Source organism: Mesorhizobium sp. WSM4976, assembly GCF_029625685.1.
Classification (GTDB): Bacteria; Pseudomonadota; Alphaproteobacteria; order Rhizobiales; family Rhizobiaceae; genus Mesorhizobium.
This window is the reverse complement of record NZ_JARTVT010000040.1, coordinates 1-47,955: the sequence shown is the minus strand read 5'-3', so window position 1 is coordinate 47,955 and position 47,955 is coordinate 1. Positions and strand designations below refer to the sequence as shown.

At 63.0% G+C, this 47,955-nt stretch carries 43 protein-coding genes and 2 tRNA genes; 15 read left to right on the top strand and 30 right to left on the bottom strand.

Annotated features, from left to right (window positions below):
• The first annotated feature begins 519 nt into the window (after window positions 1–519).
• Window positions 520–1,512, top strand: coding sequence for a hypothetical protein (locus tag P9272_RS32690; RefSeq protein WP_278164145.1), 993 nt, complete (start codon window positions 520–522; stop codon window positions 1,510–1,512).
• Between the two features lie 350 nt (window positions 1,513–1,862).
• On the opposite strand, the gene P9272_RS32685 is transcribed toward P9272_RS32690, so the two are convergent.
• Entirely contained in the window at window positions 1,863–2,444 is a 582-nt protein-coding gene (locus tag P9272_RS32685) for a GDYXXLXY domain-containing protein (protein WP_278164143.1), read from the bottom strand.
• Entirely contained in the window at window positions 2,441–3,559 is a 1,119-nt protein-coding gene (locus tag P9272_RS32680; protein WP_278164141.1) for a DUF2157 domain-containing protein, read from the bottom strand. The genes P9272_RS32685 and P9272_RS32680 overlap by 4 nt, the downstream gene beginning before the upstream one ends.
• Before the next feature lie 234 nt (window positions 3,560–3,793).
• Here P9272_RS32680 and P9272_RS32675 point away from each other — a divergent pair, with 234 nt between their 5' ends.
• From P9272_RS32675 to P9272_RS32640, 8 genes are all read left to right on the top strand, one after another.
• Window positions 3,794–3,934: a DUF1127 domain-containing protein gene (locus tag P9272_RS32675; protein ID WP_082056373.1), complete on the top strand. Its 141-nt coding sequence runs from the start codon at window positions 3,794–3,796 to the stop codon at window positions 3,932–3,934.
• Window positions 3,935–3,985: 51 nt separating this feature from the next.
• Window positions 3,986–4,126, top strand: coding sequence for a DUF1127 domain-containing protein (locus P9272_RS32670; protein WP_082056374.1), 141 nt, complete (start codon window positions 3,986–3,988; stop codon window positions 4,124–4,126).
• Window positions 4,127–4,529: 403 nt separating this feature from the next.
• Window positions 4,530–5,939: a methylenetetrahydrofolate--tRNA-(uracil(54)-C(5))-methyltransferase (FADH(2)-oxidizing) TrmFO gene (gene trmFO, locus P9272_RS32665; RefSeq protein ID WP_278164135.1), complete on the top strand. Its 1,410-nt coding sequence runs from the start codon at window positions 4,530–4,532 to the stop codon at window positions 5,937–5,939.
• 186 nt (window positions 5,940–6,125) lie between these two features.
• Window positions 6,126–6,557 carry a PqqD family protein gene (locus P9272_RS32660; RefSeq protein ID WP_278164133.1) on the top strand — a complete coding sequence of 144 codons (432 nt, stop codon included), beginning with the start codon at window positions 6,126–6,128 and terminating at the stop codon, window positions 6,555–6,557.
• A gap of 5 nt (window positions 6,558–6,562) precedes the next feature.
• The gene (locus tag P9272_RS32655) at window positions 6,563–7,639 is read left to right on the top strand and encodes a hypothetical protein (RefSeq protein WP_278164131.1); all 1,077 of its coding nucleotides are present in this window, start codon (window positions 6,563–6,565) and stop codon (window positions 7,637–7,639) included.
• On the top strand, window positions 7,636–8,376 hold the full coding sequence (locus tag P9272_RS32650; protein WP_128257427.1) for a glycosyltransferase family A protein: 741 nt from the start codon (window positions 7,636–7,638) through the stop codon (window positions 8,374–8,376). Before P9272_RS32655 ends, P9272_RS32650 begins: the two co-directional genes overlap by 4 nt.
• Entirely contained in the window at window positions 8,377–9,102 is a 726-nt protein-coding gene (locus tag P9272_RS32645; RefSeq protein WP_278164128.1) for a glycosyltransferase family A protein, read from the top strand.
• Window positions 9,099–10,607: a nucleotidyltransferase family protein gene (locus P9272_RS32640; RefSeq protein WP_278164126.1), complete on the top strand. Its 1,509-nt coding sequence runs from the start codon at window positions 9,099–9,101 to the stop codon at window positions 10,605–10,607. Before P9272_RS32645 ends, P9272_RS32640 begins: the two co-directional genes overlap by 4 nt.
• Window positions 10,608–10,654: 47 nt before the next feature.
• Here the strand turns inward: P9272_RS32640 and P9272_RS32635 are convergent, their stop codons facing one another.
• The 6 genes from P9272_RS32635 to yajC form a co-directional block, all read right to left on the bottom strand.
• Entirely contained in the window at window positions 10,655–11,653 is a 999-nt protein-coding gene (locus P9272_RS32635) for a sterol desaturase family protein (RefSeq protein ID WP_278164124.1), read from the bottom strand.
• Window positions 11,653–12,078, bottom strand: a complete 426-nt coding sequence (locus tag P9272_RS32630; protein ID WP_278164122.1) for a hypothetical protein — start codon at window positions 12,076–12,078, stop codon at window positions 11,653–11,655. The genes P9272_RS32635 and P9272_RS32630 overlap by 1 nt, the downstream gene beginning before the upstream one ends.
• An 80-nt stretch (window positions 12,079–12,158) precedes the next feature.
• Window positions 12,159–13,022, bottom strand: coding sequence for a phytoene/squalene synthase family protein (locus P9272_RS32625; RefSeq protein ID WP_278164120.1), 864 nt, complete (start codon window positions 13,020–13,022; stop codon window positions 12,159–12,161).
• Window positions 13,023–13,412 (bottom strand): Mth938-like domain-containing protein, encoded by a 390-nt coding sequence (locus tag P9272_RS32620; RefSeq protein WP_278164118.1) that lies wholly within the window; start codon window positions 13,410–13,412, stop codon window positions 13,023–13,025.
• A 136-nt stretch (window positions 13,413–13,548) separates the two neighbouring features.
• Window positions 13,549–16,098, bottom strand: coding sequence for a protein translocase subunit SecDF (gene secDF / locus P9272_RS32615; protein ID WP_128257433.1), 2,550 nt, complete (start codon window positions 16,096–16,098; stop codon window positions 13,549–13,551).
• Between the two features lie 54 nt (window positions 16,099–16,152).
• Window positions 16,153–16,491: a preprotein translocase subunit YajC gene (gene yajC / locus P9272_RS32610; protein WP_128257434.1), complete on the bottom strand. Its 339-nt coding sequence runs from the start codon at window positions 16,489–16,491 to the stop codon at window positions 16,153–16,155.
• A gap of 267 nt (window positions 16,492–16,758) precedes the next feature.
• On the opposite strand from yajC, the gene P9272_RS32605 reads away from it, so the two are divergent.
• Both P9272_RS32605 and P9272_RS32600 read left to right on the top strand, forming a co-directional pair.
• Window positions 16,759–17,631 (top strand): ATP-binding protein, encoded by an 873-nt coding sequence (locus P9272_RS32605; protein ID WP_278164113.1) that lies wholly within the window; start codon window positions 16,759–16,761, stop codon window positions 17,629–17,631.
• 380 nt (window positions 17,632–18,011) lie between these two features.
• A complete protein-coding gene (locus tag P9272_RS32600; protein WP_278164112.1) occupies window positions 18,012–18,212 on the top strand; it encodes a hypothetical protein in 201 nt (66 codons plus the stop codon).
• A 77-nt stretch (window positions 18,213–18,289) separates the two neighbouring features.
• Here P9272_RS32600 and P9272_RS32595 read toward each other — a convergent pair whose 3' ends face one another.
• From P9272_RS32595 to P9272_RS32535, 13 genes are all read right to left on the bottom strand, one after another.
• Complete coding sequence (locus P9272_RS32595) at window positions 18,290–19,825, bottom strand: peptidoglycan DD-metalloendopeptidase family protein (protein WP_278164110.1); 1,536 nt, start codon at window positions 19,823–19,825, stop codon at window positions 18,290–18,292.
• A gap of 328 nt (window positions 19,826–20,153) precedes the next feature.
• Entirely contained in the window at window positions 20,154–20,807 is a 654-nt protein-coding gene (locus P9272_RS32590) for a protein-L-isoaspartate(D-aspartate) O-methyltransferase (protein WP_278164108.1), read from the bottom strand.
• 13 nt (window positions 20,808–20,820) lie between these two features.
• On the bottom strand, window positions 20,821–21,579 hold the full coding sequence (surE, locus tag P9272_RS32585; protein ID WP_128257438.1) for a 5'/3'-nucleotidase SurE: 759 nt from the start codon (window positions 21,577–21,579) through the stop codon (window positions 20,821–20,823).
• A gap of 4 nt (window positions 21,580–21,583) precedes the next feature.
• On the bottom strand, window positions 21,584–22,888 hold the full coding sequence (gene serS, locus P9272_RS32580) for a serine--tRNA ligase (RefSeq protein WP_278164105.1): 1,305 nt from the start codon (window positions 22,886–22,888) through the stop codon (window positions 21,584–21,586).
• Window positions 22,889–22,988: 100 nt separating this feature from the next.
• The gene (gene tatC / locus P9272_RS32575; protein ID WP_278164103.1) at window positions 22,989–23,852 is read right to left on the bottom strand and encodes a twin-arginine translocase subunit TatC; all 864 of its coding nucleotides are present in this window, start codon (window positions 23,850–23,852) and stop codon (window positions 22,989–22,991) included.
• Window positions 23,849–24,589, bottom strand: coding sequence for a Sec-independent protein translocase protein TatB (gene tatB / locus P9272_RS32570; protein WP_278164101.1), 741 nt, complete (start codon window positions 24,587–24,589; stop codon window positions 23,849–23,851). The genes tatC and tatB overlap by 4 nt, the downstream gene beginning before the upstream one ends.
• An 82-nt stretch (window positions 24,590–24,671) precedes the next feature.
• Entirely contained in the window at window positions 24,672–24,890 is a 219-nt protein-coding gene (locus P9272_RS32565; RefSeq protein ID WP_095815328.1) for a twin-arginine translocase TatA/TatE family subunit, read from the bottom strand.
• Window positions 24,891–25,069: 179 nt separating this feature from the next.
• Window positions 25,070–25,825, bottom strand: a complete 756-nt coding sequence (scpB, locus tag P9272_RS32560) for an SMC-Scp complex subunit ScpB (RefSeq protein ID WP_278164096.1) — start codon at window positions 25,823–25,825, stop codon at window positions 25,070–25,072.
• On the bottom strand, window positions 25,822–26,622 hold the full coding sequence (locus tag P9272_RS32555; protein WP_278164147.1) for a ScpA family protein: 801 nt from the start codon (window positions 26,620–26,622) through the stop codon (window positions 25,822–25,824). Before P9272_RS32555 ends, scpB begins: the two co-directional genes overlap by 4 nt.
• A 62-nt stretch (window positions 26,623–26,684) precedes the next feature.
• Complete coding sequence (gene nagZ / locus P9272_RS32550; RefSeq protein ID WP_278164094.1) at window positions 26,685–27,704, bottom strand: beta-N-acetylhexosaminidase; 1,020 nt, start codon at window positions 27,702–27,704, stop codon at window positions 26,685–26,687.
• Window positions 27,705–27,837: 133 nt separating this feature from the next.
• Window positions 27,838–31,320, bottom strand: coding sequence for an SPOR domain-containing protein (locus tag P9272_RS32545; RefSeq protein ID WP_278164091.1), 3,483 nt, complete (start codon window positions 31,318–31,320; stop codon window positions 27,838–27,840).
• 103 nt (window positions 31,321–31,423) lie between these two features.
• Window positions 31,424–33,181, bottom strand: a complete 1,758-nt coding sequence (gene argS / locus P9272_RS32540) for an arginine--tRNA ligase (protein ID WP_128257445.1) — start codon at window positions 33,179–33,181, stop codon at window positions 31,424–31,426.
• Between the two features lie 59 nt (window positions 33,182–33,240).
• Window positions 33,241–34,470, bottom strand: coding sequence for a deoxyguanosinetriphosphate triphosphohydrolase (locus tag P9272_RS32535; protein ID WP_278164089.1), 1,230 nt, complete (start codon window positions 34,468–34,470; stop codon window positions 33,241–33,243).
• 70 nt (window positions 34,471–34,540) lie between these two features.
• Here P9272_RS32535 and erpA point away from each other — a divergent pair, with 70 nt between their 5' ends.
• From erpA to P9272_RS32520, 3 genes are all read left to right on the top strand, one after another.
• On the top strand, window positions 34,541–34,888 hold the full coding sequence (erpA, locus tag P9272_RS32530) for an iron-sulfur cluster insertion protein ErpA (RefSeq protein ID WP_278164087.1): 348 nt from the start codon (window positions 34,541–34,543) through the stop codon (window positions 34,886–34,888).
• Between the two features lie 162 nt (window positions 34,889–35,050).
• Entirely contained in the window at window positions 35,051–35,845 is a 795-nt protein-coding gene (gene xth, locus P9272_RS32525) for an exodeoxyribonuclease III (protein ID WP_128257448.1), read from the top strand.
• 65 nt (window positions 35,846–35,910) lie between these two features.
• Window positions 35,911–36,204 (top strand): hypothetical protein, encoded by a 294-nt coding sequence (locus P9272_RS32520; RefSeq protein ID WP_278164084.1) that lies wholly within the window; start codon window positions 35,911–35,913, stop codon window positions 36,202–36,204.
• Between the two features lie 42 nt (window positions 36,205–36,246).
• Here P9272_RS32520 and P9272_RS32515 read toward each other — a convergent pair whose 3' ends face one another.
• The 9 genes from P9272_RS32515 to P9272_RS32475 all read right to left on the bottom strand — a co-directional run bounded on the left by P9272_RS32515 (window position 36,247) and on the right by P9272_RS32475 (window position 47,582).
• Entirely contained in the window at window positions 36,247–37,074 is an 828-nt protein-coding gene (locus tag P9272_RS32515) for a tetratricopeptide repeat protein (RefSeq protein WP_128257450.1), read from the bottom strand.
• Entirely contained in the window at window positions 37,061–38,785 is a 1,725-nt protein-coding gene (gene ilvD, locus P9272_RS32510; RefSeq protein WP_278164081.1) for a dihydroxy-acid dehydratase, read from the bottom strand. Before ilvD ends, P9272_RS32515 begins: the two co-directional genes overlap by 14 nt.
• A 275-nt stretch (window positions 38,786–39,060) precedes the next feature.
• On the bottom strand, window positions 39,061–40,302 hold the full coding sequence (locus tag P9272_RS32505) for an OmpP1/FadL family transporter (RefSeq protein ID WP_278164079.1): 1,242 nt from the start codon (window positions 40,300–40,302) through the stop codon (window positions 39,061–39,063).
• 362 nt (window positions 40,303–40,664) lie between these two features.
• Window positions 40,665–43,448, bottom strand: a complete 2,784-nt coding sequence (locus P9272_RS32500; protein WP_278164078.1) for a valine--tRNA ligase — start codon at window positions 43,446–43,448, stop codon at window positions 40,665–40,667.
• 211 nt (window positions 43,449–43,659) lie between these two features.
• Window positions 43,660–44,490 carry a PopZ family protein gene (locus tag P9272_RS32495; RefSeq protein WP_278164075.1) on the bottom strand — a complete coding sequence of 277 codons (831 nt, stop codon included), beginning with the start codon at window positions 44,488–44,490 and terminating at the stop codon, window positions 43,660–43,662.
• A 246-nt stretch (window positions 44,491–44,736) separates the two neighbouring features.
• Window positions 44,737–46,119, bottom strand: a complete 1,383-nt coding sequence (locus tag P9272_RS32490; RefSeq protein WP_128257455.1) for a TolC family outer membrane protein — start codon at window positions 46,117–46,119, stop codon at window positions 44,737–44,739.
• Window positions 46,120–46,303: 184 nt separating this feature from the next.
• Entirely contained in the window at window positions 46,304–46,978 is a 675-nt protein-coding gene (locus P9272_RS32485; RefSeq protein WP_128257456.1) for a protein-L-isoaspartate O-methyltransferase, read from the bottom strand.
• Window positions 46,979–47,071: 93 nt separating this feature from the next.
• Window positions 47,072–47,145: transfer RNA gene (locus P9272_RS32480), tRNA-Cys, on the bottom strand.
• A gap of 176 nt (window positions 47,146–47,321) precedes the next feature.
• Window positions 47,322–47,582, bottom strand: a complete 261-nt coding sequence (locus P9272_RS32475) for a hypothetical protein (RefSeq protein ID WP_128257457.1) — start codon at window positions 47,580–47,582, stop codon at window positions 47,322–47,324.
• Between the two features lie 212 nt (window positions 47,583–47,794).
• Between P9272_RS32475 and P9272_RS32470 the strand changes: the two genes are divergently transcribed.
• Window positions 47,795–47,869: transfer RNA gene (locus tag P9272_RS32470), tRNA-Asn, on the top strand.
• Window positions 47,870–47,955: the final 86 nt, after the last annotated feature.

Sequence of the window (47,955 nt, the reverse complement as noted above, 5' to 3'; positions counted from 1 at the left end):
TATCTGAGCCCCGTCGAGTTCGAGGAGCAAGCTATGCTAGCTTAACCTGGTGTCCGAAAAACCGGCAGCAGGCCAGGCATCGCTGCCTGGTGGGTTTTGGGACAACGATGTGGTTGCGGCTTCCTGCCCCGAGGGAAGCGCTGCCCGTTCAATTGGACTGTCGGCAGGGATGGGTTGGTATGGTGGGGGCGGAGGCGGCCCGGGGAAGACGTTTAGGATGGAACTCTCGGGCGCCCTGGCGGGACCGGTTGTGCAAGACGCAACAGCCAGAAGACAAATGCAAAGAGAAGCAAAGCTATGCCTGCTCATCCTTCCACCCCCGAGGCCTCAATAGGAGGGCGATGTGAGCAGAATGTCAATAAAGGCGTCGGGCGCTGGTTCAGGGCATCGCTAATTAACCTGAACTCGACAAGACTCTTGAAATAATCCGTTAACAGGTCCTTACTTCCACCGGGCGAGTTAGGGCACAGTCAGGTCGTGCGTGTAATTTCTCTGGTTTTGGCGGCGGGGTCATTTGCTGTGGCAGCGACCTGTCAGGCCGTGGCTTTAGACTACACCCCTGTTTCCTCTCCTGGTGAGCAGCCGTTCCTGGTGGTCTCCGGTGAGTTCGGCGTAAATGAATCGCTGACGGGCTTTAGCGACGCGGTGGTGAGAAGCGGGGCCCGCGTGATCGTATTCAACTCCCCTGGCGGCAGTGTCGGTACGGCAATACAGCTGGGACGCATGATCCGCGCGGCTGGATTGGACACTCTGCAGATTCGCCAGTTGCAGTGCGCCTCGGCATGCTCACTGGCTTTCTTGGGTGGTGTCCGTCGAGTGGCCGAGACCGGCTCCATTGGTGTCCATAGGTCATCTTTCGATATTAATAGCGGAATGTCCGCCGATGAGGCGGTGGCTCAAATTCAAGCCGGTACCGCTCAGGTCATGGGCTACATGACGGAAATGGGGGTCGACCCAAAGCTCATGCAGGTGGCACTGAGCTACGATAGGTCCGACATGCGGTACCTTTCAGCAAGCGAAATGTCAGACCTGAGGGTCACCAATGTCGCTGTGAGTCCGCCGCCAGTGGACACCTCTCAAATACCGACAAGACCTAACCCCGCGCCCGCCCCAGTGGATGCTAACGCCAAGCAACTGGAGAACGCTGCGGTGGCGTTTATCAAAGGACTCATCCAGCATCATGGGGACAATGCCGCGTTGGCTCTTGCTCAGGTTCAGGCGTCCTACGCACCGACGGTCGAATACTATGGTAAGTGGACGGACTTGAGTTCGATCATCCAAGACAAGAGAACATATTTTCTGCGGTGGCCTGAGCGCGGCTACAGCGTCCGGGACAGCAGCGTCATGGTCACTTGTGCGAATGACCAATGCATGGTGTCGGGTATCTATGACTGGGTTGTACGCAGCCTACCGAGACATAAGCAGGCCAAAGGCGTGGCGAACTTCAGCTACACGATATCGATTGGTCCCAATCCGAAAATCATTGCTGAGACGGGCAAGGTCCAACGCTAATCGGCTGGCCATCGAACCATTCAAAACGGGGCGGACCTTTTTTTGCAAAAAATCTGTTTGGGTATTTCGTGTAGCGGCACACGCCGTTTACCCCCGGTGGGGGTACCCGAGCGGTACAAAAAAAGATACAATCCAGTACACATGTCGACGCGCTAATCCTTGCGACGCAAGGCCTCCAGAACCCCAAGAAGTCCCTTCATCCGCACCATTCTTCGTTCTGACGAGTTCGGGTGGCAGGCGACCGCCTGAGGCTCGAAGAGCTGAACGTGTCCTCCGAAGCCCTGGCGAAGGCGGACCGGCGCAGTCAACGCGGGTCGCACTCGTCAGCGCGAACGCAACGACCTAACTCCTTAATAAAGCGGCTCCTCGAACAGCGTCTTGTCGCCGTCCATCAGCGCCTTGATTTGTGCCGTGCCGTCGGACGCGAGCGCAAGCTTGATGCCGAACGGCCGCACGCGCATGTCGTCCTGGATCGCCACGCCCTCGCCTTCCGGCAAATAGAAGCGGTCGATCCCATAGTCCGGCGCGATCGTCGCGTCCGTATCACGAAGGCCCCAGCCCTCCACGACATGGCCGGCAATGTCTGCTTCACCCTCGCCCGCCGGTGACGGCGCCTTGCCGAACCATGCCGCAGTCGGCTGCCAATAACCGTCGGCGCCCTTCTTCAACCGGACTACGATCGATGTGTCCTCGCTGGAGAACTGGCCTTGCGGAATGTTGGCAATCAATTTCACCGGAATGCGCGAGATGTTGTTGTTGAGAGAGATGTAGTCGCCGCGCAGGAGATCGCGCGGATCGACAGGCTGGACTTTCAGGAGCACCTCCTTGCCGTTGCGCAGGATCGCCGCGCGGTCGGCGATGATCCAGTTGAGAAAGCCGATCTGGACAAGCGCCAGCACCAGCGCCGAAATGATCAGTTTCTTGCCGGTCATGCCGCTGCTCCTGTTCCGGCAGGCGCTTTCATGCGTTTTTCGATGCGGATGATGATCAGCGCCAGTATGCCGAGCAGCACCGCCGCCGCCAGGAAGAAGCCGGCTGTATCCAGCATCGACCTCAAGGTGACGCTGTAGATGATGGCGAGCTCGAAGGCGAAGCCGGTATAAGCCAGCCAGCGCAAGCCCCTGCTCTCGCGCCCCGCCAGCATGATTGCCGCCACAATACTGGCCAGCGCCACGATCGAAGCGACGGCAAATCCGCTGTTGTAGGTGCTTTCATCCGCCAGCTCGAACTGGATGATCGCCATGCCCGTGACGAACCCGAGTAAAGCGTGCAGGGGCAGCCGGCCGCCCAACTGGAGAGTCCTGTCGATCGGATCGCCCGCAAAGACCGAAGCGGCAAAAAGCAGCGCCGAGACGATGGCCAGCGACATGGCCACCGGCAGCGTCTCGCGATCCGTCGCCAGAAGGACCAGATAGAGAATGACCGACAGAATGATGAGGTGGCGCGCGGCCCGGCTGCGCGTCCAGAATGAAATGGCGAACAAGATGATCGCCGTGACGATGAAAAGATGCGGAGTTTCCGCGCGCCAGTAGAACCCGAACCCCTTGAGGACCAGCCAGGCGTCGGCAATGCCGACCGCCGCCACCGTCAGCGGGCTCGAGCGCAGCGCGACCGCCGCCAGCGCCGTGCCGGCGCACCATGTCACCAGCGCCGAGGCCTCGTCGCCCGAAAGGTGGTACATCTGGCCGATCAGCGCGATCGCTCCGCCGAACGCCGCAGAGGCAACGATCCACAGCGCCTCGCCGAGCGTGGCATGGTCACGCGTCTTCAGCACCGCGCCGCCGACATAGCCTGCAAGAATGACCGCAAACAGAGCCGCCACACGAACGAGGCGCGGAATGGCCTCCCAATTGGCGGCGACGAAAATCAGGATCGCCGCTCCGAACAAAAGGGCGGCCATCATCGCCAGGATGGAGCCGAAGCTCAGCGACGCGCCCTCATTGGCGGCAACATCGCGCGTCAGCGCCTCCGCCGTGGCGGGATCGATCAGCCCGATCTCCCGCCAGCGCACGATATCCGCCCTCACCCGTGTGGCATGGCCCGCCATGCATTCCCCCCAAGCCTGACCACTTCCTTAGTTGAAACAGCCAAACCGTTGACGCAGCGGCATTTTTCGATTCGGCCTTCTTTGTGACGCAGGCGTGAATGGCGGTTAATGTTGCATTGCACAATTTGCATTGCTGCCATGCGCCATCGGCACTTTTAAACCGATACGACCCCACCTATTTTCTGTTCGTACACAAACGGAATGATCCGAACTAAAGACGAAACGAGAACTACCATGAACCTGATCCGCAACTACCGCAACTGGCGCCGCTACCGTGAAACCGTTTCCGAGCTGAACCGCCTGTCGAACCGTGAACTGACCGACCTCGGCATCAGCCGCAGCGACATCCACTACGTCGCTCGCAAGGCGGTCTAATCCGCTTCGGACCGCAAATGGTCCGAACCAGTTTTGAAGAGAGTTAAGACAATGAACCTGATCCGTAGCTACCGTAACTGGCGCGTTTATCGCGAGACGGTTTCCGAGCTGGGTCGGCTTTCGAACCGTCAGCTCCATGATCTCGGCATCGTCCGTGACGAGATCAAGATGGTCGCCCGCAAGGCGATCTAACCAAGGATTTCGCCAGGGTCGACCTCCTCCCCGACCCTGACGAATGAGGTCAACCTTCACCTCCTCCCGAGGGTTGGCCACCGAAACGGCGCCCGCCGGACCTCCTCCCCCGGCGGGCGTTGTTCCAGAAGCGAATGAAGTCCGCTTTCTAGAAGGTTTCGCCCCTTCTGAAAAAGGCGAGAAGAATTTTTGTCCTAAAAGGGCGAAAGGAATTTCGTCAAAGCCGACCTCCTCCCCGGCGATGACGAATTAGGTCGATCTTCACCTCCTCCCGAGGATCGACCCCCAAAACGACACCCGCCGGACCTCCTCCCCCGGCGGGTGTTGTTGTTTTTGGCGCCAGTTTCTCGCCGTCGCCGTCCGGCAATTGCAATCGAGCCGCCAAGCGATTATTCCGGCGCTCATGAGCAAAAATCCCGTACACGTCGTCGGCGGCGGCCTCGCCGGCTCCGAGGCGGCATGGCAAATCGCCGAGGCCGGCGTTCCGGTCGTGCTGCACGAGATGCGCCCGGTGCGCGGTACCGACGCGCACAAGACCGATGGTCTGGCCGAGCTTGTCTGCTCGAACTCTTTCCGCTCCGACGATGCTCAGAGCAACGCGGTCGGCCTGCTGCATGCCGAAATGCGGCTGGCCGGCTCGCTGATCATGAGTGCCGGCGATGCCAATCAGGTTCCCGCCGGCGGCGCGCTGGCTGTCGACCGCGACCGGTTTTCCGACGCGGTCACCGCGACGATCGAGGCGCATCCGCTGATCGCCATCCAACGCGAGGAAGTGCCCGGGCTCCCGCCGGCGGACTGGGACCAGGCGATCATCGCCACCGGTCCTCTGACGGCGCCGTCATTGGCCCAGTCGATCGCCGAGGCGACCGGCGCCGACGCGCTTGCCTTCTTCGACGCTATCGCGCCGATCGTGCATTTCGACACGATCGACATGAACACGGCCTGGTTCCAGTCGCGCTATGACAAGGTCGGCCCCGGTGGCACGGGCAAGGACTACATCAACTGTCCGATGGACAAGGACCAGTATCTCGCCTTCGTCGCGGCGCTGCTGGAGGGTCAGAAAACCGAGTTCAAGGAGTGGGAAGGCACGCCCTATTTCGACGGCTGCCTGCCGATCGAGGTGATGGCCGAGCGCGGCATCGAGACGCTGCGCTACGGCCCGATGAAGCCAATGGGCCTGACCAACGCCCACAGTCCCTCGCTCAAAGCCTATGCGGTGGTGCAGCTCCGTCAGGACAATGCGCTGGGCACGCTCTACAATATGGTCGGTTTCCAGACGAAGCTGAAGCATGCCGAGCAGGTGCGCATCTTCCGCACCATTCCCGGGCTCGAGAATGCCGAATTCGCCCGCCTCGGCGGCCTTCACCGCAACACCTACATCAACTCGCCGACGCTGCTCGACCCCTCGCTGCAGCTGAAATCGCGGCCGGGCCTGCGCTTTGCCGGCCAGATCACCGGCTGCGAAGGTTATGTCGAAAGTGCAGCAATCGGCCTGCTCGCCGGCCGCTTTGCCGCCGCCGAGCGGCTCGGCCGGGCGCCCGCGCTGCCGCCGGCGACCACCGCCTTCGGCGCGCTGCTCAACCACATCACCGGCGGGCATATCGTGTCGGACGATGAGCCCGGCAAGCGTTCCTTCCAGCCAATGAACGTCAATTTCGGCCTTTTCCCGCCGGTCGAAGCGCCGAAGACCGACGGCAAGCGCCTGCGCGGCAAGGATAAGACCGTCGCCAGACGTCATGCGATCACGGCGAGAGCGCTGGCCGATTGCCGCGAGTGGTTGGGACAGGCTCCCCGAACGGAAGCGGCAGCTTGATCTGTTGCTGACGTCTCGCGTCCGCCCCAGCTTTTGCGACCGGGCTAGGAGACCAGCGGCGAACCCTTCACCGGCTACTGCGGAGCGCTCCGAACGAAGTTGCCTGCGATACTTTGACCAAGGAACGCTTCCCCCACACGGTCTCATGGTGTATCACCCGGGATTTATGGGGCGAAGGGCGGTATAATGTCGGGCGTCGTCTTGGACGAAGCAAATTTGTCGAGTGAGATCTTCGACGGCGAAGTCGTCGCGGTGAACTTTGCGACTGGCAAGTATTACGGCATGAAGGGAAGCGCGCAGCTCATCTGGGAGATGTTGCGCGAACCCGTCGATCCCGCCATGATTGAGACGGCGTTGAGGACGGGCTATCCCGGCTTGGACGAGGACGACGTTGCCTCAGTGCAACGTTTCCTCGACCTCCTCCTGGAGGAAGGCATACTTCAGCCGGCCTCCCCGATCGCATCGCCGAAACTACCCGACATTGCCGGCCGTGCATCGTTCGTAAGGCCGGAGTTGGAGATCCACACGGACTTGCAGGAGCTGATCGTCCTCGACCCCATCCATGACGTGGATCCGAGCGGTGGATGGCCACTGCGGCGGGAATTGGGGGACAGCTGATCCGAATGGTCCGAGCCGCCGTCGATTCCCGTACGGCGCCTGCAGCATTCGTCCGCCGCGTCATTGCCGACGCGAGTTTCCGGTGGTCCGAATCCGGCGCTGAGCATTGCTTTCGCCTTGGCGGGCTGACGCTGAGGCTGCGCACATGCGGAACCGCGCTCGATCCGGTCATCCTGCCGGTTCTACGCCATGCGCAAATAACGGAAGCCACCGCGGGAGACCGCTCGATCACTGTCTACGCCGTCTCGCATGAGGATGACGGCTTTGCGGCTCCGCCCGCCGAATGGCCCTTTGAAGCCGATGAGGGCAATGCCGTCACCCGGACGGTATGGGACAGCGAGGCCGGCGTCGCAATCGTATCCGACGAGAGCCGCGGGATCTGGCATCTGCACGACCTGTCCACCGGCACCGGCGTCTATTGGGTCGGAGCGGCTGCCCGGCTGCCGATCTGGGAATACGGGTCTCCGCTCCGCCACCACATCCATTGGGGCGCGTTGGCCACGGGCCATGCGATGCTTCATTCCGCTGTTGTCGGCGAAAATGGCGTGGGCGTGATGCTTGCCGGTCCGGGAGGTTCCGGCAAATCGACGCTGACGGCTGCCGCGATCTCCGTGGGGATGCAGACCACGGGCGATGATTTTGTCCTGTTGTCGCAGTCTGGGGCAGACTGGCGGAGCCACTCGCTTTTCGACACCATGAAACTCATTGGAATGGCGGAGACCCTCTTCAGCGGGCTTGCCGAGCAAGCGGTGAACCGGGACCGTAGCCCGGAAGAAAAGGCGCTCATCCCGATCAGCACGACAATACAGGATGCGCTGGTCCCGCAAATGCCGGTGAAGGCTCTTGTCTCCTGCAAACTCACGGGCGAGGACGCTTCGATAATCCGTCCCGCTTCCCGGTTCGAGATGATCCGCGCCCTCTTGCCGAGCACGTCGAAAATCTTGCGGACCGGTCACAACGAGACATTCCAGCAGGTCGCTCGCCTGTCGCGCTCGCTTCCCTGCCATGAGTTCCTGATCGGCAATGATCCGATGGAAGCGACAACTGTGCTGCGAGGGTTCCGGCGGAGACTGAGAGCATGAGCGACGGCCCAAAGATCAGCGTCATCATGCCAGTACGAAATGGCGAGAAATACATCGCCGACGCCCTGAAAACCGTATTCGACCAAGCGTGGCCGGTGCAGGAAATCCTGGTGATCGACGACGGCTCGACCGATCGCTCGCGTGAGATCGTCGAGGCCCTGGCCTGGCGTTTCCCGGCGATCCGTGTCCTCGATGGGCCGCGGCGCGGTCCGGGGCCAGCCCGAAATGTCGGTCTGCGGATCGCCGGCGGCGAGTTCATCGGCTTCCTGGATTGCGATGACCTCTGGCCGGCCGACAAGTTGTCGCTGCATCTCGCACGCTTTGCCCGAGCACCTCGTATGGATGTCGTTTCCGGCTTCGTCAGCTATTTCGACCGACAAATGACGGATGCGCCCGCACCCGATCCGGCGGCGATAACAGACGAACTTTTCCATGTTCATCTGGGTGCAACCCTTTATCGTCGGACAGTCTTCGAGCGGGTTGGGTTATTCGACGAAAACCTTCTCTATTCCGAAGACGTGGACCTCATGCTTCGGATTCGCGAAGCCGAAATTCCAATGACGATCCTAAACGCGGTGACCCTGTGCTACCGCCGGCACGCGGAGTCGATGACGAGCACTTATACGGCGGAAGAAAAGCGCGACTTCAACCGCGCCCTCATGCAGTCGCTCATGCGTCGGCGCAAGAACGGCAACGCAAAGCCGTTGCCTCCCTTCAAGCATCTGATGGAGGAATGAGTGGAAACGCCGTTTTTCAGCGTCATCATTCCTGCATGGAACGCCGCCACCACGCTTCATGAGACGCTCGACAGCATCGCCGAGCAGAATGACCCTTCACCGCGGGAGGTTATCGTCGTCGATGACGGCTCGACCGATCGCACGGTCCAGGTCGCTCAGGACCATTCATCACACCCGCGCATAATCAGGAAAGTCAATGGCGGAGCGCCGTCCGCATTCAATGTCGGCATAAAGGCCACCCAGGGCGCGGTTCTGGCGTTCCTCGATGCCGACGACCTGTGGATGCCCGACAAGCTCGCGCTTCAGCGGGCCGCACTGGATTCGGATCCCTCTCTGGACGCCGTGCTGGGCCACAGCGAAACCTTCGAAAGCCCGGAATACCCCGCGGAAGCCTTTGTCTCTCTCCGCTATAAGAAAGGCCGCTATCCGGGCTACCTCGCGAGTTCGCTTGCGGTGCGGCGAAGCGCTGTCGAACGGCTCGGCATCCTGTTCGATGAAACCCTGCGCACTGGCTCCTTCATAGATTGGTACCGAAGGGCTGTTGCCGCGGGCATGAAAGTGACCATGCTAGACGAGACGGTTCATCGACGCCGTATTCGACCAGGCACGTTGTCCAGAAGGGTAGCCGGCGATGCACCGGCCGGCATGGCATCCGACTTTCTTGAAATCGCACGCCGGGCGATCATGGCCAAGAGGGGTGATGATGATGGAGAAAGAGGGGGATGAATTGGCCTCTCTGGTACCCGTCCCTTGATCGCGCCTGGCCCACTGGTGATCACGAGCGTCTCCTGCTGGCCGCCGTGCACGTCGATCCGGTGGTGGCCGAAAGGGAACTGCGCGCCTGGATCGGCACGCACGACCTGGACGACTGCACGTTCAGCGAGCAGCGGTTGATTCTCGCCACCTGGAACAGGCTTGGACCCGGTTTGAGGGATCTGCCGGATGCGCCGAGGCTTGCCGGGCTTCAACGGATGCTGTGGACGCGAACCATGCTTCTGATGAGAGAATGCCAACCGGCATTCGCGGCGCTGGCCGAGGCGAACGTGCCGATGATGCTCATCAAGGGAGCCGCGCGTGCCGCTGATCCCGTTGGACGGGGTGGACGCTCGTTCCACGACCTCGATATCGTGGTCCCGAGGAACCGGTTGGGAGACGCGCTGCAAGTGTTCATTGAACTGGGCTGGGAGCCGTCGAGCGGCTCCAGCGCCATGCGCATGCTGACGCTGGCAAGATGGCTGCGCAGCGTCAATCTTCACAAGGGCCGCTACGGCGACATCGATCTTCACGGCTGCATCTTTCGTCCGGGCCAGGGCAGTCTCGGCGACGACGACCGGGTCTGGGAACGAGCCAGATCGGTGGAGTTCAATTCGGTGGCCTGCGGACTGCCGGTCCGGGAAGACTTGGCGGTGATCGCCGTCGCCAATGGCGGTCTCGACGCCCATGCCAATAGCGACTGGCTGGTCGATCTGTCCCGCCTCATCGTTGAACACGGTTTCGATTGGAGGCTGTTTTCCGACGAAGTTCTCGCCCGCGACATTGCGGTGCCGGCATTGATCGCGCTTGGCTGGCTCAAAGCGCGGGCAGGCTATGCCGTTGACTTAGAGGCGATGAGACGCTTCGAGGCGGCCCTTCCAGGGCCTATGACCGCGTGGATGGCTTTCGTTCAAGCAAGGCCCAGGCAAAGTGAGACTCCGGCCGGTGCCGCCCTTCGTTGGCTTGCAAAGACGCGTCGCAAGTCGCTTGAGCTCGCCGGATCCGAACCACGCGGCGAGCAGAAACCGGGACCGCGCCTGAAGACGAAATTCAGCAGAGGTTTGCCTGCTGGCCAAGGCGTGCTGCGCGCTGATCTGCCTCTCCCCGCTTCCGATCGCGCCGGCATTTTGCGCTTGCACATCCGATTGCCGGCCTCGGTGAAATGGCGGCGTCTCGCCTTCGAGATCAACAGCGACGCCGGGCATATTGCCGCTTTTCATGTGCGCCCGAAACTTCCGCGCGCGGAGACCGCATTGGACGTCTTTTGCGAAATCCAACTTGACACTTCCCCTGGCGCGACAAGGGTCTGGCTTGAAAGCCGGCCGCTGCGATCCGCACGAATGCTGACCGAGGAGAACGCCGCGCGCTACGCCGCGCCCCGCTTCTGGCTGGTCAGCTCGGAATTTGGTCCCGGCGCCTCTCCGGAAGCGCTCATCGACGGCATTTCCCGTGAAGACTCCCCAAAGTGGAAGCGATGAAAGGCTCGCTGATCTTGTCGGAGGCACGAAGCGGCTCGACTTGGCTGTCACCGAAGATCGTATCGCGCGCATTGCGGCAGCGCCCTCTCCTCGCTTTGTTCTGCCGGCTCGGCACGCGCTGGCGGCAATCCCGGCTTGCCTGCTTGGGAAGGATTTCGCCTGACATAGGCCGCCTTCAGCGTTTCCGACGTGTCGCGCGAGCCGTCATGGCTCCAGCCCGGCGGCTGGATGAAATAATTTAAGCGCTGGCCGGGCGTCAGCCCCGGCGCCAGCGCATCCTTGAACATGCCGATCCATTCGTGGAACGCGACTTTCAGCGGATTGAAGGTGCCGATATTCTTGACGATGCCGTAGCGCGGCCGGTCTTCCTCCAACTCCTCGACGAAGGTGCCGAACATGCGATCCCAGATGATCAGCGTGCCGGCATAATTGGCGTCGAGATAGCGTGGATTGGTGGCGTGGTGGACGCGATGGTGCGAGGGCGTGTTGAAGATGAACTCGAACCAGCCCCACATCTTACCGATCGTCTCGGTGTGGATCCAGAACTGCCAGATCAGGTTGAAACCGAAGACGAAGGCGATCACCGCCGGATGGAAGCCGGCGAGCACCAGCGGCGCCTGCAAGATGAAGGTGAAGGTGAACAGCCCAGTCCAGCTCTGCCTCAGCGCCGTCGAGAGATTGTAATGCTGGCTGGAATGATGGTTGACATGCTCCGCCCACACCCAGCGCACCCGATGCGCGATACGGTGATAAACATAGTAGCGCAGGTCATCGAGCAGGAAGGCGGTGACGAACACCCAGATCGATAGGCCGAGATTGAAGAAGCGGAATTGCCAGAGCCACAGCAGAGCCCGGTAAGACACGACACCGAGCAGCAGGCCGGCAACAACATTGCCCGTTCCCATCATCAGGCTGGTCAGCGTGTCGCACGTCTCGAACGATCCCTTGGCGCGGCCGGTGCGCACCAGCCAGAGCTCGATCAGGATCGCCGCGACGAAGAAGGGAATCGCAAGCTGGGTGACCTGCGGGAAATCATACTCGTCCATCACGCCGCCTCCCGGATCCGATCGCTATTCTGCAGGGTCGCCGCCACGGCTCGCGCATCAGCTTCGCCGACAAAGAGGAAGCTGCCGCCCTTCCAGGTGAAATCGTTGAGCCGCAACGACACCACATTCCCTTCCCTCGTCACCGTCAGAATGTCGTTAGGCGTGACGATGCGCGTCAGAAAGCAGTCGCCGATGCTATGGACAATGCCGCAGCGTTGCGGGCCAAGGTCGACAAACGCGGCATGATTGTCGGCGGTCAGCCGCACGGCGCCCGGCTTTTCATCGGGAAAATCCTCGGCAAAGCGAGCAAGCGCCTGATCCGCGCCGGCAAGCGTCGCGGTTGTCGTGCCGCCGGCGAAATGCACGGCCGCGACAGACAACGCGATACCTAACACGACCAGGACCACAAGGACTGGCAGGCCCATGGAATGGCGGCTCCTCCAGCGGCTCGCATTTCTTTGATGCAAGTCACGCGACAGAACCCCTAGCACGATTGACGTTTACGTCAAAGGGGCCTCCAGCCTCGCATCGCATGACGCAGGAGCAGCCAGTGCCGGTGCAGGATGGAAAGCGTCGCCGTGACGCTGAGTGGCGACCTGACCGTCTCCGTCCTGTTGAGATAAGCGCGGGTCAGCGCCAAAGGCAGGAAGGCCGGCCGCAACGAAACGGGAAGCGCCGCCGCACCTTTCTCGAACGCGTTGAGATGCTCCCGCGCCAGCGCGATCATCGCCGCAACCGCCCGCTCGGCGGCAGCCCCGCCCTCTTCCTTGACGAACTCTTCCGGCGTCGTGCCGGCTGCCGCGAGGATATCTGCGGGCACAAAGCACTGGCCGCGCCGACGGTGCAGCGGCAGCAGAAGCAGCAAGCCGGTGATCGCCTGCGCGCAACCGGCTCGGCCAGCCACTTCGGCAAAGCCCGGCGCCGCCAACGGATCGAGCACCATGGCCGCAAGCTGGATCAGCGCCGCGGCCGTCTCGCCGCAATAGCCCTCGAGATTGGTCCGCGACGGCATTGGATCGTCATAGAGATCGAAGATGCGCGCCTCGAGCATGTTCTCGAATGCAGCTTTCGGCAGATGGTAGGCGGCGATCGTCGCGCGCAACGCATCGGCGGTCGGGTGGCCTGTCCCGGCATCCCCGTCGGCCGCGATGACGTCTCGCCACCATTGCAGCCTGACCTCGCCTGGCAGCGGCTCATGGATGCGATCGCGCACGCTGCCGATCTCGGCATTGAAGGCGTAGAGAGCAAGCAGCGCGTCACGCTTGTCGGCCGGCGCGTAGAGCGCGGACAGGTAGCGGTCATGGTCGGCGGCGCGCACCGCTTCCATGACGATGTCGCAATTCTTGACGATGTCGAGCGTGCCGGCCATTCAATCGACGGCGATCAGCGCGGCGGCCACGGCGCGGTCTTCGGCCAGGAGCACATTGTAGGTCCGCACCGCCGCGCCGGTCGACATCGGGTCGGCGGAGATTCCGGCCTCCTTGAGTGCAGCGCGCAACGATGCCGGCAGCGGCCGCAAATCCCTGCCCATACCGACCAACAGTATCTCGACCCGGTCGGCTTCGGCGAGCAACCTATCGAAATCCGAGGCCTTCAGCGCCTGCGGATCGGCAGGTTCCCAGCCATGGATGCCCGACGGAAGGACAAGCAGCGATCCGCGATGCGACATGTCCGCGAAGCGGAAGCCGCCATTGCCATAGGCCTCGATCGCCGCCTTGCCCGGGAAATGCGCCTCGCGGATGATGATGCCTTTAGCCATATATCTAGAGCGTAGCTCATCCGGCTCTAGAGCATGATCCCGAAAAGTGGGAACCGGTTTTCGGAAAAGATCATGCTCCAACAAAAGGTTAGATCAGGAGGACAGTTCAACGAAACGTCATCCTGATCCGGCAGCGTCAGGTCGTCACGGCCTTGCCATTCACCGGTTTCTTCTCCTCTTCGGTCGCGGCCTGCGGCCGCAACTTGAACAGGATCAGTAGTGGCGCGGCGATGAAGATCGACGAATAGGTGCCGAACACCACGCCGAACAGCATCGCCAGCGTGAAGGAGCGGATCACTTCGCCGCCGAACAACACCAGCGCCAACAGCGCCAGTGATGTCGTGACCGACGTCAACGTGGTTCTGGACAGCGTCTCGTTGATGGCGTTGTTCAAGAGCTGCGGCAGCGGCATCTTCTTGTATTTTCGAAGATCCTCGCGGACGCGGTCATAGACGACGATGGTGTCGTTCAGCGAATAGCCGATGATGGTCAGGATCGCCGCCAGCGACGACTGGTTGAACTCCAGACCGGTCAGGACGAAGAAGCCGATCGTCATGACCACGTCGTGGACTGTCGCCACGATGGCGCCGACCGCGAACTGCCATTCGAAACGGAACCAGACATAGAGCAGGATACCGGCCAACGCGATCAGCATGGCGATCGTGCCTTGCTTGGCGAGTTCGCCGGAAACCGTCGGCCCCACGACTTCGACGCGACGGAAGTCGTACTGGTCTTGCAATTCGCCCCGCACCTTGTCGATGACGGTCTGTTCGGCGTTTTCGCCGGCGTCCTGCGTGCCGACGCGGATCAGCACGTCGTTCGGAGCGCCGAATTGCTGTACCTGGATTTCGCCGATGTTGAGGTCCGACAGTCGCGAGCGGATGTCGCCAAGGTTCGCGTCGCCCTGCTTGGATTGTACCTCGATCAGCGAACCGCCCCTGAAGTCGATGCCGTAGTTGATGCCGAGGGTCAGGAATCCGACAACCGAGAGGATGGACAAGGTGCTTGAAAGCGCAAAGGTCCAGCGGCGGATCCCCATGAACGGGATCTTCGTCCCTGGCGGAATGAAGGTGACCGGGGCGCGCGGCAATTCCTTCGGACGGGCGCGCCGCAGCCAGATCGCCACAAGCATGCGGGTGAAGGTGAAGGCGGTGAAGACCGTGGTCAAAATACCGATGGCATAAGTGATGGCAAAGCCCTTGACCGGCCCCGTGCCGAGGAAGAACAGCACCACGGTGGCGATCAGCGAGGTGACGTTGGAGTCGACGATCGTCGCCAGCGCCTTGGAGAAACCGGTGTCGATCGCCTGGATCACCGAGCGGCCGTTGCGCCGCTCCTCCCGGATGCGCTCATAGATCAGAACGTTGGAATCCACCGCCATGCCGATGGTGAGCACGATGCCCGCAATACCAGGCAAGGTCAGCGTGGCGCCGAGCAGCGACAGCGCCCCCACGATCATCGCGACATGGACGGCCAAGGCAATGTTGGCGAGAAAGCCGAGGAAGCCGTAGGCGACGAACATGAAAGCGACGACGAGGATCGAGCCGATCACGCCCGCCACCTTACCGGCGTGGATGGAGTCCTGCCCGAGGCCGGGACCGACCGTGCGCTCTTCGATGATGGTCAGCTTTGCCGGCAAGGCGCCCGCTCGCAAGAGCACGGCAAGATCGTTGGCGCTTTCTGCCGTGAAATTGCCGGAGATCTGGCCGCTGCCGCCAAGGATCGGCTCGCGGATAACCGGCGCCGAAATCACCTGGTTGTCGAGCACGATCGCGAATGGCTTGCCGACATTCTGCTGGGTCGCCTGACCGAACCGTGTCGCCCCGCGGGAATTGAAGGTGAACGAAACCACCGGCTCGTTTGTCTGCGAGTTATAGGTCGGCGTCGCATTCGACAGATCTTCACCCGACACGATGACGCGGTTTTCGACGAGGTAAGGGACCGGAGGATCGTCCTGCGAATACAGGATGGAATCGCCTGGCGGCGGACGGTTCTTCATCGCGTCTTGGACCGGCACCGACGTGTCCACCATCTGGAACGTCAGCTTGGCGGTCTGGCCGATAATGTCCTTGAGCCTCTGCGGATTCTGAAGTCCGGGAACCTGGACCAGGATACGATCGTCACCCTGGCGCTGCACAATCGGTTCTGTGGTACCGAGCGCGTTGACGCGCCGTTCGACCACTTCGATCGCCTGCGACAACGCCGTCGACGTGCGATATTTGATGCCCGCATCCGTTACCGTGAACTTCAACAATCCCGGCTCGGAGTTGTCCAAAGTCATCGACTGGACGGAACCGCCGCTGAAGAGACCGGCGGTGATCGGATTGGTTATCGGCTTTAGTGCTGTCTTTGCGGCTTCGACCTGGCTCGGATCGTTGATACGCACTTGCACAGTTCGACCTGTCCCCCCCAGGCCGGTATATTGGATCTTGGCGTCACGCAGCAGCGTCCTGATCTCGTCCCGCGTCGTCTCCAACTGATCCTTGATCAGGTCATTCTGATCCATCTGGAGCAGGATGTGCGAGCCGCCCTGAAGGTCGAGGCCTAGCGTCATCTGCCGCTTGGGCACCCAGCTCGGTAGCTGCGCCAGCGTGCTTGCCGGAAAAAGATTGGGCGCGGCGAGGATCACTGTGATGGCCACGGCGAGCCAGATCAGGATCATCTTCAGGCGCGAGAAATAGAGCATTCGTTCTTATCCGTTCAGGCGTACAAGCGGCAGCGTTCCGCCATCGACGTTAGGTTACTTCTTGGCGTTCTGGTTTGCCACCGGCTCGCCCTTGACGCGCACGTCCGTGATCGTCGAACGGAGCGCCGTCACCTTGGTTCCGCCGCCAAGGTCGATCTCCAGCTCATTGTCGTCGATCACCTTGGTCACCTTGCCGACGAAGCCGCCGCCGGTCACCACCGTATCGCCGCGGCGCACCGCCGAGAGCATTTCCTGACGCTTCTTCAACTGCGCGCGCTGCGGCCGGATGATCAGAAAATACATGATCACGAAAATCAGGACAAACGGCAAAATCGAGATGAACATGTCTGGCGAAGCGCCGACGCCCTGGGCGTATGCCGGTGTAACGAACATCAAGAAACTCCTGGATGGTGAAATTCCGCCGCGGCGGCCCCACGAAAATTTGGCCGGAATATAGTCGGTAAACTTGCCAATGCAACTGCGCCGCCAGCCCAATCCGTTGCTTTTCCAGCCGTTTGCGCCGTGCTAGAGCGTCGCAGCGGAAGTGGCTTGGAGTCCACAGAAAAGATCATGCTCCAACAAAAGCTTGGGACTGGTTCTTGCAGCGATGTCATGGAAGCTGCTCCCACACGCTGAAGTGCCTCAACAAAAAGACCCGAAATGACCGACAGCCTGGACGCCTTAAACAAGAAGCTGGACCGCCTGATCGAGGCGGTGTCCCGCCTCGCCCCGCCGCCCGTGCCGGAGACCGACCTGGGTGTCGCCGACTGTTTCGTCTGGCAGGCTGATCCCGGTTTCCTGGAGCCGGTGCGCAAGGTAAACCGCGTCGACATCGGCCTGATCCGCGGCGTCGACCGCGTGCGCGACATCCTGCTCGACAACACCGAGCGCTTTGCGTCCGGCTACGCAGCCAACAATGTGCTGTTGTGGGGCGCGCGCGGCATGGGCAAATCGTCCCTGGTCAAGGCCGTGCATGCCACCGTCAACGCCTCGGACAAGCTCGACCGGCCGCTGAAGCTGATCGAGATCCACCGCGAGGACATCGACACCCTGCCCAAGCTGATGGCTCTCCTGAAGGCAGCGCCTTACCGATTCATCCTGTTTTGCGACGACCTTTCCTTCGACCATGACGACACCTCGTACAAATCGCTGAAGGCGGCTCTGGAAGGCGGCGTCGAGGGCCGGCCCGCCAACGTCATTTTCTATGCCACGTCCAATCGGCGGCATCTGTTGCCGCGCGACATGATCGACAATGAACGGTCGACCGCCATCAACCCCTCGGAAGCGGTCGAGGAGAAGGTCTCGCTTTCGGACCGTTTCGGCCTGTGGCTCGGCTTCCACAAATGCTCGCAGGACGAATATCTCGACATGATCGACGGCTATGTCCGCTATCACGACCTGGCCATCGATCCCGAGCAGTTGCGCGCCGAAGCTCTGGAATGGGCAACAACGCGCGGCAGCCGTTCCGGCCGTGTCGCCTGGCAGTTCACGCAGGACCTCGCCGGCCGGCTCGGCAAGCCGCTCAAGGATTGAATGTGACCTGGGCGGCTGCGCCCGTCGCAAGTTGCCGCCGCTTCGTTCCGACATGCCGCTGGGCCCGAATCCGAACAAGGGAACCGTCAGGACGATGATGTGGCAGCGGACCGCCCGCGCCAGCGTGCCGGCGATCGAGATGCGCTCCAGCGACTATCTCGGCCACGGCGCGATCAGCTATTCTCGCTGATCGCCCTGCCCTCCATCATCGAGGACAACACCGTCGCCTTCATTGGCGACCTCGACGCAACTCATGCCTGGACCTTCACCAAGGACGTCGCCTGGACGCTTGTCGAGGCCACACCGGCGAATGGGGACGGGCGTTTCATGTACCCTCGCAACACGCCTCGCCCAACGAGCTTATCCGCAAAACCGCCGCGATGCTCGACCGGCATATTGCCGAGACGCACTCCTACTCCATCCCCGAAATGGAAGCGCTGGGCATGCAGGAGCTGATCGAGATGAGGTATTTCCTCGAGACCCCCTGCTGGTTGATTCCTCCGACGCGGATACGCTTGGGCGTGAAGGCCAGCAGCCTTGAGGAAATGATCGCCGACACGCTCCGCATCCCGCTCAACTGAAAAAACCCGCTCCTTGCGGAACGGGCTGAAGACGGCGGGCCGGACTGGAGGTCAGGCGGCCCGCAATTGTTCTTGTTCTATTCGAGATAGCCGGACGGATCGACTGGTGCCGAGTTCTTGCGCACCTCGAAGTGCAGCTTGGGCGAGTCGGTGGTGCCGCTCATGCCGGACAGCGCGATCTCCTGGCCACGCTTGACCTTCTGGCCGCGCTGCACCTCGATCGAGCTTGCGTGGCCATAGACGGTGACTAGGCCGTTCTCGTGCCGCACCAGCACGGTGTTGCCGAATTCCTTGAGGCCGTCGCCGGCATAGATGACCACGCCGTTCTCGGCTGCCTTGATCGGCGTTCCTTCCGGCACCGCGATGTCGACGCCGTCCCTGCCGGAGCCGAAGCTCGAGATCACGCGGCCACGCACCGGCCAGCGCATCTTGCCAATGCCCGTCGCGTCGGGCGCCTCGGCATTGTCGTCCTCGGCCTGCTGGATGACCTTGGCGTCCTTCTTCGGCGGTGTGTAGGAGGCGAGCGCCTCGGTGGTCTTCGCCGGCGGCGGTGTCGTCGCCGTCGTCACCGGATCGACCGCCGGCTTGGCTGTGGTGGCCGTCGGCTTGGCAGCGGCAACCGCGACGGTGCCGCCGGCCGGGACCTTGAGCGTCTGTCCGATCTTGAGCAAGCCGTCCTGCATGCCGTTGGCCTGCTTCAGCGCTGTGACGCCGACGCCGGTCTTCCTGGCGATTGACGACAGCGAGTCGCCCTGCTGGACAGTATAGGTGCCTCCGGCGCCGGCAGGCTTCGCCTCGGCCACCTGCGTCGCGGGCTTGGGGTTCTTGGAACCAGCAGCCGCCGCCGATGTGTCGACCTGAGCGGCCGACTTGCCGTCCTTGACCTTGGGCTGCTGCGGCAGCACCGCGACTTTCTCCGGCGCGCCGGCAGGCTGCTTCGGCGCATTCGCCGGCTTGCCTTGGGCGACCTTCGGCTCCGCCTTGCTCGAATAGGCATAAGCGGGGATGACGATCTTCTGGCCGGACCGGATGCCTTTCTTCGGATCGATCCCGTTGACCTTGGCGATCGCATCGGCCGGCACATGATAGTGCGCCGCCAAGCCCGAAAGCGTCTCGCCTTCCCGGACGACGATTTCGGTCGCATGCGGCGCAGCGCTGGCGTTGCGCACGGCGTCGGGCTCGGCCGTCTTGAAGGGCTTTGCGGCCGGCGCGACGGTGCCGGTGGCCGTCCTGTCGAGATGCGGCGCCGGCGCGAGTGCCGGAGCCGGTGCGAGACCGGGAGCCGAGGCGGTACGCATCGGCTTTGCCGTAGCCGGTGCTGAGGGCGGCGGCAATTGCTGAGCCGTGACCGGCTCGAGGCTGGAGCGGCTCACCGACTGGGTGTGCGTGCCATCGACCGGCGCAGGCGCGGCCGTGTCGCCCGGATAGGGCTGGTCGACATTCTGCTTGTTGATGATGGCGCGCTGATTGTTGGTGGATGATGTGAAGACATCATCGACACCGTTGAAGCGCATCGACTGGGAACTGCACCCGGCCGCCGCGCCGGCAATCATCAGGACAGCGCAACCGCGCGCCAGATTGCGTCTGTTTGCTTTCAAGTGATTGAATTGCATCGCACTAACCCGCACAGACCCGGTACAAACTGACCCTGATTAAAGCGCGTTAATGTTACTGGCCGGTTAACCCATTAGAATCCGCCGAAAATTTTCTTAAAACATTGGCGGAAATTTTGGCGGGCCGAAATTCAGGTCGGGATCGCGGCGGGCGCGCCGGCTTTCCGGCGGATTTGCGTCCGGTTTCCAGGCCACGACTTCGCCTCTCTCTGAAGCGGAGAACAGAGTTGGCTGGCGGTCGGGCTGGCCCCTCGACACAAGTCTCATCGACCACGACCCGACCCGGTCGGTTTGCGGCTGGACCTTTCGCTGGAACGGTTGAGAAAGCCTAGATTACGGCCGCGACGCTGCGCAGGATCGGCTGCAATCTGACCATACCGATGTCCTCGCGCTCGAAGCGGCTGCCGACCTTGGTGAGCTTGGCCAGCACCTGCTCGCCCTCTTCAGGGCCGATCGGCGCAATGACCACGCCGCCGCTCGACAATTGATCGAGAAGGAAGCGCGGCAGGCTGTCGAAGGCCGCCCAGGCGACGATGCGGTCGAACGGCCCCTCATTGGGCAGGCCGTTGGAACCGTCCGCCTGGCGGACGATGATGTTGCTGATGGCAAGCGCCTCGAAGCGTTGCTTTGCCTGCTCGGTGAGCGTCTTGTAGCGATCGGTGGTGATGACGCGCGCGGCAAGCCGCGACATGACCGCGGCCGTGTAGCCCGAGCCGGTGCCGATCTCGAGCACGCGATTGCCCGGCTCGATGTGCAGCGCGGCGATCACCGCTGCCTGCAGATCGGCGCCCTCGATCGCTTCGCCGCATTCGATCGGCAGCATGCCGTCCGACCAGGCGAGCGCATGGAACTGGGCCGACAGGAAGCCGCGCCGCGGCGTCGCCTCGAAGGCCGCGACCAGCGCCTTTGGCGCCGTGCCCCTGCCCCGCAGCCTGAGCAGGAAAGCGGCGAACCCTTCGCGGTCGTCGATGCCCGTGTTCATGCCAAAACCTTATCTATGACAGCGCCTTGGTCAGTTGGTCGCGGAGTTCATGGGCGGTGAAGTCGAGCTGGAGCGGCGTCACCGACACCAGCCGGTTGCGCAGCGCATGAAGGTCCGTGCCCTTCTTGCCCTCGACCGGCTCGCGGCCGAAGCGCAGCCAGTAATAAGGCAGCCCGCGCCCGTCGCGCCGCTCGTCGACCCAGAGGCTATGAACCAGCTTGCCCTGCGATGTGACGACGGTGCCTTCGACCTCGTCCGGCGCGCAGTTCGGGAAATTGACGTTGAGCAGCACGCCGTCCGGCAGCGGCGTTTCCACCAGTCGTTTCAGCAGCGCCGGCGCCAGAGCTTCGGTCGTCTCGTAAGGAACGACGCGATCCTCGCCGACATAGGAATAGGCCTGGCTGACCGCGATCGAGCGCACGCCGAGCAGCGCGCCTTCCATGGCGCCCGCAACGGTGCCGGAATAGGTGACGTCGTCGGCAATGTTGGCACCGGAATTGACGCCGGACAGGATCAGGTCCGGCGGTCCGGGCAGGATTTTTTTCGTGCCCATGATGACGCAGTCGGTCGGCGTGCCGCGCACCGCGTAATGCTTTTCGCCGATCTTGCGCAGCCGGAGCGGCTCCGAAATCGACAGCGAATGCGCATAGCCGGACTGGTCCTGCTCCGGCGCGACGACCCAAACATCGTCGGACAAAGTGCGGGCGATGCGCTCGAGCGACGCCAGCCCTTCAGCGTGGATGCCGTCGTCGTTGGTCAGGAGAATGCGCATCAAGTCACTTCGCTTCGATCTTGGTGAGACCACCCATGTAAGGCCGCAGCACTTCAGGAATGGTTACGCTGCCATCCTCATTCTGGTAGTTTTCGATAACGGCAATAAGAGCGCGGCCGACTGCGGTGCCCGAACCATTCAGTGTATGGACGAAGCGGTTGCCCTTGCCGTCCTTGTCCTTGTAGCGGGCACCCATGCGCCTGGCCTGGAAATCGCCGCAGACCGAGCAGGACGAGATTTCGCGATAGGCGTTCTGACCCGGCAGCCAGACCTCGATGTCGTAGGTCTTGCGCGCGCCGAAACCCATGTCGCCGGTGCAGAGCGTAACGGTGCGGAACGGTAGGCCGAGGCGCTTCAGCACCTCCTCCGCGCATTGCGTCATGCGCTCATGCTCGGTGATCGAGCTTTCCTGGTCGGTAATCGAGACCAGCTCGACCTTGTAGAACTGGTGCTGGCGCAGCATGCCACGCGTGTCGCGCCCGGCCGAGCCCGCTTCCGAGCGGAAGCAAGGCGTCAGCGCCGTGTAGCGCAACGGCAGTTTTTCATGCGCGGTGATCTCCTCGCGCACGAGGTTGGTCAGCGGCACTTCAGCTGTCGGGATCAGGCCAAGCCGACCGTCGCCATGCGGCGTGAAGAACAGGTCTTCCTCGAATTTCGGCAGCTGGTTGGTGCCGAAAAGCACCTCGTCGCGCACCATCAGCGGCGGGATGACCTCTTCATAACCATGCTCGGTCGTGTGCAGGTCGAGCATGAACTGGCCGAGCGCGCGCTCCATGCGCGCCAGTTGGCTCTTCAGCACAGTGAAGCGCGAACCGGACAGCCTTGCCGCACGCTCGAAATCCATCATGCCGAGCGCTTCGCCGATCTCGAAATGCTCCTTCACCCAGTTCGGGCGCGTCGGCACCTCACCGACGATGCGCTTGACGACATTGTCATGCTCGTCCTTGCCGACCGGAACGTCCTCCAGCGGCACGTTTGGCAGCACCGCCAGCACGTCGTTCAGCGCCTTGTCGAGGTCGCGCTCGCGCGCCTCGCCATTCTGGATGAACGCCTTGATGTCGCTGACTTCACCCTTGAGCTTGTCGGCAAGTGCTGAATCGCCCGAACGCATGGCGTTGCCGATCTCCTTCGAGGCGGCATTGCGGCGCTCCTGCTTGACCTGCAACTCGCTCAGATGCGAGCGCCGGGCCTCGTCCTTGGCGATAAGGTCGTCGACCGTGGACTGCGCCTCGCCTGCCGACCACGAGCGCTTCACCAGCGCCTCGACAAGGGCCTTCGGGTTGTCGCGAATCCATTTGATGTCAAGCATGGTCGATCCTCAAAAGTAAGGATCGAGGGCGTAAACCGCATCCGCCATCGATGCAAGTCGGCGGGCAGGCGCACCGCCGCGATTTTCCGGCTTTAGCGACTTACGTCGACGGCGCGTCTGGCGAGTCGCTCGCGACCGAACTCCCCGCCTCTTCCTGCTCGCGCGCCAGGCGGTCGCGTGCCTGTGCGCGCTCGATCATGCGCGACGACCAGATCGCGACCTCGTAGAGGATGATGGTCGGAATGGCGAGGCCGCACTGGCTCATCGGATCGGGCGGCGTCAGCACCGCGGCGACCACGAAGGAAAGCACGATCGCCCATTTGCGCTTCTCGGCCAGCGCCTGCGACGACAGCAGGCCGACGCGCGTCAGAAGGCTGGTCACCACCGGCAGCTGGAACACCAGGCCGAAGGAGAAGATCAGCGTCATGATCAGGCTGAGATATTCCGACACCTTCGGCAGCAGCGAAATCTGCACCTGGTCGTTGGTGCCGACCTGCTGCATGGCCAGGAAGAACCACATCACCATCGGGGTGAAGAAGAAATAGACCAGAGAGGCGCCCAGCAGGAACAGGACGGGTGACGCGATCAGGAACGGCAGGAAGGCGCTGCGCTCGTTCTTGTAGAGGCCCGGCGCGATGAACTTGTAGATCTGCGTGGCGATCAGCGGGAAGGCGATCACCATGCCGCCGAACATGGCGAGCTTCACCTGGGTGAAGAAGAACTCCTGCGGCGCCGTGTAGATCAGCTCGACCTTGTGCGGGTCGAGGCCTGCCCACTGCGTTGCCCATTTGAACGGGATGACCAGAAGGTTGAACAGGCGCTTTGCGAAGAAGAAGCAGACGAGGAAGGCAACGAAGAAGCCGCCCAGCGACCAGATCAGGCGGCGGCGCAACTCGATGAGATGCTCGATCAGCGGCGCCGACGATTTCTCGATTTCTTCCCGCTCCTTGTCCGATACGCTCACTTGGCGGCTCCCGCCGTCTTCTTGATGTCGCCCGCCATTTTCTTGCTATCGGCGACCTTCTTGGTGGCAGGCTTCTTGGCAGCGTGAAGCTTTGCCTCAGCCTTGGGCGCGGCCTTCTTGCCGGGCGCGGCGGCTTTAGCCGCAGCCGGCGTCATCTTGACGGCAGCCTTTGCGGCGGATGCCTTTGATGCCGTCTTGGCCGTGCCGGCGCTCCTTGCCTTGGCGGTCGCCGCCTTTTTCGCCGGCTCGGCCGAAACGGCGGTCTCCGAAACCGGTACCGTGACGGAGGCGTCCGTCATGGCCGGAAAAGTCGGAGCGGCCGGGGCGGGCTCGGTTGCGCCGACCCCGGGCATGTCCGTCGAGCCATTCTTGAGCGGCTCGGCAGGTTGCGGCGTGTCTGCCGCCGGCGCGGCAGGATCGGCGGCGGGCTTCGGCTTCATCATCGTATCGACGCCGGCCCGCACATCGGCCGCAGCCTGCTCGAACGGATTGAGCTGCTTGCGCACCTCGTTCATCGGATTGAGGCTGCGGAGACTGTCGATCGAGCTCTTCACGTCGTCGAGCTCGGCCTCCTTAAGCGCTTCGTTGAACTGCTTCTGGAAGTCGCCGGCCATGGCGCGCAGTTTCGCCGCCGTGCGGCCGAAGGTGCGCAGCATGTTGGGCAAATCCTTGGGCCCGACGACCACGATCATGACGACCGCGATCACCAGCAGTTCGCTCCAACCGACTTCGAACATGGCAATCTATTCCGACTCGTGCACGCCGCCCGCAAATGCGAAGCGGTTTTGGGACAACGGCATGCTCAAACCAACAATCGGATCAGCTCTTGCTGACCTTTTCCTTGCCCGGCGAAACAGTCTCGTCGGCGCGGTGCTCGACGGTCCGCTTGTCGTCAACGTCGTCGTCAGCCATGCCCTTTTTGAAACTCTTGATACCCTTGGCCATGTCGCCCATCAGTTCCGGGATCTTGCCGCGGCCGAACACCAGCAGCACGATCACCAGCACGATCATCCAGTGCCAAATCGAAAACGAACCCATAACGATCTCTCTCGAATGTTTTCCCTCGGCGATGATCTATGCGTTTTCGCTCGGGGTTTCAAACACAACCGCAATGAAGTTGATAAAATGGCTAGCGGATGTCACGCACTTTCGGCGTGAACGCCTTGCTACGAATCCGCGCAGGCCTTGCTAATAGACCATCCGTGCCGGTTCCGCGGTCACTCTTCCGTGACGCGCGGCGTCAGCAGCCCGAGTTCCTCGAGGTCGATATCGGTCAGCTCATCCTCATCCTCGGTCAGCGCGTCCGGATCCGCTGGCGGCACCGGCATCGAGAAATTGGCCGGCATGCGCGTCGAGAGCAGGCCGGCGCCCTTCAACTCTTCCATACCGGGTAGATCGCGGATCTCCTCCAGCGCGAAATGGTCGAGGAAGGCGTCGGTGGTGCCATAGGTCACCGGCCGCCCGGGCGTGCGGCGACGGCCGCGCATCCTGACCCATTCCGTTTCGAGCAGCGTGTCGAGCGTGCCCTTGGAGGTCTCAACGCCTCTGATGTCCTCGATCTCGGCGCGCGTGACGGGCTGGTGATATGCGATGATCGCCAGCACTTCGAGCGCCGCGCGCGACAGCTTTCTCTGCTGGACGGAGTCCCGGCTCATCAGGAAAGCCAGGTCACCCGCGGTACGGAAGGCCCAGGCATCGGCGACCCGCACCAGGTTGACGCCGCGCTTGGCGTAGATCTGCTGCAGATCGGCCATTGCGGCGGCGATGTTGACGCCTTCCGGCAGGCGCGCGGCAAGCTGCTTTTCGCTGACCGGCTCGGCGCTGGCGAAAACGATCGCCTCGGCCATCCGCACGGCTTCCGACAATTGCAGCCGCTCGGCGGGGTTTTCGATGGATCCCTGCTCGGCCATCTCGTCTTCCGGCCCGTCCTCGACCTTGAACGGGATCACCGAAGCGTTGGCGCGTTCGCTCATGATACCACCTCGACTGCCTTCACCCTTTGCCCGCGGCCGCGCAGATAGATTGGCGCGAACACCTGATCCTGCCGCACCTCCAGTTTGCCCTCGCGCACCATTTCGAGCGTCGCCGCGAAGGAACTGGCCATCGCCGTGCGCTTCTCTTCCGGCGCTGCCAGATACTCGATCAGGAAGCTGTCGAGCGCCGTCCAGTCGCCGACCGAGCCGACCAGCCGCGCCAGCACCTCACGCGCATCCTTCAGCGACCACACGGCGCGCCGGGCGATCGTCACATTGTTGATCGCCTGCCGCTGGCGCTGCTGCGCGTAGGCGGTGAGCAGATCGTAGAGCGAAGCCGAAAAGCTGTTGCGCTTCTCGACGATGACCATTTCCGGCATGCCCCGCGCGAAGACGTCGCGGCCGAGCCGGTTGCGGTTGACCAGCCGCGCCGAGGCGTCGCGCATGGCTTCCAGCCGCTTCAGCCGGAATTGCAGCACCGCCGCCAGTTCCTCGCCGCTTTCGCCCTCCTCGCCCGGCTGTTTCGGGATCAAGAGCTTCGACTTCAGGAAGGCGAGCCATGCCGCCATCACCAGATAATCGGCGGCAAGCTCGAGCCTGAGGGCCCGCACCTTCTCGATGAAGGCCAGATACTGCTCGGCCAAAGCCAGTATCGAAATGCGCGCCAGATCGACCTTCTGGTTGCGGGCAAGATGCAAGAGAAGATCGAGCGGCCCTTCGAAACCGGCCACATCCACGACCAGCGAGGGGTCGCCGGTCAGACGTGAATCGTCGTTCTCGGCCCACAGGCGGTCCATCGGTGCGGCCTTCGCGGCCTTGCCTTCCAATGTCTCCGCCACGTGCCTTTCGTCCCTTCGGTTCAGGCCACCGCTTCGAAATAGGTGGCGAATTCTGCGCGTATCGTCGTTTCGTCGGCGACGTCGCGATCCTTTATATAGGTCAGCGCCCGCTCCGCGCGTTGCAAGGACTTGCCCGACAGCGCCGTCGTGCGCGAGGCGATCCCCGACATCTCCTCGAAAACGCCGTTGCAGTGAAGGACGAGATCGCAGCCCGCCGCAAGGATCGAGGCCGCCTTTGTCGGGAAATCCCCAGAAAGTGCCTTCATCGAGGTGTCGTCGCTCATCAACAGCCCGTCGAAGCCGATCTCGCCGCGGATCACTTGATCGACGACCTTGGCGGACGTCGTCGCCGGATTGTCAGGGTCGACGGCGCTGTAGACGACATGCGCCGTCATCGCCATCGGCAGCTCGTTCAACGCCTTGAACGGGGCGAAATCATGCCTCCTGAGCTCCTCGAGCGGCGTATCGACGGTCGGCAGCGCGAAATGCGTGTCGGCGGATGCCCGACCATGGCCGGGAATATGCTTCATCACCGGCAGCACGCCGCCCGACATCAAGCCCTCGGCCGAGGCCCGGCCAAGCTCGATCACAGCATTGGGCTCCTTGCCATAGGCGCGCGCGCCGATGACGTCGCTGGCGCCTTCGACCGGAACGTCGAGCACCGGCAGGCAGTCGACGGTGATGCCCAGGCGGGATAGATCGAAGGCATGCAGCCGCGCCAGCAGCCAGGCGGCGCGGCCGCCGGCTTCCTTGTCCTCGCGCCACAGCGCGCCAAGCGCGCCCCCTGCCGGATAGTTCGGCGCCAGCGGCGGACGCAAGCGCTGCACCCTGCCGCCTTCCTGGTCGATGAAGACCGGTGCATCCGGGCGGCCGACGCAGTCGCGCATCGTGGCGACAAGCTCGCGGATCTGCCCGGCCTCGCCGATGTTGCGCGCAAACAGGATGAAACCCCAGGGACGTTCGTCCCGATAGAAACGGATCTCGTCTTCGGTGAGGGATTTCCCGGCGCAGCCGAGGATCATGGATTTTGATTCGCTCATAGACGGGAGCTTAAGGCTTTGAGCGAGCAAAGGGAATCACCCCTGCCCTTGGATGGGCCAAAGCCCACAACCGTCCACAACGAAAAGCCGGCGCGGCCTTTCGGCGGCGCCGGCCTTTGTAAAGCTGAGACCGTCAGCGCGACACGAAGCAGTTGCCGCCGGCCGCCTTGTAGCTGGTGCAGAGCGCGATCGCATCGTTGCGCGACTGGGCCGGTACGCGGACGCGGTAGAAGGTGCCCTTGCCCGCGACCTCGGCCTTGACGATGTTGGCGGTGTGGCCGGAGAGCACGCTGCCATACCGGCGCTGCAGGTCCTGATAGGTGGACTGCGCGCTTTGCACCGTCGGCTGAGAGGCGATCTGCATCGACCACGAGCCGCCGCCGGCGGCTGCCGCCGGATCGATGGAAGCGACCTGGTCCGGCTTCACCTCGCCGACAATATCGACCGGCTGGTCGGACGGACGCGCCGGCGCCACCGGCACCGTCGCCGGCGTATTGCTCGACTGCGACTTGGCTTCAGCCTTCTTGGTGGGCTTCGCCGGCTTGACGGTCGACGCATCGGCCTGGCCCGTATCGGCCTGGCTCGCGTCAGAAGCCACCGTTCCCGTCTGCTGGCCGTCGGAAGCCGGCGCGACATGCTGCGGCGCCGGATCGCTCGGCTCGGCAGCCGCGACCTTCGGCGCGGCCGGGGCCGAATCCTCGCGCGGCACCAGCGAGCCGTCAGGCTTGACCATCATGGTCTTCACCTTGCGCGGCGCGACGGCGACGACGTCACTGTTGGCCGTGTTGTCGGCATCCTGCTGCAGCACCTGGGCGATACGGTCTTCCGACTTCGGCGCCGGTGCCGCCGGCTGCGCGCTTGCCGGCGCGGCAGGTTGCGCGCTTTCGGGCACATCCGCCTGCGTGACGCCGGGCAGTGCGGTGCTCGAATTCTGCGCGGCGTCGGTGCCGGCCGCGGCGTCGTTGGGCGAAAGATCTACCACGCGGCTCGGCGGCGGTTCCTTCGAGGCCAGGTCCACGGGCTGCTCGGTGGTGTTCACCAGCTTCTGCTGAACCGGCTCGGTGGGCTTGGCCGCGCTACCGCCCTTGGCAACCGCGTCGTAAACCTTGCTGTCCTGGTTCGGCACCACCGTGCCACCTGGATTTTCGGGCTTTACCTTGATCGGCGAATTGTCGGCCTTGACGATCACCGGAGCCTCGCTGCCGCCCTTGCCGCCGAAGGAGACGGCCAGCGCGCCAAGGCCGCCGAGCACCACCACGGCGCCGACCAGAGCCGCGATCATCGTGCCGCGACGGCGCGGCTGCGCCGCCTCGCGTTCGGCAAGACCGGGGATCGCCATCGCCTCTTCGAGCTCAGGATCGTAGTCGAGCTCGTCGTTGGCGAATTCGTCCGCCTGCGAGACAGGCCGGCTGCCGGGCAGATCGTCGGCGTCATAATCGTTCGCGGCGGCGAAGGAAGCCGGAGCGGCTGGAGCCGCCTGAGCCTCGGCCCGCAGGTCGCGACGGTCATAGCCGTTGAACCCCGCGCTGTAGGTTTCGTCGTCATAGCCACGGTTCTGCACGGGCGCCGACGCGATCTCCGTCGCGTTCATGTCCGTGAGCAGGCTCGCGAATTCCGCGTCCAGATCGTCATAAGCGGCGGCGGCCGGCTGATCGTCCTCGAAGCTGAGCTCCGGAATGTCGAGATCGTCCGCAAGTGCGACAACGCGCTCCGGCACATCGATCGTCTCGACGTCCGGGACGTCGTCATGCTGGCGGGGCTGCGGCGTTGCCGTCGGGGCCTGCGCCGGCTTGGCATAGGCGGAATAATCTGGTGCCGGCTCGTTGCGGTAAGCAGGCGTGGTCATATGCAGCGGCGCTGAAGGCGCTGCCATCTGCACCGGCGCCGCGGGGGCCGGCGGTGCCGCAAACGGGGCTTGCACAGGCGGAGCGGCGGTCGGGGTCGAACGGCTCCAAGACCTTGTCTGCTCAACGGGCGTCGGATGCATCCAATCGGACGAATTTGCCGGAGGCCTCGCGCTGGCGGCGGCCGCCTGCTCAGCTTCGATGCTCTTGGCGAAAGCGGCGCCGAAGGCGTCGTCGTCGAAATCGATGTCCTGTTCGGCCGCGGAAGGCCCGGTCCTGGAGGGCTCGGCCTCTGCCGAGGCGGCAAAATCCTGGCGGTCGAGCTCGTTGGCGAGCAGATCGTCCAGGTCGCTGTCGGCCGGCTGGGCGCCCTGTCCGCCCTGCGCCGGCTGGTGCTCGTCGAGATCCCAGTCGAGATCGTCGGCGGCCGCATGCCCACCGGCATGGCTCTCAGGTTCGGCAACCAGCCGTGGCGCGGGAGCAGGCTCCTTGACCGCCGGCATCGGCCGCGCGGTCATGGCGCCGAGCAACGCGTTGAGCTCGTCCTCCAGGCTGCGCTCGGTGGCGGCCGGCTTTGCCGGTTCCACCGCCGCGAACGGAGCGACCGGAGCACCGGCGACTGGTGGGACCGGAGCGGCGACGACCGGAGTCGGCGCGGCCGGCTGCAACGCGGCGGCGGGCTCCACGGCCGAAGCCTGCGGCTCTTCGTTCAGCGCGTCGCGGAAGCTCAGCTCTAAATCGTCATCGAGGGTCAGCGCGGCAGACGGTTCGGGCGCGACGGGTTCCGGCTCAGCGGCAAAGTGGGCGGCCTCCGCCTCGACCATCGGCCCCGGCTCATCGCCGAGCGACAGCTCCGGTTCCTGAAAATCCTGGTCCTCGCCGAGATTGATATCGTCGCTCAGCGCCTCGTCGAAACGGCCGGCGAAATCATCTTCGGAGATCGGCGGGGCGGCTGCATGATCTTCGACCGGCTCGACGGCCTGCGCCCGCGGCTCCGGCTCATGGCTTTCAAACGACAGCTCGTCTTCGAGCGATATGTGGACCGCACTGTCGAAATCGGCGTCGAACGCTTCTTCGCTCGCGGCCTGCATGGCTTCGACGGCATCCTGACGTGCGTCCACCGGTTCGTGATGGTCGAGCTGGAAATCCTGGTCCAGCGAAGCCGCCATTTCCTGGTCGATCGGAAGATCATCTTCGAGCGGCGTGACATGCAGCGAACTGGCGACTGCCTTGTCGAAATCATCGTCGAAAGCGACTTCCGGCTCGGGAGCGACTTCCGGTTCCGGCGTAAAACGCTCAGACGCGAAATGCGCCTCTGGCGCGACTTCGGGCTCAGCGGGCACGTGCGGTTCTGAAGCGAGCGGTTCTGGAGCGAACTGCGGCTCCGGTGCGCGCGCCACGGCAAAGTCGGCATGATCCGCCGCGTCGTCAAAGACGAAATCCTGCTCGAAGGAAGCCGTCAGTTCGTCGTTATTCGCGACGGCACTGGCGGCATCGAAAGCCGGCTCATGGCTGATCTGGTGGATGCCAGCCTGCTGAGCGACCGGCGCGCTTTCCTCGACGGAATCGAACTCGCCCATCAACTCCTTCTCAAGGTCGATGTCGAAATCGTCAGCCCCCGCGCTGGCCGGCATGGCCTTCTCGGCCGCGGGGGCCGTTTGCCTGACCGGCTGGCGCGGGTCGAAACCCATGATCCGGGTCAGTTCCGCGAACGGATCATCGTCGGCGATATCGTTGTGGTCGGCTACTTTCAGCGGGGTTCTGTCTGCCATTATTGTTCCCGAACTCGCACAAAGTCGGACGCCATGGACGTCGCGCAGGGTTGGCCCTTACCAGCGCAATGTGGGCAAAAGGTGACAGGTTTTTTAGTTAAACCTAACGCATTTCCGTGGGCGCGTCTGCCCCGATTAGCGTCAGGCCGGAGGTCAAGACATCCGAAACAGCCTGCACCAGCCCCAGTCTGGCATAGGTTGATTCTCGGTCGTTAACCTTAACAAAACGTAAGTCCTGGTTGTCGTGGCCGCGATTCCACTGTGCATGGAAGCCTGAAGCCAGGTCATAGAGGTAGAAAGCGAGCCGGTGCGGCTCCAGCGAAAGCGCAGCGGATTCGATCAATCTTGGATATTCAGCCAGCTTCCGGATCAGCGCGATTTCGCCTTCGTCGGTGAGCGCAGCCACCGAGGCCGCGAGCCGGTTGCGGTCAAAATTCGCCTCGCCGAGCTGCTCGCTCGCCTGCCTAAAGACGGAATGGCAGCGCGCCGAAGCGTACTGCACATAGAACACCGGATTGTCCTTCGACTGTTCCGTGACCTTGGCGAAGTCGAAATCGAGCGGCGCATCGTTCTTGCGGTAAAGCATCATGAAGCGGATCGGGTCGCGGCCGACCTCCTCCACCACGTCGCGCAACGTTACGAAATCGCCGGACCGCTTCGACATCCGGACCGGCTCGCCGTCGCGGAACAGTTTTACGAGCTGGCAGAGCAGCACCGTCAGCTTGACCGTATCGCCGGCCACCGCCCGCGCCAGCGCCTCGAGCCGCTTCACATAGCCGCCATGGTCGGCGCCGAGCACATAGATCAGATCGACAAAGCCCCGCTCGACCTTGTCCTTGAGATAGGCGACGTCGGCGGCAAAATAGGTGAACGAGCCGTCCGACTTGACCAGGGCCCTGTCCATGTCGTCGCCGACAGCGGTTGAGCGGAACAGGGTCTGCTCGCGATCTTCCCAGTCGTCCGGCTTCTCGCCCTTCGGCGGCGGCAGCTTGCCCTTGTAGATATGCCCCTTGAGCGTCAGGTCGGCGATCGCCGCGCGGATCTTCTTGGCATTGTCGGCGTGCAGCGTGCGCTCGGAGAAAAACACGTCGTGATGCACGTTGAGCAGCGCCAGATCCTCGCGGATCATCGCCATCATCGCGTCGACAGTGCGATCCTTCACGATCGGCAGCGCTTCGTCTTCCGGCATCTCCAGCAAGCCGAGGCCGAACTCCTCAGCCAGCGCCTGACCCACCGGGACCAGATAGTCGCCTGGATAAAGACCCGAGGGGATCTCGCCGATGTCTTCGCCAAGCGCCTGACGATAGCGCAACAGCGCCGAACGGCCGAGCACATCGATCTGCGAGCCGGCGTCGTTGATCACATATTCCTTGGTCACGTCGTAGCCGGCGAAGGCCATCAGATTGGCTAGAGTGTCTCCGACCACGGCGCCGCGGCAATGGCCGACATGCATGGGGCCGGTCGGGTTGGCCGAGACATATTCGACATTTGCCTTGCGGCCGCCTCCGATGGTCGAGCGGCCATAATTGCGCCCCTCGCCAAGCAGTGCCGCCAGATGCGCGTGCCAGAACGCGTCCTTGAGCCTGAGATTGACGAAGCCAGGCCCAGCGATCTCGGCCGAAGCGATATCGGCGTCGCTACGCAGCGCTTCGGCGAGTTTCTCGGCAAGCGCGCGCGGGTTCTGTCCGGTGGGCTTGGCCAGCACCATCGCCGCATTGGTGGCGAGATCGCCATGGCTCGCGTCGCGCGGCGGCTCGACCGCGATGCGCGACAGGTCGAGCGCGGCCCCCTCCTTGTCCTTGAGAGCAAGGGCTTCGACGGCCTTTACGATCCGCGCGTTGAAATCGGCGAAGATATTCATTGGATATGCTCTGGGCTTAAGAAGCACCGGCCCACCGGCCGGCAAAATCGAGGCTCGCCCTAACTCAAATCGGGCGTATGGTCAAACAGACGCCGATGTTCCTTCAGCGCATAGGTGTCGGTCATGCCGGCCAGGAAGTCGGCGACGCTGCGCGCCTTGATGCGATCCTCGGCCCGGTCGAGCCCTTCGCGCCAGCCATCGGGCATGGCGCGAGGATCGGCGAAATAGACGTCGAACAACTCACGCACGATGCGCTCGGCATCGGCCCGCACACGCATCACTTCCGGGTGCCGGTAGAGATGCTTATAGAGGAAAGCCTTCAATTCCTTTTCGGCCGCCGCCATGGCTGCCGAAAACCTCACCAGGGTCTCCCCCGCAGCCCGCACCGCATCGGCGCTGTCCGGCTTGAGCCGCTCGATATTGGCGGTAGTCGATGCGATGACATCCTCGACCATCAAGGTGATCTGACGGCGCATCAGCTCATGGCCGGTGCGGACATCGTCGAGCTGGGGGTATTTCGCACGTACACCCGTCAGGATCGAGCCCGGGAGGCCGACCTCATCCAGCATGTCCAGCGTCAGCAGGCCCGCGCGCAGGCCGTCATCGATGTCGTGGGTGTTGTAGGCGATGTCGTCGGCAATCGCGGCGCACTGCGCCTCAATGCCAGCGAAACGGTCGAGCTCGAGATCGTGCAGCTCCGAATAATCGCGGATCGCCTGCGGCACCGGACCTTTGAGCCCCTTCCCGCTCGCGTCGGTCAGCGGCCCATTGTGCTTGACCAGTCCTTCAAGCGTTTCCCAGGTGAGGTTCAGCCCGTCGAATTCGGCATAGCGCCGCTCAAGCCGCGTGACGACGCGCAGCGACTGCGCATTGTGATCGAAGCCGCCCCAGGCGGCCATCTTCTCGTTGAGCGCGTCCTCGCCTGTATGCCCGAACGGCGTGTGGCCGAAATCATGCACAAGAGCCACGGCCTCGGCGAGGTCCTCATCGCCGCGCAATGCCCGCGCCAAGGCGCGGGCAATCTGCGCCACCTCGATCGAATGCGTCAGCCGAGTGCGGTAATGGTCGCCCTCATGCGCGACGAAGACCTGGGTCTTGTGCTTCAGCCGGCGGAAAGCGGTGGAATGGATGATGCGGTCGCGGTCGCGCTGGAACGGCGTGCGCGTCGGGCTTTCGGCCTCCGGGAACAGCCGCCCGCGCGAACGCGCCGGGTCGCTCGCATAGACGGCGCGCGGCCGATAGCCGAACCCGATGTCGCCGAGGGCATCCTTGCCCCGCTGCTCTTCCATTGACCCACCAGTTGACTTGGCCCTGCCCGCTTCATACCTATCATGTGAAATCGAAAGCAAGGTGACGCCGATGGGCGCGGATGCCGAGACTGCCATGAAGGTCGAAATGACCGACGCCGCGGCAAAGCGGATTTCCAGGATCGTTGCCGGCGAACCGGGCAAGACGGCTCTGCGCGTCTCCGTGGAAGGCGGCGGCTGCTCCGGCTTTTCCTACAAATTCGATCTCGTGGCAGGTGCGAACGATGACGATGTCGCCATCGAGAAGGATGGCGCGACCATCCTGATCGACGACCTGTCGCTGGTCTACATGGGCGGTTCGGTGATCGACTTCGTGGACGACCTGATGGGCCAGTCCTTCCAGATCAGGAACCCTAACGCGGTCGCCTCCTGCGGCTGCGGCACCAGCTTCTCCATCTGATCGGCTGCAAGTTCGCGAGCCTATTACCGGCGCAAACCGTCGGTGTATGGTCGTGACGCGCTTATTGGCAGGAATGCGAATGGACGGCCTTTCGAAAGGCCCGTACAGGCAATACGATCCGCGTCGTCGAACGCCTTCCGTCCGAACAGCATCGAGGCCTGCATGAAGATCGTCACCTGGAACATCAACGGCGTTCGCGCCCGCATCGGCAACCTAACCCATTGGCTGACCGAAAGCGCGCCGGACATCGTCTGTCTGCAGGAGATCAAGACGGTCGACGAGCAGTTCCCGCGCGCCGAGATCGAGGCGCTGGGCTACAATGTCGAGACCAACGGCCAGAAGAGCTTCAACGGCGTCGCGATCCTGTCGAAGCTTCCCTTCGACGAGGTCAATCGCGGCCTGCCGGGCGACGATGCCGACGACCATGCCCGATTCATCGAAGGCGTCTTTTCCACCGATCAGGGCGCCCTGCGCGTCGCTTCGCTTTATCTACCCAACGGTAATCCGATCGACGATGAGCGGAAGTTTTCCTACAAGCTCGCCTGGATGGCGCGGCTGGAGCGCTGGGCGGAAGAGCGGCTGCGCCTGGAAGAGGCGCTGGTGCTGGCCGGCGACTACAACGTCATTCCCGAGCCCGCCGATGCCCGCTTTCCCGAAAACTGGCTGGGCGACGCGCTGTTCCAGCCGCAGACGAGGCAGGCCTTCCGCCGGCTGAAGAATCTCGGCTTCACCGAGGCGGTGCGCTCCGTGACCGACTCGGCCGGCGTCTACACCTTCTGGGATTATCAGGCCGGCGCCTGGCAGAAGAACAACGGCATCCGCATCGACCATCTGCTGCTGTCGCCGGAAGCCGCCAACCGCTTCTCGTCGGCCTCGGTGGAAAAACACGTCCGCGCCTGGGAGAAGCCCTCCGACCACGTGCCGGTCGCGATCGAGCTCAGCCTGCAGCCGGCCTGAGACGCCGCCAAGACCCTGATATCGCCACAAATCCCGTCTTCTATGCAGGTTGTTGTGGGGGTTGAATGGCGATCCAATTTCTTTTCAGGCCGGTCGGCCTTGCCTTGGCGCTTGCCGCGCCGACGCCATCGTTCGCGGCACCGGCCTGTTTGGCCAACGGCAAGTCCTTCAATGTCGGCCAGACGGCGTGCCTGACACTCGAGGGCGAAAGCCACCTCGCCCGCTGCGACATGGTTCTCAACAACACGTCCTGGACCAGGATCAAGGACGAATGTTCGGGAGAAGCGCCCAAACCGCACCCGACGTCGATCTCGACCCCGGCGCACGGCCTGACGCCGACGGAGCCGACTGAAAACTAAAGCGCTGCGGGCCTCACCCCTCGAAGGGGGAGCATCCGACGCTTACTGGTCGCCGTTGTTGCCCTTGGTCAGGATGTCGTCGGCGAGCGAGATCGCGGTCCGGCGATCGGCCTCGCCGGCCGCGGCGAACGCCTCTTCCTGCATGCTGCGGATCCAGGGCTGGTCGGCTGCCGGAGCCCGCTGAAGCGCGGCCGTCATCATCGCCAGGCCGCGTACGATCTTGCCACTCTGGAACAGGAGATTGCCGAGCGTCGCCTGCGCGCCGGCGTGGCCCTTCTCGGCTGCCAGTTGCAGCCAGCGGCCGGCCTGCTTGACACTGGCCTTCACGCCGCCCTCGCCCTTGAGGAACATCCGGCCGATCTCGAACTGCGCATTCGGATTGCGGTAGTTGGCGGCGGCGCGCATGTAATATTCCTGCGCCGCGACGTCGTTCTCCTCGACCGGCGTGCCGGGAATGCCCTTGCGCAGATAGTCGCCGAGCGCCACCAGCGCGTCCGACACATAGCTTTCTTCCGGCGAGCCGGGCTCGACATCCTGGTCGACGATTTCCGAGAAGAACTTGAAGGCGGCATAGTCGTCCCGCGTCACGCCGTCGCCTTCGGCGTACATGCGCGCAAGCTTCCAGGTGGCGCCGATCTGACCGTTCTCGGCGGCGTATTTATAGGCCTCGACCGCCTGGTCCTTATGGCCGCTCTTGTAAGCAGAGAAGCCGAACTGGAAGACTGCCCACGGGCTCGACTGCGGCTTCACGCCGGTCTTGTCATCGAACACCTTGTCGTCAAAGGCCATGGCCTGCCCGACGGCGCCCAGGGTCGCAAGCGCGACCAGTGCCGAAAAGACAGACGACCTCAACACCTCAGATGTCCGCATAGCAGTGCGTTTCTTCTGCCCCACCCGGATGGGTCACCGCGCCGTCGCGGGCCGACCCTACCGTTTGCGCATATTTCCAGATCGCGCCGGACTGATAGTCGGTCTTGCGCGGCTTCCAATTCTTTGCCCGGGCCGCCAGCTCGGCGTCCGACAGGGCCACTTCGATCGTGCCTTTCACGGCATCGATCGAGATCACGTCGCCATCCTTGACGAGCCCGATCGGTCCGCCGACCGCCGCCTCCGGCCCGACATGGCCGATGCAGAAGCCGCGCGTGGCGCCGGAGAAGCGTCCGTCGGTGATCAGCGCCACCTTGCCGCCCATGCCCTGGCCGTAGAGCGCCGCCGTCGTCGACAGCATCTCGCGCATGCCCGGACCGCCGCGCGGCCCTTCGTAGCGGATGACGAGAACCTCGCCCTCTCGGTAGTTGCGCTGCGTGACCGCTTCGAAGCACTCCTCTTCCGAATCGAAGCAGCGCGCCGGCCCTGAGAATTTCAGTTCCGACATGCCCGCGACCTTCACAATCGCGCCTTCGGGGGCAAGGTTGCCCTTCAAGCCCACAACGCCGCCTGTCTTGGTGATCGGCCGATCGGCGGGACGCACAACATCCTGGCTCTCATTCCAGGAAACGTGCTCCATATTTTCGGCCAAAGTGCGGCCAGTGACTGTCATGCAGTCGCCATGCAGATAGCCATGGTCGAGCAGCGTCTTCATCAGGAGCGGAATGCCGCCGGCCTCGAACATGTCCTTGGCGACATATTTGCCGCCCGGCTTGAGGTCGGCGATATAGGGTGTCTTCTCGAAGATCGCGGCCACGTCGAACAGGTCGAACTTGATGCCCGCCTCATGAGCGATCGCCGGCAAATGCAGCGCCGCATTGGTCGAGCCGCCGGTGGCCGACACCACGGTCGCGGCGTTTTCCAGCGCCTTGCGGGTGACGATGTCGCGCGGCCGGATGTTTTTGGCGACCAGTTCCATGACCTTTTCGCCCGAGGCGAAATTGAAACGGTCGCGCATTTCGTAGGGCGCCGGCGCGCCGCAGGAATAGGGCAGCGCCAAACCGATCGCCTCTGCGACGGTGGCCATGGTGTTGGCGGTGAACTGGGCGCCGCAGGAACCGGCGGAAGGACAGGCCGCCTGCTCGATCTCCAGCAGTTCGGCATCGCTGATCGTGCCGACCGAATGCTGGCCGACGGCCTCGAAAACGTCCTGAACGGTGATCTGCCGGCCGCGATAGCTGCCGGGCAGGATCGACCCGCCATAGATGAAGATCGACGGCACATTGAGCCGCACCATCGCCATCATCATGCCGGGCAGCGACTTGTCGCAGCCGGCAAGGCCGACCAGGGCATCGTAGCAATGGCCGCGCATGGTGAGCTCGACCGAATCGGCGATCACCTCGCGCGAGACCAGCGACGACTTCATGCCTTGGTGGCCCATGGCGATGCCGTCCGTGACGGTGATGGTGCAGAACTCGCGCGGCGTGCCGTTGGCGGCAGCTACACCCTTCTTGACCACCTGCGCCTGCCGCATCAGCGAGATATTGCAGGGCGCCGCCTCGTTCCAGCAGCTCGCAACGCCCACCAAAGGCTGCGCGATCTCGGTCGCCGAAAGGCCCATGGCATAGAGATACGAGCGATGCGGCGCCCGCGCCGGACCTTCGGTCACGTAGCGGCTGGGCAGCTTGGCCTTCGAGATTACCCTGGTGTCCATACTCGTCCTTGCCGCACACCCCGCGGCCGGTCCCATCGCCGGGCCAACCTGGCACGCATCCCGAGACCTATCCGGGTTGCTCCGGGTTTATGGCGGGAAATGGGCAGTTCCCTTGACCTGACTTCTAACGCAGGGGTTGTTCATAAACTGTTGCCGAAACGTCACAATAGAACGAGGCCTGGTTGTGCAGCGAATCTGCAACATACGGCGGAAGGGCGAAGCCAAAGCAAAAAGGCCGGGCGATGCCCGGCCCTTTTCGATGAATTTTCAGAAACTTAGAACTTGATCTTGACGCCGCCAGAAATCGCCGTGATCAGATCGTTGCCGACGTCGTAGGTGGCATCTGTACCGGCTGTATATCCATTCGCGTCAGTAAGCGTTCCGGAATGGCCGCTCGTCATGACGCCGATGGCACCCGCCAAGCGAAGCTCAATATTTGGCCGGGGCGTGTAGGCAACACCGCCGCCGAGCGTCCAGGTATCGGTTTGGACGCCATAACCGTGCGAAGTACCGCGATCCCAACTAAGCTGGCCGGCAGCACTCCATTGATCATTGAACTTGTGACCTACGCCGCCCGAAACAGTCCAGCCGTCGCGATACATCAGGTCAAGAGAGGTAAGCCGGACCGGCGAGGGGGAAACCGATGTACACGCGGCCAAACCTTTGGTCTGCTCGGAACAGATCGGAACACTTTGCAGAGTGCTCCAGTTAACCCACTTAATCGAACCAAAGGCGAGCCAGCCGGGGGCGATACCCGACTGTAATTTCAATTCGACCGAGTCAGGCATATACTGCGTGGAGCCGTATATTGGAATCAAGCCCTGACCAATACTCGTTAGATCCAGCGTCCCTGAGATGTTATCGAGCTTGACCTTCGAATTGTAGACCAGGCTGGCGCGAAGCGCGATCTCAGGGATTTCGTAGGCAACGCCGGCGCGCCAGCCCCAGCCGCTTGCTTCGAGGTCGACACGGCCCATTGGTGACGGCCCGAATGGATTGAACCCCACCAGGCTTTCCTTGAAGCCCGAAATGTCCTGATAGAACACCCCGCCGATAAAACGGAGCTGGCCCTTACCGGCATCGAACTTGTATGAGCAGGTACCGGCGTAGTTATTGCTCTTGATATCCGTTTCGACATTCGAAAACGCGCCATTCCACGACGCGCCAGGGGCGGTGTGGGCGCCCCACGGCTGTGAATAGTCGACCATACAATCCACGCCTTGGACGACCTGAGCCTTCACGCCGATGCGCGGCACCCAGTAGGGTTCCGCTCCGTCCGCCGTGGAACTAAGAATAGTGAAGGTACCTTCCCGACCAGTCGCATTCTTATACTTGCGATCCGGCATCACATAGGTCGCTTCCGCCTCCGTTGCGACCGGCGCCGGATCGAACAGCAGGTCTATATCGTAGCCGCCGCGCTCCAGGCCACCGGCATGCGCGGGATGCATCACGGCTCCGACCATGGCGATCGAAAAGCACCCTGCCCCCAGCAGTGCTTTGAGACGCAAAATATTCATGGAAATCCCTCCCCGAAATACAAGTGGCTCAAGCTAGAACCAATTCGGGTTAACGACGCAACAACGTTTTAAAGAGCTGTACGCGTACACCTTGACAACACGTATTCTTGCCACGGTGACGGGCGCCGTAATCGGCGTCTAAATCGCGCCTACCGCGATCAAACAGCAGAAAAAGTGCGGAGAAAGGACCCAAAACAGGGCAAAAACAGCCGATTTTAGGGCTGAACGGCCCCATTGTTACATTATGGCCACAATAGGGCGCAAACTTTCCGTTTACGTCAAAATTAACGTAGCGGAACGCGCATTTTCGAGGCAGCTAACGTATCGGAAAGCACCTCCGCGCTGAGAGCGAATCTCGCCACTCAGCCGGCGTCGCGGACCCTGGTCAGAGCCACCGAAAGCTTCTCCTGCGCCTCGCGATATTCGGCGAGCTTCTCGCGCTCGGATTCGACCACCTCTTCCGGCGCGTTGGCGACGAACTTTTCGTTCGAGAGCTTCTTGTGCAGGCGCGCGATCTCCTCGGTCACCTTCGCCAGCTCCTTCTGCAGCCGCGCGGCCTCGGCCTGGAGGTCGATCAGGCTGCCGAGCGGCAGGCTCACCGTCGCTTCGTTGAGCACGATCTGGGCCGAGCCCTTGGGCGGCGCGTCGACCAACGCGATATCGCCGACGCGCGCCAGCCGCTTGATCGCTTGGGCGTGACGCTCCAGCCGCTCCTGCGTCAGCGTGTTGGCGCCGATCACCATCAGCGGCGCGATCGCGGCCGGCGGCACGTTCATTTCCGAACGCACCGAGCGGATGCCCGAGACCAGATCGACCAGCCAATTGATGTCGGCGGCGGCCTCCTCGTCTTCGAAATCGGGCGATGGCCAGGCGGCATGGCAAAGCAGCGAGGAGCGTTCCCTGCCCTCTCCAGCGGTCTGCGCCCACAGCTCCTCCGTCATGAACGGCATCATCGGATGCAGGAGCTTGTAGATCTCGTCGAGCACGAAGGCGACGCAGGCCCGGCTCTCGGCCTTGGCTGCCTCGTCCGTGCCCATGAACACCGGCTTCAACAGTTCCAGGTACCAGTCGCAGAACAGGTTCCAGACGAAGCGGTAGGCAGCAGTCGCCGCCTCGTTGAAACGATAGCTGGTGATGCCTTCGGTGACCCCGCGTGCCGCCCGTGTCAGCTCGGTCAGGATCCAGCGGTTGACCGGCAGCTTGGCGTCGTTCAGCCAAAAATCGTCGTTGCGCGCAACCTCGTTCATCTCGGCGAAACGCGTCGCGTTCCAGAGCTTGGTGCCGAAATTGCGATATCCGGCGATGCGCGCCGGATCGAGCTTCACGTCGCGCCCCTGAGCCGCCATCACGGTCAGCGTGAAGCGCAGCGCGTCAGCGCCGTACTCCTCGATCAGGTCGAGCGGATCGATGACGTTGCCTCTCGACTTCGACATCTTGGCGCCGTTCTTGTCGCGCACCAGCGCATGCACATAGACGGTGTGGAACGGTTCCTCGTCCATGAAGTGCAGGCCCATCATCATCATGCGGGCGACCCAGAAGAAGATGATGTCGAAGCCGGTCACCAGCACGTCAGTCTGGTAATAGGTCTTGAGCTCCGGGGTCCGGTCGGGCCAGCCGAGCGTCGAGAACGGCCACAGCGCCGACGAGAACCACGTGTCGAGCACGTCCTCGTCGCGGGTCAGGATCTCGCCCGGCTGAAAATTCTCGAGCTTATCCTCGACCCAGGCCTTCCACGGCCCTTCCAGCGCCAGGTAATATTCGACCGCCGCAGCCAAGGCCTCTTCCTCGGTCTTCTCGACGAAGACATGTCCGTCAGGCCCGTACCAAGCCGGGATCTGGTGGCCCCACCAGAGTTGGCGGGAAATGCACCAGGGCTGGATGTTCTCCATCCAGTCGAAATAGGTCTTTTCCCAGTTCTTCGGAACGAAGTTCGTGCGGCCCTCGCGCACCGAGGCGATCGCCGGCTTGGCGAGCTCAGCGGCGTTCACATACCATTGGTCGGTCAGGAACGGCTCGATCGGCACGCCGCCGCGATCGCCATGCGGCACGGTGTGCCGGTGCGGCTCGACCTTGTCGAGGAACCCGCCGGCCTGCATCAGTTCGACGACCATCTTGCGGGCAGCGATGCGGTCGAGCCCGTCGAGCTCGTCCCACACGGCCTGGCGCTCCGGCGTGACATCGAGACCGGCGAGGAAATCCTCATTGTCCTTGAGCTTGATGGCGGCTTCGACCGTCAGGATGTTGATCGCCGGCAGCTTGTGGCGCTTGCCGACCTCGAAGTCGTTGAAATCATGCGCCGGCGTGATCTTGACCGCGCCAGAGCCTTTCTCCGGATCGGAATACTCGTCCGCCACGATCGGTATCCTGCGGCCGACGATCGGCAGCACGACATTGCGGCCGACCAGATCGGTGAAACGCTCGTCATCCGGATGCACGGCCACTGCCGTGTCGCCGAGCATCGTCTCGGGGCGCGTCGTGGCGACAGTGATGAAGGTCTTCGGGTTTTCAGGGTCGAACGCTTCGCCTTCGACTGGATAGCGGAAGTGCCAGAGATTGCCGTTGACCTCGTGCTGCTCGACCTCGAGGTCGGAAATCGCGGTGAGCAGCTTCGGGTCCCAGTTCACAAGGCGCTTGTCCTTGTAGATGAGGCCTTCCTTGTAGAGCGTGACGAAGACTTCCAGCACGGCCTTGGACAGGCCTTCATCCATGGTGAAGCGTTCGCGCGACCAGTCGGCCGAGGCGCCGAGCCGCTTCAGCTGATTGAAGATCGCGCCGCCGGACTCGGCCTTCCACTCCCAGACCTTCTCGATGAACTGCTCGCGCGTGAGATCGCGGCGGTGGATCTGCTTTTCCATGAGCTGGCGCTCGACCACCATTTGCGTGGCGATGCCGGCGTGATCCATGCCGGGCTGCCAAAGCACGTTCTTGCCGCGCATGCGCTCGAACCGCACGAGAATGTCCTGCAGCGTGTTGTTGAGCGCATGCCCCATATGCAGCGATCCGGTGACGTTCGGCGGCGGGATCACGATGGTGAAGGCTTCCGCCCCTTCCTCCGCGCCGGCGCCGGCCCGGAAGGCGTCGGCCTCTTCCCAGATTTTGGCGATCTTCGGCTCGACGGTCTTGGCGTCGTAGGTCTTTTCAAGCATGGAGGAGGTCCGAACTGTCGGTAACAAGGGTCCGGTGTAAATCGGAAGGTCTTGGCCGAGTCAACCGCGAGAGCAGCAATCACTGCCACAGATAGGCCTGTCCTCGACCGGCGACAATCCCGGCCGGTCGGGCCAACGCGCGCTCACCTGAGAGCCTTGAACAAAAACACCGCCCGAAGCCGGCGCTTTTCAGCTTGCGTGTTGCGCCAGCCTACTGCGCGCCGCGCGCCACGCGCTCGATCTCTTCGCGCACCAACCTTTCGACCAGCGTCGGAAGGTTGTTGTCGAGCCAATCCTGCAGCATCGGCCGCAGCATCTCTTCGGCCATTTCATCGAAGCTCTTCTTGCCGCGGCTGGCAAAGGCATCGGACAGCTCGCCGAAGGCGGCGGCAACCTGCCTGCCCGTGTGCTCGGAAAGGATCGCGGGACGGGACGACTGGGCCTCAGGAGGGGAGGCCTGGGAAGCGCCGGCATGCGCGACGGCTTCGACCGCAGGCTCCTCCTTGTCGACCTCGACCCGCAGCGCGGCTTCAGGAGCCCGCACAGCCGGCTTCGCGGTGACCGTGCTGCCTCCGGCCGCCGCGATTTCCCGCCGCCAGTCGGCGACGATGGTCTCAGCGGTCTGCGGCGCATTTGCAGCGGCAGGCCTGTTCGCGGCTGCCGGCGCGCTCGGCTCGGCCGCGCGCCTGGCACCGGCCTCCGGCGGGGTAGTCGGCGCCGGCGCTTCCTTCACCGGCTCCGGGCGAGCCTCGGCGCGCGCAAGCACGGGATCGGTCGCTGCAAGCTGCGCCTGGACTTCCGCCAGCGTCGCCGGCCTGCGGGGGCCGGCCTCGGCATGCAATTCGGAACGAAAGGCATCGACCTCGACAGGGGGTACAGCAGCGGAGGCAATGTTGACGGCAGCGGGTTCCAGGTCCTGGCGCAGCTCACCGGCCTCGGCCGGCTGCTTGCGACCGGTGTCGCTGTCTTCGATGATCCTTCGGATGGAAGCCAGTATCTCTTCCATGGAAGGTTCGCGCTGCGCGCTGCTTGCCGTCGCCATCGTCACATCCGCCGCCCTTGTGACCAATTACGCAATTCCGTTCCTGCCGGGCCGGAATTCGAATCAATGGCAACAGCGTAACCGACCGATCGTCATCCGAGAATCCCCAATCTGGGGACTCTTTGGATTTCAACAGATTAGGAGATTTCAACAGATTAGCCGAAGCGCAACCCGGTCAGCTATCCGGAAAGACAAACGCCGCACATCCAATGGACGCGCGGCGTTAGCCGAAGCTTGGATCGGAAATCAGCGCCCGTCGGGCGTGCGCAGTCCCGTCCACTTGTCCTTGACGGCGTTGTAATGCTCTTCAGGCTTGTACTTGGTGACCGGCAGGCCAAGGCGATCGACCGACAAGCGGCCCATCGCCGACAGGATAGCATAGCTCGCCACCACCACGTCGCGCTCGGCGCTGGCCTGGTTGATCTTGGCGGTAATGACGGCGTTCTGCGCGTTCAGAACGTCGAGCGTGGTACGCTGGCCGACATTGCGCTCTTCGATGACGCCGTTGAGCGCCAGTTGCGCGGCATCGATGACCTGCCTGTTGGCATCCACGCTTTCGCGCGCGGCGACATATTGCGTCCATGCCGAGACCACGGCCTGGCGCACTTGGTCGCGGCTGACATCGACCTGGATGCGCGCCTCGCTGAGCGATTCCTTATGCTGCCGAACCAGTGCTTCAGTCCGCCCGCCCGAATAGATGGGAATGGTCAGCGTGGCGCCGATATTGGCTGAGGTCGACGAGCCGTTGGGATTGCTCAGACTTCCAGGAACCTGGTGACTATAATTGTCCGAAATGCCGGCGGAGGCCGAAAGCTGGGGCAACAGCGCACCTTCCGACGATTTCACCGAAAATGCCGCCGCGTCCACGAGGTGCTGGGTCGACAGGATGGCCGGATGCTCGGCCGACGCCACGGCCAAGGCGGAATCGAGGTTCCCCGGCAGCAGCTTGCCCAGCGGCGAGGCTCCCTTGAGATTGCCTGGCTCATCACCGACGATCTGGTGATAGGTGGCCGCACTTGCCAGCGCCGTAGCGCGGGCGGCGCTCAACTGCGCCACAGCCGTGGCGCGCGAGGCGTCGGCCTGGGCGACGTCGGTGCGGGTGCCTTCACCGACCTCGAAGCGCGAGCGGGCCGCGCGCGCCTGTTCGGTCAGGAACTGAAGGTTCTGCTGGGTCAGCGCGGCGACCTGACGGTCGCGAATCACGTCCATATAGGCGCTTGCCGCGTTGAACAGGATGTTCTCTTCGGTGTTGCGCAGGCTTTCGACTGAAGCTTTCACCTGCGCTTCGGCGGCGGCGACATTGTTCTTGGTCTGAAACCCGTCGAACAGCGTTTGGTTGATGACGATGCCGAAGCTGCCCGTCGTCAATCTCCTGCTGGTGCCGAACCCATGCGTGTTGGTGTAGTCGATGTTCGCAGAACCGTTGACGGTCGGGCGCCAGCCCGACTTGGCGATGGCGACGCCTTCATCGGTGACGCGCACGCCGGCGCGAGCAGCGTTGAGCTGCGAATTGTACTGGTAGGCTTTGGCGAGAGCGCCCGTAATGGTCTCGGCGGAGGCTGCCAACGGCGAAAGCGCCGTCGCGGAAACGAGAATAGCTGCTAAAACTCTTTTGTGTCGGGGCGGCACGTTATTTCCCTCATTCGTTCACATGGGAACCACGCCACGTCAGCCTACCCTTACGGATCGACCAGCGCCGCGTTGTCTATCGTTCCCCCGCTGATAGGCTCCCGATAACTCACGGTTAACCAATCAGCAACGACTGTCAGGCGCAAGCGATCATGACAGCGCCTTCGCTGCAAGGCAAAAACGCTCAGAATTCAAATGCGTGAGCACGTTCGAAGCCCGGTAGTGGCTTAATTGCCGCATTAAAGGCCCGTCTGCCGGTTACAACCCCCCCGGCCTTAAAAAACAGCCGGGCCACGCCAGAGTTGCCGCGCCCTTCGACTGCAACCAGGCGTCCACCTTCCCCGAGCTGGTAGAGCAACGCCTGCGGCACTTCCTCGACGCTGCCGCCGATGAAGATGACGTTGTAAGGCGCTTTAGCGGCATGACCCTGCGGCAACGGCCCAGTGACCACGATGACATTCTGGCAGCCGAGGCTGGAAAGCGTGGATTTTGCGGTCTCCGCCAACGCGGAATCGCTCTCCAATGCCACGACGGACCGCGCCAGCCTGGACAGCAATGCGGCGGAATAGCCGCTGCCGCAACCGACATCGAGCACCGAATCACTCGCGTCGATCTCGGCCAGTTGCAAAAGCTTGGCGAGCGGCGACGGCTCCATCAGGTAGCGTGCGCCGCCGCCATTAGCGCCGTCCGAGATGCGGATGTCTTCGTCGATATAGGCCAGATCCCGCTGCCCTGCGCCGACAAAGGCCTCGCGCGGGACGGTTAGCATCGCTTCGATCAGAGGCGCGCTGGTCACATCGGTGGTGCGGATCTGGCCGTCGACCATCTTCACGCGGCGTTCGGAAAAATCAGCGCTCATGTCCCAACAATCCGCTCCCCGCGCCAAATGCGCGGCTAAAACTTCAACCGGAACCCCCGCTCCGGCGCAGTTGCGCTGGAGTCCGCAAGCATCTGGAGGCCTCGCCCGGAATCGAACCGGGGTGCAAGGATTTGCAGTCCTCTGCGTAACCACTCCGCCACGAGGCCTCGCAATGCTCCCGGCGTTCCGAGCGAACTCATTATGTTGACGCTCAAGGGTCGTCAAGCGCCGGCGCGTCATTCCCGACGCTTTCGCATAGGGCGGCGAAAATGGTGATTACCAATCGGTTGTGACGGCTGGAGCATCGCTGTCGCTGATCCACCGGCGCGCCGCCGGGCTCTCCTCAGTCGGGTCGACGTCGACGTTCCCACCAGACGATGAAACGCCGCCGGTGGCGTCGGATCATCGCGAATTCATAGGAGAGCACCAGGAGACCGAGCGGAATCATCCAGAAGCCGAGAATCGGCAAAAAGCCCAGAAGCCCGCCAAAGGTAAGCAGCATGCCGATCGCGATTCGCCAGCCGCGCGAGCGCGGCATGGTGAACTCACGGCCGAAGATCGAGATCTTCCGCGCCGGGGCGTTGTCGTCGTCAGCTGCCGTCATTCAAAACCAAACCTATCCGCGGGCCAAACCATACCGAAAAAGGTGATAACCGGCCGCTTTGTTCCCAGCCGGTGTCAAGCCCTTCATATGTGGGCACGCCGGACGATGACACAAATAGCCGCATCAAAAACTGGAGAAAAATTGCGAATTGCTTCTTTGCAAAGCCGAAAGGTGTTTGCTATAGGCTGCGCCACTCACGTCAGAGCCTCCGTTCCCCGGTAGCTCAGTGGTAGAGCAACCGGCTGTTAACCGGTTGGTCGCTGGTTCGAATCCGGCCCGGGGAGCCAAGTTTTCCAGGTCCGTTCCGGACACATAGGTTACAGTTTATACCGGAGACATGGGTAACACTTTTGGCCCGAAGGGGTTGTGGAGT

Bases quoted from the DNA above. Each gene is read 5' to 3' on its own strand.
- P9272_RS32685 (WP_278164143.1), bottom strand. From the start codon at position 2,444: ATGACCGGCAAGAAACTGATCATTTCGGCGCTGGTGCTGGCGCTTGTC.
- P9272_RS32680 (WP_278164141.1), bottom strand. From the start codon at position 3,559: ATGGCGGGCCATGCCACACGGGTGAGGGCGGATATCGTGCGCTGGCGG.
- P9272_RS32675 (WP_082056373.1), top strand. From the start codon at position 3,794: ATGAACCTGATCCGCAACTACCGCAACTGGCGCCGCTACCGTGAAACC.
- P9272_RS32670 (WP_082056374.1), top strand. From the start codon at position 3,986: ATGAACCTGATCCGTAGCTACCGTAACTGGCGCGTTTATCGCGAGACG.
- trmFO (WP_278164135.1), top strand. From the start codon at position 4,530: ATGAGCAAAAATCCCGTACACGTCGTCGGCGGCGGCCTCGCCGGCTCC.
- P9272_RS32660 (WP_278164133.1), top strand. From the start codon at position 6,126: ATGTCGGGCGTCGTCTTGGACGAAGCAAATTTGTCGAGTGAGATCTTC.
- P9272_RS32655 (WP_278164131.1), top strand. From the start codon at position 6,563: ATGGTCCGAGCCGCCGTCGATTCCCGTACGGCGCCTGCAGCATTCGTC.
- P9272_RS32650 (WP_128257427.1), top strand. From the start codon at position 7,636: ATGAGCGACGGCCCAAAGATCAGCGTCATCATGCCAGTACGAAATGGC.
- P9272_RS32640 (WP_278164126.1), top strand. From the start codon at position 9,099: ATGAATTGGCCTCTCTGGTACCCGTCCCTTGATCGCGCCTGGCCCACT.
- P9272_RS32635 (WP_278164124.1), bottom strand. From the start codon at position 11,653: ATGGACGAGTATGATTTCCCGCAGGTCACCCAGCTTGCGATTCCCTTC.
- P9272_RS32630 (WP_278164122.1), bottom strand. From the start codon at position 12,078: ATGGGCCTGCCAGTCCTTGTGGTCCTGGTCGTGTTAGGTATCGCGTTG.
- P9272_RS32625 (WP_278164120.1), bottom strand. From the start codon at position 13,022: ATGGCCGGCACGCTCGACATCGTCAAGAATTGCGACATCGTCATGGAA.
- P9272_RS32620 (WP_278164118.1), bottom strand. From the start codon at position 13,412: ATGGCTAAAGGCATCATCATCCGCGAGGCGCATTTCCCGGGCAAGGCG.
- secDF (WP_128257433.1), bottom strand. From the start codon at position 16,098: ATGCTCTATTTCTCGCGCCTGAAGATGATCCTGATCTGGCTCGCCGTG.
- yajC (WP_128257434.1), bottom strand. From the start codon at position 16,491: ATGTTCGTTACACCGGCATACGCCCAGGGCGTCGGCGCTTCGCCAGAC.
- P9272_RS32605 (WP_278164113.1), top strand. From the start codon at position 16,759: ATGACCGACAGCCTGGACGCCTTAAACAAGAAGCTGGACCGCCTGATC.
- P9272_RS32600 (WP_278164112.1), top strand. From the start codon at position 18,012: ATGCTCGACCGGCATATTGCCGAGACGCACTCCTACTCCATCCCCGAA.
- P9272_RS32595 (WP_278164110.1), bottom strand. From the start codon at position 19,825: ATGCAATTCAATCACTTGAAAGCAAACAGACGCAATCTGGCGCGCGGT.
- P9272_RS32590 (WP_278164108.1), bottom strand. From the start codon at position 20,807: ATGAACACGGGCATCGACGACCGCGAAGGGTTCGCCGCTTTCCTGCTC.
- surE (WP_128257438.1), bottom strand. From the start codon at position 21,579: ATGCGCATTCTCCTGACCAACGACGACGGCATCCACGCTGAAGGGCTG.
- serS (WP_278164105.1), bottom strand. From the start codon at position 22,888: ATGCTTGACATCAAATGGATTCGCGACAACCCGAAGGCCCTTGTCGAG.
- tatB (WP_278164101.1), bottom strand. From the start codon at position 24,589: ATGTTCGAAGTCGGTTGGAGCGAACTGCTGGTGATCGCGGTCGTCATG.
- P9272_RS32565 (WP_095815328.1), bottom strand. From the start codon at position 24,890: ATGGGTTCGTTTTCGATTTGGCACTGGATGATCGTGCTGGTGATCGTG.
- scpB (WP_278164096.1), bottom strand. From the start codon at position 25,825: ATGAGCGAACGCGCCAACGCTTCGGTGATCCCGTTCAAGGTCGAGGAC.
- P9272_RS32555 (WP_278164147.1), bottom strand. From the start codon at position 26,622: ATGGACCGCCTGTGGGCCGAGAACGACGATTCACGTCTGACCGGCGAC.
- nagZ (WP_278164094.1), bottom strand. From the start codon at position 27,704: ATGAGCGAATCAAAATCCATGATCCTCGGCTGCGCCGGGAAATCCCTC.
- P9272_RS32545 (WP_278164091.1), bottom strand. From the start codon at position 31,320: ATGGCAGACAGAACCCCGCTGAAAGTAGCCGACCACAACGATATCGCC.
- argS (WP_128257445.1), bottom strand. From the start codon at position 33,181: ATGAATATCTTCGCCGATTTCAACGCGCGGATCGTAAAGGCCGTCGAA.
- P9272_RS32535 (WP_278164089.1), bottom strand. From the start codon at position 34,470: ATGGAAGAGCAGCGGGGCAAGGATGCCCTCGGCGACATCGGGTTCGGC.
- erpA (WP_278164087.1), top strand. From the start codon at position 34,541: ATGGGCGCGGATGCCGAGACTGCCATGAAGGTCGAAATGACCGACGCC.
- xth (WP_128257448.1), top strand. From the start codon at position 35,051: ATGAAGATCGTCACCTGGAACATCAACGGCGTTCGCGCCCGCATCGGC.
- P9272_RS32520 (WP_278164084.1), top strand. From the start codon at position 35,911: ATGGCGATCCAATTTCTTTTCAGGCCGGTCGGCCTTGCCTTGGCGCTT.
- P9272_RS32515 (WP_128257450.1), bottom strand. From the start codon at position 37,074: ATGCGGACATCTGAGGTGTTGAGGTCGTCTGTCTTTTCGGCACTGGTC.
- ilvD (WP_278164081.1), bottom strand. From the start codon at position 38,785: ATGGACACCAGGGTAATCTCGAAGGCCAAGCTGCCCAGCCGCTACGTG.
- P9272_RS32505 (WP_278164079.1), bottom strand. From the start codon at position 40,302: ATGAATATTTTGCGTCTCAAAGCACTGCTGGGGGCAGGGTGCTTTTCG.
- P9272_RS32500 (WP_278164078.1), bottom strand. From the start codon at position 43,448: ATGCTTGAAAAGACCTACGACGCCAAGACCGTCGAGCCGAAGATCGCC.
- P9272_RS32495 (WP_278164075.1), bottom strand. From the start codon at position 44,490: ATGGCGACGGCAAGCAGCGCGCAGCGCGAACCTTCCATGGAAGAGATA.
- P9272_RS32485 (WP_128257456.1), bottom strand. From the start codon at position 46,978: ATGAGCGCTGATTTTTCCGAACGCCGCGTGAAGATGGTCGACGGCCAG.
- P9272_RS32475 (WP_128257457.1), bottom strand. From the start codon at position 47,582: ATGACGGCAGCTGACGACGACAACGCCCCGGCGCGGAAGATCTCGATC.